48 protein-coding genes and 6 pseudogenes (1 of these 54 running past the window's edge) are annotated in these 57,671 nt (G+C 44.4%); 20 read left to right on the top strand and 34 right to left on the bottom strand.

Translation table 11 applies throughout. From position 1 onward, the window contains the following. A pseudogene (locus VSQ32_18825) lies at positions 1-1,161 on the bottom strand (relaxase/mobilization nuclease domain-containing protein); it reaches 294 nt to the left of the window's first position. Between the two features lie 76 nt (positions 1,162-1,237). Here VSQ32_18825 and VSQ32_18820 point away from each other — a divergent pair. Together VSQ32_18820 and VSQ32_18815 are read left to right on the top strand one after the other, a co-directional pair. Then, entirely contained in the window at positions 1,238-1,576 is a 339-nt protein-coding gene (locus VSQ32_18820) for a transposase (protein ID MEH2944840.1), read from the top strand. Beyond that, positions 1,573-2,481: an IS3 family transposase gene (locus tag VSQ32_18815; GenBank protein MEH2944839.1), complete on the top strand. Its 909-nt coding sequence runs from the start codon at positions 1,573-1,575 to the stop codon at positions 2,479-2,481. Before VSQ32_18820 ends, VSQ32_18815 begins: the two co-directional genes overlap by 4 nt. Positions 2,482-2,530: 49 nt before the next feature. Here the strand turns inward: VSQ32_18815 and VSQ32_18810 are convergent. From VSQ32_18810 to VSQ32_18760, 11 genes and pseudogenes are all read right to left on the bottom strand, one after another. Then, positions 2,531-2,710, bottom strand: a pseudogene (locus tag VSQ32_18810) (protein rlx). Next, positions 2,682-3,077, bottom strand: coding sequence for a plasmid mobilization relaxosome protein MobC (locus tag VSQ32_18805; GenBank protein ID MEH2944838.1), 396 nt, complete (start codon positions 3,075-3,077; stop codon positions 2,682-2,684). Before VSQ32_18805 ends, VSQ32_18810 begins: the two are co-directional and overlap by 29 nt. Positions 3,078-3,419: 342 nt before the next feature. Next, positions 3,420-3,824: a winged helix-turn-helix domain-containing protein gene (locus VSQ32_18800; protein ID MEH2944837.1), complete on the bottom strand. Its 405-nt coding sequence runs from the start codon at positions 3,822-3,824 to the stop codon at positions 3,420-3,422. Positions 3,825-3,868: 44 nt separating this feature from the next. Then, positions 3,869-4,069, bottom strand: coding sequence for a helix-turn-helix domain-containing protein (locus tag VSQ32_18795; protein MEH2944836.1), 201 nt, complete (start codon positions 4,067-4,069; stop codon positions 3,869-3,871). Then, positions 4,056-4,499, bottom strand: a complete 444-nt coding sequence (locus tag VSQ32_18790; protein ID MEH2944835.1) for a sigma-70 family RNA polymerase sigma factor — start codon at positions 4,497-4,499, stop codon at positions 4,056-4,058. Before VSQ32_18790 ends, VSQ32_18795 begins: the two co-directional genes overlap by 14 nt. A gap of 145 nt (positions 4,500-4,644) precedes the next feature. Further along, positions 4,645-5,577 carry a VanZ family protein gene (locus VSQ32_18785; GenBank protein MEH2944834.1) on the bottom strand — a complete coding sequence of 311 codons (933 nt, stop codon included), beginning with the start codon at positions 5,575-5,577 and terminating at the stop codon, positions 4,645-4,647. Positions 5,578-5,679: 102 nt separating this feature from the next. Then, positions 5,680-6,786 carry a HAMP domain-containing sensor histidine kinase gene (locus VSQ32_18780; protein MEH2944833.1) on the bottom strand — a complete coding sequence of 369 codons (1,107 nt, stop codon included), beginning with the start codon at positions 6,784-6,786 and terminating at the stop codon, positions 5,680-5,682. Beyond that, positions 6,776-7,468, bottom strand: coding sequence for a response regulator transcription factor (locus VSQ32_18775; GenBank protein MEH2944832.1), 693 nt, complete (start codon positions 7,466-7,468; stop codon positions 6,776-6,778). The genes VSQ32_18780 and VSQ32_18775 overlap by 11 nt, the downstream gene beginning before the upstream one ends. Positions 7,469-7,749: 281 nt before the next feature. Further along, positions 7,750-10,101 (bottom strand): DUF4368 domain-containing protein, encoded by a 2,352-nt coding sequence (locus VSQ32_18770; protein MEH2944831.1) that lies wholly within the window; start codon positions 10,099-10,101, stop codon positions 7,750-7,752. A gap of 63 nt (positions 10,102-10,164) precedes the next feature. Beyond that, positions 10,165-10,752: pseudogene (locus VSQ32_18765) on the bottom strand (type IV secretory system conjugative DNA transfer family protein). Then, positions 10,749-11,225 carry a PcfB family protein gene (locus VSQ32_18760; protein ID MEH2944830.1) on the bottom strand — a complete coding sequence of 159 codons (477 nt, stop codon included), beginning with the start codon at positions 11,223-11,225 and terminating at the stop codon, positions 10,749-10,751. Before VSQ32_18760 ends, VSQ32_18765 begins: the two are co-directional and overlap by 4 nt. Before the next feature lie 244 nt (positions 11,226-11,469). Here VSQ32_18760 and VSQ32_18755 point away from each other — a divergent pair. Continuing rightward, a pseudogene (locus VSQ32_18755) lies at positions 11,470-12,865 on the top strand (transposase). A 373-nt stretch (positions 12,866-13,238) separates the two neighbouring features. After that, positions 13,239-14,634: pseudogene (locus VSQ32_18750) on the top strand (transposase). Between the two features lie 225 nt (positions 14,635-14,859). On the opposite strand, the gene VSQ32_18745 reads toward VSQ32_18750, so the two are convergent. From VSQ32_18745 to VSQ32_18690, 12 genes are all read right to left on the bottom strand, one after another. Beyond that, positions 14,860-15,507 (bottom strand): hypothetical protein, encoded by a 648-nt coding sequence (locus VSQ32_18745; protein ID MEH2944829.1) that lies wholly within the window; start codon positions 15,505-15,507, stop codon positions 14,860-14,862. A gap of 122 nt (positions 15,508-15,629) precedes the next feature. After that, entirely contained in the window at positions 15,630-16,151 is a 522-nt protein-coding gene (locus tag VSQ32_18740) for a hypothetical protein (protein ID MEH2944828.1), read from the bottom strand. A gap of 75 nt (positions 16,152-16,226) precedes the next feature. After that, on the bottom strand, positions 16,227-16,595 hold the full coding sequence (locus tag VSQ32_18735) for a hypothetical protein (protein MEH2944827.1): 369 nt from the start codon (positions 16,593-16,595) through the stop codon (positions 16,227-16,229). 41 nt (positions 16,596-16,636) lie between these two features. Continuing rightward, positions 16,637-17,299, bottom strand: coding sequence for a hypothetical protein (locus tag VSQ32_18730; protein ID MEH2944826.1), 663 nt, complete (start codon positions 17,297-17,299; stop codon positions 16,637-16,639). Next, entirely contained in the window at positions 17,300-18,415 is a 1,116-nt protein-coding gene (locus VSQ32_18725; GenBank protein MEH2944825.1) for a DUF6017 domain-containing protein, read from the bottom strand. A gap of 17 nt (positions 18,416-18,432) precedes the next feature. After that, positions 18,433-19,338 carry a ParB/RepB/Spo0J family partition protein gene (locus tag VSQ32_18720; protein ID MEH2944824.1) on the bottom strand — a complete coding sequence of 302 codons (906 nt, stop codon included), beginning with the start codon at positions 19,336-19,338 and terminating at the stop codon, positions 18,433-18,435. Beyond that, on the bottom strand, positions 19,328-20,113 hold the full coding sequence (locus VSQ32_18715; GenBank protein ID MEH2944823.1) for an AAA family ATPase: 786 nt from the start codon (positions 20,111-20,113) through the stop codon (positions 19,328-19,330). The genes VSQ32_18720 and VSQ32_18715 overlap by 11 nt, the downstream gene beginning before the upstream one ends. A 19-nt stretch (positions 20,114-20,132) precedes the next feature. Beyond that, positions 20,133-20,312: a hypothetical protein gene (locus tag VSQ32_18710; GenBank protein MEH2944822.1), complete on the bottom strand. Its 180-nt coding sequence runs from the start codon at positions 20,310-20,312 to the stop codon at positions 20,133-20,135. Continuing rightward, on the bottom strand, positions 20,312-20,779 hold the full coding sequence (locus VSQ32_18705) for a DUF6075 family protein (protein ID MEH2944821.1): 468 nt from the start codon (positions 20,777-20,779) through the stop codon (positions 20,312-20,314). The genes VSQ32_18710 and VSQ32_18705 overlap by 1 nt, the downstream gene beginning before the upstream one ends. 278 nt (positions 20,780-21,057) lie before the next feature. Beyond that, positions 21,058-22,518, bottom strand: coding sequence for a 23S rRNA (uracil(1939)-C(5))-methyltransferase RlmD (rlmD, locus tag VSQ32_18700; protein ID MEH2944820.1), 1,461 nt, complete (start codon positions 22,516-22,518; stop codon positions 21,058-21,060). Between the two features lie 167 nt (positions 22,519-22,685). Continuing rightward, a complete protein-coding gene (locus tag VSQ32_18695; GenBank protein ID MEH2944819.1) occupies positions 22,686-23,633 on the bottom strand; it encodes an HD domain-containing protein in 948 nt (315 codons plus the stop codon). Positions 23,634-23,656: 23 nt separating this feature from the next. Beyond that, positions 23,657-24,952 (bottom strand): S1C family serine protease, encoded by a 1,296-nt coding sequence (locus VSQ32_18690; GenBank protein MEH2944818.1) that lies wholly within the window; start codon positions 24,950-24,952, stop codon positions 23,657-23,659. Between the two features lie 314 nt (positions 24,953-25,266). Between VSQ32_18690 and VSQ32_18685 the strand changes: the two genes are divergently transcribed. The 15 genes from VSQ32_18685 (at position 25,267) to VSQ32_18615 (ending at position 45,911) form a co-directional block, all read left to right on the top strand. Next, on the top strand, positions 25,267-27,636 hold the full coding sequence (locus VSQ32_18685; GenBank protein MEH2944817.1) for an endonuclease MutS2: 2,370 nt from the start codon (positions 25,267-25,269) through the stop codon (positions 27,634-27,636). Positions 27,637-27,653: 17 nt separating this feature from the next. After that, on the top strand, positions 27,654-28,355 hold the full coding sequence (locus tag VSQ32_18680) for a response regulator transcription factor (GenBank protein ID MEH2944816.1): 702 nt from the start codon (positions 27,654-27,656) through the stop codon (positions 28,353-28,355). After that, positions 28,352-29,764, top strand: coding sequence for a HAMP domain-containing sensor histidine kinase (locus tag VSQ32_18675; protein ID MEH2944815.1), 1,413 nt, complete (start codon positions 28,352-28,354; stop codon positions 29,762-29,764). Before VSQ32_18680 ends, VSQ32_18675 begins: the two co-directional genes overlap by 4 nt. A gap of 188 nt (positions 29,765-29,952) precedes the next feature. Next, positions 29,953-30,795 (top strand): transketolase, encoded by an 843-nt coding sequence (locus VSQ32_18670; protein ID MEH2944814.1) that lies wholly within the window; start codon positions 29,953-29,955, stop codon positions 30,793-30,795. A 4-nt stretch (positions 30,796-30,799) separates the two neighbouring features. Then, complete coding sequence (locus tag VSQ32_18665) at positions 30,800-31,735, top strand: transketolase C-terminal domain-containing protein (protein ID MEH2944813.1); 936 nt, start codon at positions 30,800-30,802, stop codon at positions 31,733-31,735. Between the two features lie 76 nt (positions 31,736-31,811). Beyond that, positions 31,812-32,537: a deoxyribose-phosphate aldolase gene (deoC, locus tag VSQ32_18660; GenBank protein ID MEH2944812.1), complete on the top strand. Its 726-nt coding sequence runs from the start codon at positions 31,812-31,814 to the stop codon at positions 32,535-32,537. A 32-nt stretch (positions 32,538-32,569) separates the two neighbouring features. Then, positions 32,570-33,298, top strand: coding sequence for a deoxyribose-phosphate aldolase (gene deoC / locus VSQ32_18655; protein MEH2944811.1), 729 nt, complete (start codon positions 32,570-32,572; stop codon positions 33,296-33,298). A 244-nt stretch (positions 33,299-33,542) separates the two neighbouring features. After that, positions 33,543-35,060 carry an FGGY family carbohydrate kinase gene (locus tag VSQ32_18650; GenBank protein MEH2944810.1) on the top strand — a complete coding sequence of 506 codons (1,518 nt, stop codon included), beginning with the start codon at positions 33,543-33,545 and terminating at the stop codon, positions 35,058-35,060. Positions 35,061-35,372: 312 nt separating this feature from the next. Further along, complete coding sequence (locus VSQ32_18645; GenBank protein MEH2944809.1) at positions 35,373-36,671, top strand: transaldolase family protein; 1,299 nt, start codon at positions 35,373-35,375, stop codon at positions 36,669-36,671. A gap of 94 nt (positions 36,672-36,765) precedes the next feature. Then, positions 36,766-37,200, top strand: coding sequence for an RpiB/LacA/LacB family sugar-phosphate isomerase (locus VSQ32_18640; GenBank protein MEH2944808.1), 435 nt, complete (start codon positions 36,766-36,768; stop codon positions 37,198-37,200). A gap of 284 nt (positions 37,201-37,484) precedes the next feature. After that, the gene (locus VSQ32_18635; protein ID MEH2944807.1) at positions 37,485-38,204 is read left to right on the top strand and encodes a GntR family transcriptional regulator; all 720 of its coding nucleotides are present in this window, start codon (positions 37,485-37,487) and stop codon (positions 38,202-38,204) included. Positions 38,205-38,343: 139 nt separating this feature from the next. Continuing rightward, the gene (locus tag VSQ32_18630; GenBank protein ID MEH2944806.1) at positions 38,344-39,189 is read left to right on the top strand and encodes a class II fructose-bisphosphate aldolase; all 846 of its coding nucleotides are present in this window, start codon (positions 38,344-38,346) and stop codon (positions 39,187-39,189) included. A 14-nt stretch (positions 39,190-39,203) separates the two neighbouring features. After that, the gene (locus VSQ32_18625) at positions 39,204-40,142 is read left to right on the top strand and encodes a PHP domain-containing protein (protein ID MEH2944805.1); all 939 of its coding nucleotides are present in this window, start codon (positions 39,204-39,206) and stop codon (positions 40,140-40,142) included. 356 nt (positions 40,143-40,498) lie between these two features. Then, positions 40,499-41,422, top strand: coding sequence for a tyrosine-type recombinase/integrase (locus VSQ32_18620; GenBank protein ID MEH2944804.1), 924 nt, complete (start codon positions 40,499-40,501; stop codon positions 41,420-41,422). Between the two features lie 274 nt (positions 41,423-41,696). Then, a complete protein-coding gene (locus VSQ32_18615) occupies positions 41,697-45,911 on the top strand; it encodes an SIR2 family protein (protein ID MEH2944803.1) in 4,215 nt (1,404 codons plus the stop codon). 58 nt (positions 45,912-45,969) lie between these two features. On the opposite strand, the gene VSQ32_18610 is transcribed toward VSQ32_18615, so the two are convergent. Then, positions 45,970-48,645 carry a pyridoxal-dependent decarboxylase gene (locus tag VSQ32_18610; GenBank protein MEH2944802.1) on the bottom strand — a complete coding sequence of 892 codons (2,676 nt, stop codon included), beginning with the start codon at positions 48,643-48,645 and terminating at the stop codon, positions 45,970-45,972. Positions 48,646-49,168: 523 nt separating this feature from the next. Between VSQ32_18610 and VSQ32_18605 the strand changes: the two genes are divergently transcribed. Continuing rightward, a complete protein-coding gene (locus tag VSQ32_18605; protein ID MEH2944801.1) occupies positions 49,169-49,315 on the top strand; it encodes a hypothetical protein in 147 nt (48 codons plus the stop codon). Positions 49,316-49,317: 2 nt separating this feature from the next. Here VSQ32_18605 and VSQ32_18600 read toward each other — a convergent pair whose 3' ends face one another. The 9 genes and pseudogenes from VSQ32_18600 to VSQ32_18560 all read right to left on the bottom strand — a co-directional run bounded on the left by VSQ32_18600 (position 49,318) and on the right by VSQ32_18560 (position 57,469). Beyond that, on the bottom strand, positions 49,318-50,085 hold the full coding sequence (locus VSQ32_18600; protein MEH2944800.1) for a tetratricopeptide repeat protein: 768 nt from the start codon (positions 50,083-50,085) through the stop codon (positions 49,318-49,320). Positions 50,086-50,222: 137 nt separating this feature from the next. Then, positions 50,223-51,167 (bottom strand): helix-turn-helix transcriptional regulator, encoded by a 945-nt coding sequence (locus VSQ32_18595; protein MEH2944799.1) that lies wholly within the window; start codon positions 51,165-51,167, stop codon positions 50,223-50,225. 655 nt (positions 51,168-51,822) lie between these two features. After that, positions 51,823-52,125 (bottom strand): hypothetical protein, encoded by a 303-nt coding sequence (locus VSQ32_18590; protein MEH2944798.1) that lies wholly within the window; start codon positions 52,123-52,125, stop codon positions 51,823-51,825. 173 nt (positions 52,126-52,298) lie between these two features. Continuing rightward, positions 52,299-52,394, bottom strand: coding sequence for a putative holin-like toxin (locus VSQ32_18585; protein MEH2944797.1), 96 nt, complete (start codon positions 52,392-52,394; stop codon positions 52,299-52,301). Positions 52,395-53,502: 1,108 nt separating this feature from the next. After that, entirely contained in the window at positions 53,503-53,712 is a 210-nt protein-coding gene (locus VSQ32_18580) for a PIN domain-containing protein (protein ID MEH2944796.1), read from the bottom strand. A 183-nt stretch (positions 53,713-53,895) separates the two neighbouring features. Then, on the bottom strand, positions 53,896-54,948 hold the full coding sequence (locus VSQ32_18575) for a hypothetical protein (protein ID MEH2944795.1): 1,053 nt from the start codon (positions 54,946-54,948) through the stop codon (positions 53,896-53,898). Positions 54,949-55,069: 121 nt separating this feature from the next. Beyond that, complete coding sequence (locus tag VSQ32_18570) at positions 55,070-56,014, bottom strand: hypothetical protein (protein MEH2944794.1); 945 nt, start codon at positions 56,012-56,014, stop codon at positions 55,070-55,072. Between the two features lie 143 nt (positions 56,015-56,157). Next, positions 56,158-56,474 (bottom strand): annotated as a pseudogene (locus VSQ32_18565) (ATP-binding cassette domain-containing protein). Between the two features lie 158 nt (positions 56,475-56,632). Continuing rightward, on the bottom strand, positions 56,633-57,469 hold the full coding sequence (locus tag VSQ32_18560) for a hypothetical protein (GenBank protein ID MEH2944793.1): 837 nt from the start codon (positions 57,467-57,469) through the stop codon (positions 56,633-56,635). Positions 57,470-57,671: the final 202 nt, after the last annotated feature.

The following is a 57,671-nucleotide window of genomic DNA, read 5'->3' as shown; positions in this document are numbered from 1 at the left end:
CAGCCCGTCACGGGCGGGCTTGGTCTTGATGTAGGCTAATAGATGTTTCTGCAAGTCCTTTTTCTCCCGTAAAGTGCTTTCCACGGCTTTCAGTTCGGCGTGGACGCTTGACAATTCCGCACTGGCGGCGGCAAGGGCGGCTTCCAGTTCCTCCGGGGAAGAAAAGCCGGATTCCTCGTAAATGCTCATGGTCGCCGCCATTTGCTTTAGGTTGTGGACAGCCGCCCAGCGGTCATATCCTATGCCTTTGCCCTCGGCTCGTTTCGCTTCCCGGTCTACCATGCGCTGTACTCCGTCATTCTTCGGGGCGTTTATGGCGGCTTTGTTACGCTGTAAGCGGTCTTTTATGCTCCGGGGGTATTCCTCTTTGGGTAGGGGCTTTTCGGCGATTCTGGCGGCGTTCTGTGCGTTCTGCTCCAACAATGCAAGTACGGCAGCACGGTCAAAATCATCACCCAGCTTCCGGGCGGTGATTGGCTTCGTCCTGTCCGGCGTGAGATACGACAACCTCCCCCGGCTCTCCTTGACGGTCACGCCCTGTTGTAGCAGCTTCCCGGAGAAGTCCTCAAAAGAGATAGCAGAGGACAGGGCGGCGCGGATCGTGCGCCGTAGCTTCTCTTTATCGGTTTCAAATTTCGTGAGTTTGGGCGGTTCTCCTGTGGCGGCTTGGGAAGCGTTCTCTTTATCCAGTGCGGCTTGTCCTTTCCGCTTCGCCCAATACTCACGCTCGGTAACCCGGTTCTTGCTGCCATTGAGTAAATCAATCTGATAAAGGTTTTCCCGGTGGCACATCTCCATGACTTCCGCTTTGAAATACTCCATAGCTGCGTCCGTGCAGCGGTGCTTGCAGCCCTCCCTTGTGTCCGCTGGTCTTTCCATGTAGGGCAATAGCGGCACTTCCGCAATCCGCAAAGAATTGATTACGATATGCACATGAATGTTGCCGCTGTGGTTATGCCCGTCCGGGTGGGTGCATACAAGGGCTTGGTGTCCGGGGAAATGCTCTTTACAAAACTGCTCGCCTAACTGTTGCGCCCGGTCTACGGTCAAGCCGTTGTCCTGTGTGTCACGGGGGTCAAAGCTGATGATATAGTGATGGCTCTTTACGTCCTCCCGCTTCTGGTTCTTGCCGTATTTCAGATTGGAGCGCATACACGCTATGATATGGTATAAAAAAAGTTGACAGCCCATTCTCAAGGATTTGAGATATAATCAAGAGAATAAGGAGTGAACAAAAATGGCAGAAAACAGGCAATACGACCATGAATACAAAGTACAGGCAGTGAAACTCGCAAAGGAAATCGGACAAGCAAAAGCCGCCAAAGAACTGGGGGTACCAAAGAATACTATGTATGGCTGGGTACGGGCCAACCGCCCTGGCAGCCTCGACCTTGGGGCAGGTTCACAGACCCCGCAAAGCGCCATGACGCTTAATGAGGAACTCTTAAAGCTCCGACAGCAGGTTAAGGAACAGGAAAAAGAAATCCGCCGTTTGAAAAAGGAAAATGACTTTCTTGAGGAAGCCAGCGCTTTTTTCGCCGCGAGCCGTCTGAGGTCAGCAAAAACGAAAGAATGAAGTTTATTGCGTTTAAAACCAAAGACGGCGAATTAAAAGGAAATCTTTCTTTTTACTGCAGAGCCCTTCGTGTCAGCAGGCAGGGATTTTACCGGTACCTTGCAAATAAAGACCGCCCATGGAAGTACCAGGCTCTGGCAGATGCCATGATGGAGATCCTTGAGGAAGACGATTGTAATGACACCTACGGCCGGATCCGCATGTATCAGGCATTAATGTTAAAACAGCCTGAAAATGTGGATATTCCCAGCGAACGTACTGTTTACCGTGTCATGGAGGATATTGGAATCAGCCATCATCCCAGGCGTAAACCAAACGGAATCACGAAAGCAGACCGGGAAGCCCGGAAATCAGAAGATCTGTTAAAACGTGATTTCAAGTCAGAGGAACCGCTGTCCAAGTGCGTAACAGACATAACAGAGATCAAAGCCAGCGATGGAAAGCTGTATGTTTCCGCTGTTTTCGACTGCTTCGATTCCAGCGTGGTTGGCCTGGCAATGGATACAAACATGAAAGCTCCGTTATGTGTGCGGACATTGAAAAACGCGGCGGAAGCGTATCCAGGCATCCGCGGAGCAATTATCCACAGTGACAGGGGAAGCCAGTACACCAGCCGGCTTTATCGGGACGCAATCAATCAATATGGCATCCGACAAAGCATGAACAGCGCGGGTGGAAGATGCCATGATAATGCCCGCTGTGAAAGCATGTGGGCCAGAATGAAATCAGAACTGTTATATGACCGCTATGATACTGAGAAGATGAGCACAGATGAACTGAAAACCCTGATCTGGAGATATTTCATCAGCTATTGGAATAACCGGAGGATCTGTTCTGCTAATGGAGGGCTTCCTCCCATCATCAAACGACAGCGATACTATGATTCTCTGGAAGAAGCAGCATAGAATACAAAACCCTTGAGAAAAATGTGTCAACTAATCTTGACAAAATCACTATGGCGAAATCTTCCTCACCGCAATTCAGAGAGGAAATGAGATAACCTGTCCTCGGAATAATCTGCCCGTTTTCATCAAGCGTTGGCTTCATGGTAAACTCGTCATGCTCAAAGGTTAGGTACTGTTCAGCCGCCCCATAATCGGCATTTTTAGAGCTGATATGTTTGAACGTTGCCAATAGCTTCACCTACTTTCTGCAAGACTTCAAACTTCAAGGCGGCAAGTTCCGCTATGGCGGCTCGTACCTCTTGGGAGAGGGCGTTATAAGGTGCGCCGTACTCATTCAGACAGCGGGCAATCTGATTCAAGTTGCCGCCGATTTTCCCGTACTCGGCGGTTAGCTTCCCAACGGCAGACAGCAGTTCATCATTGACCGGGGAAACGGTGATAACCGGGCGTATGCTTGACTTGGTAAGGGCTTGCCGGATATATTCAGACTGGCTCATTTTGCAGAGGGTGACACGCTCGGAAAACTCGGCGTATTCTTCCTCGGTCAAGCGTGTCTTGATTACCCGGCGGCGGTGGGGCGTGTTATATTTTTTCATGGCTGTGAACCTCCTTTCGTGGGTGGATTTTTTCAAGCGGCGCAAGCCGCAAAAAGGCGGGCTTGGGGTGGCAACCCCAACAAGATTCCCGCAGGACAAAATGAGCCGGTAGGCGAAATTTGGTACTGTGGTAGAATCTTGCTCTTAGAAAGTGACGGATTCCGCTGTGCTGGCTTTCGCCATTTTCCCCCGGCTTGCGTGGCGTGGATTGCGCCAACTTTGCGGGGGTATTTTCTCCCGCTGTAAAGCCGGGTATAGACAAAACGGGCGTAAAAAAACAGGAAACCTTATTCCCCGATTTCCTGTTTCGTATCTTCGCCAATAGCGGCGGTTATCCTGTTGTTATTCCCCGGAAACAAACTTGTAGCCTATGCCTAAAACGGTCTTTATGTAGGTGGGGCGGCGGCTGTCCGGCTCTATCTTTTTCCGTAGATTGCATATCACATTTGTAACGCTTGACTGGCAGCTTTCGCTCCCCATGCTCCACACGGCTTCAAAGATTTGCGCCTTTGTGAATACCCTCCCCGGACTGGCGGCAAGGTAGCAGAGTGCGCCGTATTCTAAACGGGTGAGGTAAATGTCCGTACCGTCTTTTAATACCCGGCGTTGGTGTAGTCTGATTTCTAATCCCGGAAAAGTAAGTGCCGGGGAATGGGGCGGCTGTATAGCTTCCAGCGGTATCATATCCGCAAGGGCGGCTATGGCTTTCTCAACCGCTTTTTCTTCGGTGTCGCTGAATGTAAGCATGACTATCTTCCCGACAAATACCACCTCCCATTATACTTTCCTTTTCAGTCAAAGCGGAACTGGAACAGGGCAGTAATAAGCCGCTGTTTTATGCTGTCCTCGGTGTCTGTGTTGACGTGTCCGTTTTCAAGGGCTGCAAGCCGGATTCGCCTGCTGTAATGCCGTAAAACCTCGTCCACGGCTTCCGGGTCGCCGCTGGTCGCCCGGACAATCGTTTCATACGGTATGAGTTTAGGATTCCCCACGCAAAAGCACCTCCATTTCCTCCTGCAACATCTGCAAGGCACTGTGTATGTAATGCCATGCCGTACTTTTACAATGCCCGTATAAATCCCCTATTTCCTGCTGTGTGTAATTCCCGAAAAAGTAAAGGTAAATGATTTCCCTCTTTTTCTCCGGCAAAGATAACAGGGCTGCAGCAAGCTCGCCGTTGGTGAGTATGATTGTCTGACCGCAGATTGTAACGGGGTATTGTTCGTAAGGTGATTTGAGATATTCGTCTGATGTGCTTAGAGGGTAGAACTTTTCTTCTGTGAGGTATTCAAAGGATATTTCTCTTTGCCGCCGCCTGTTCCTGTCACGCCATGCGTTGATAGCGGCATAGCGTATGACGACTTTGCAGAAACCGTTGAAAGAATACATGATGTGTTCCTTGTATGCTTCTGTGCAATCCATAGAAATTTCCCCCTTTCTCCCACATGGGGGTGTTGCTTGGTTTATAGTTGCATTTATAGTTTAGAAGGGCGGCAGTATTTTAACTATCGCCCTTTAACTATCCGTACATGATATAACTGCAAAGCTTATTTGCTATATATCTAAATTATTCAATCCATTCAGTAATCACTATAAACTTAATATTTTTTTCATCATCACTCCAAATTCTCACATTATTATTTCTATCAAATTTGTACTTTGTTTGTGAAATAAAATCATTATAATCAATCTTTTCATATTTTTGATATTCACCTATAATTGCACTGAAAAAATATTCCATTCTATCGTAGCAAATAAATATTTCGCAATCTTCTGTAATCTTGAACGCCTCTATTTCCCTTATATCATTTGCGCTTTTAACACTTTTTTCCACTTCTAATATGCAATTATCTAACTCGACATATCTACCTGTGGTGGTAGCTGGCGTGTCAATAAATATTTCTACAAGTTCTGAGTTCTCAATATTGATATCATATTTGTAAAGTATAAATAAATCTGTTTGGTAAACAAGCAAATATCCAAATACACTTGCTCCTAAAATAGCCGTTATAAGCGTCATAGCAATAAGAAAATGCGTATATGACTTGAATAGTTTTCTTATTTTATCTGATACAAAATATCCAATATATGCACCTAATACATTAAATATCAAGTCATCAACATCTGTACTCCCAAGCGCAAAAAGGAGTTGCGTAATTTCAATTAACAGGCTGAATATAATAGCGGCACATAAAACCCCTTTACGTTTTTTGTTAGAGATAATTGGAAAAAGTATTCCAAATGGAATAAATAAAACGATATTTCCTACTACATTTTCAATGATTCGTCCTATAGAGGTGTTTGAAACAGCCATATCATAAATTGATTTAAAGGGAATGATACTGATTGTCCTTTCACTTGCACCTATAGCAGAAAATAAGTTGTTTAATGTTACCTGTTTGAAAAAGGTTATGCGAAGCAGAAAGATAACATATATAATAAAAAATACCCACTGACAGCCACGCAAAATTTTTTCATGGTTCTTATTTTGATTGTCCATAGCAATTCCTCCAAAAATAAAACTCACTCTACTGGGGGATTATTATACCCTGTTGAAATGAGTTTTTGATTCTTTATTTCTTTTTGATTTCTTATTTTTTTCTTATCGCTGCTTTTCCGCAACAGGCAGCTTGACTTCAAACACTGTTATTTCATCATCACTCATAGCATATATGCTTCCATTGTGTATTCTTACAATTTCCTTTGCGATTGCCAAGCCAAGCCCTGTTCCGCTTTCTTCTGATTCCCCATATTCTTTGGAACGGTAAAATTTATCAAAAATATGCCCCAATTCATCAGCAGGTATTGTTTTGCCGTAATTCTTAATGGAAACCGTTATATAAGATAAAGTTTGGCTGGCATAAATCTCAATCGAACTTTTCGGATAACTGTAATTTATAGCATTTTTCAGAAGATTATTGAATACTCTTGCAATCTTTTCTGAATCCCCTGTTATAAACAGTCCTTCCCCTAACTTTAAATCAATATGCAGCTCTTTGGGTTTAAGCAACGGGTAAAATTCATCTGCTAACTGTTCTATTAAAAAACATATGTCTATTTCCCGTTTCACCAAAGTTTTGTCTGATAAACTATATCTTGTTATATCAAAAAAATCATCTATCAGTTTTTCAAACTGTATAGCCTTGCGGAAAGCAACTTTTGTATATTTTTCCCGTTGTATGGCTGGCATATCCGGTGCTTCACACAATAGGCTTAAATAACCTACCACGGAAGCAAGCGGGGTTCTAATGTCATGCGCAAGGTAAGTAAGCGTATCTGATTTTTTCTGTGCTTCAATTTCCAGTACATGTTGTTGCTCACGGTTCTGCATTTTTATAAGATTAAGCCAATTTTGCAAATCAGAAAATTCTAAAGGGAGTACTATGTTATTTGCTGAATTGTCAACAACATATTCCAAGGAATCCAATACTTTTAATATTTTCTTTGATGAACTACTTTCTATGGCAATCCACATAAATAACTCTAATATGAGAAAACCAAATACAATAATTGAAGGTTCATAATCATGTAAAAAACACGCAAAATCGTATCCTGCTACTTTTTCTACGAAAACATAAAAATTGTTGTTGCCTACACTTTCAATTACTAAACAAACAGCCAAAAGGACAAAGAACACAATAAATGCACCTATAAAATGCCTAAGCAATAATAGCTTTCTATATTTCTTTGAAAATTTGTTACTCAACAATATATCCTACCCCCCATATTGTTTTAATGAATTTCGGCTTTTCACCAATATCATTCAATTTTTCTCGGATATGTCTGATTTGAACCATTACCGTATTTCTGCTGTTCTTAAAATACTTTTCTCCCCATACAATCTGAAATAGTTCATCAGCACTATATACCTTTCCCCTGTTTTTACATAAAAGCCATAATATTGAAAATTCTGTGGGGGTTAGTTTAATCTGTTCCCCGTTCAATCTACATTCATGCGAAGTTTTATTTAACAGAAGCCCGGCTATTGTAACCATTTCATTTGAGCCAATTTTTTTACCGTCATAATCATGTACCCTCCGTAGATGCGCCTTAACTCTTGCCACAAGTTCAATCGGAAGAAATGGTTTTGTAACATAGTCGTCTGCCCCCAAGGATAAACCTGTAACTTTATCTGTTCCCTCTGTTTTAGATGTAAGCAATATAATGGGATAGGTATATTTCTTCCGTATTTCTCTGCATAAAGTAAAGCCATTTCCGTCTGGCAGCATTATATCTATAATTGCCAAGTCAAAACATTCACTGTCTATCACTGAAAATGCGTCTTGAAATGTGTAATATTTAAAACACTGAAATTGTTCATTTTGCAAGAATACCTCAATCAAATCAGCAATTTCTTGTTCATCGTCCACTAACAATATTTTACCGCTCATTGTTTTTCCTCATTTCCTTTTACTTAGTGGTATTCTATGGGTATTATTATACTGTGTTTATATAGATTTTTCAATTATACAGAAATAATGAGTGGGATTCCGTAGTAGTCGGCATTCGTGGGAATGTGTATAACTGGCTGTCTTTTGGAATTGTGGGTAACTCTGTTTGCAGGATGTGGGAAAGCTGCACTTTAGCTTTTCCATATGCTGTGAACAGAGTTATCCATGATTCCATAGCCTGTTATGCACATTTCCACAATGCGCCTTTTGTTTTTCAGTCCTTATGCGCTTCGTTCCGTTTCCTGTTTTTTCCTGTGGTATGCTTCCCTCCTTGTGGCAAGGTAATTCTCATAGCGTTCCACCGCTTCCGGATTTCCAGTGGCGGCTTCCTCATACATTTTCTGCCGGGATTTCTTGGTGGCTTCGGATTGATACGCCCGTTTCTTTGCCAGTTCTGCCGCCGCTGCCGGGTCGGTTTCGGCTTGCTGTACCAGCTTTTCCCTTGCGATTTTCTTCCGGCTCTTGTGGGCTTCCAGACGTTCCGATTCCTCCGGCGTTAGGGCTTCCCCCTCTTTCTGGGCGGCAGCAAGCTCTTTGAGCGTCTTTGTCTTTGGCTGTCCGGCTTTCTGCCTTTCGCGCCACGCCTTATGCTGTGCGGCTTTTTTCCGGCGGTGTTCTGCAAGCCGTTCCGATTCCTCCGGCGTAAGCTCCGCCCCGGTCTTTTCCAGTTCCATAAGCTTCTTTATGGATTTTTTCTTAGGCGGCTTGGGCGGCTCTGCGGCTTTGCGTTTCTCCCGCCATTCCTTTTGTCGCTCCCGGTTGTGTGCAAGCCGCTTTTCCTCGGCTTCCAGTTCCTCCGGCGTGAGAAGCCCCGCTTTTTTCCTTGCGGTAAATTCCCGTTTCTCTGCCTTGCGCTTCTCATACCGCGCCTTTGCAAGCTCCTTTGACCGGGCTTCCTTTGCCGCCTGTTCCTCCTGCTGGCGGCGTTGTTCCTCCACCTCTGCCGGGGTGACGATATGGGCGGGTACTTCAAAAGCCCCGATAAAGTTTAGGTATATGTCTATCCGCTGGCGGCGGTCATTCCCCCGCCCCTCGCCCTCATGCACAATCACTTTCTCGATAAACTCGTTGAGCATGGGTGTTGTCAATTCAGAGAAATCAGTGTAGCGTTTCACAAGCTGGATAAACTGGTCTGTTTTCAGCTTGTCGGCGTTCCAGTTCTCAATCTGCCTCTGCCATTCCGCTATGGACGTTTCCAGCCCGGTCTGTTCCTCGTCATACTCATTCAACAGACGGGTAAAATGTTTGTCGGGTATCTTGCCCGTGGCGTTGCCCTCGTACAGCTTTTTCACAAGCCCGTCAAGCTCCTTGTGCCGCTTCTGTGCCTTGTTGATTTTCTGCTGACATTCCTTGACGGTCTTTTCTTGGTTCTGGTCGGATGCTTCCCGGACACGCTCTGTAAACTCCTTTTCGTTGTGCCGCACATACCAGCTCACGCGCTGGATAACGGCAAGGATAGTGGCTTCAATCTTCGCCGTGGGGATATGGTGCATGGTGCAGTCATGGACTAAGTGGCGGTAGCCGGAGCAGATAAAAGCGTCCTCTATCCATTTCCCTTGCACAAGGTTGTAGCGGTGTGTGAGTTTTGAGCCGCAGTCGGCGCAGTATAAAAGCCCGGTCAAACGGTTCGGGGCGTTCTGCCGCTTGGGGGCGCGGCGCACGGTTTCCCGTATCTTCTGTACGGTCTGCCACGTTTCCACGTCCACAATGGCGGGGATTGCGCCCTCAAAAAAGTGCTGTTCTTCCGGCGCGGTCTTGCGGCTGCTCTTGGTCTTGTAGTTCTCGCATACGGTTTTCCCCAATACCTTGCGCCCCGTATATTCCGGGCGTTTCAGTATGTAGCCGATAGTGGTAGCTGACCATGCGTAGGGGTCGGCGTATTTCGCCGCTCGGACTGGCTCGCCTGTCCGTTTCCAATGCTCGGACGGGATAGGGATTTTCTCGGCGCGGAGTTCCTTTGCTATGCTGGCTATGGTTTCCCCGGCAAGGACGCTCTGGAAGATACGGCGCACAACGGCGGCGGCTTCCTCGTCAATCAACCACTCGCCTTTTTCTTCTTTGGAAGCGCGGTAGCCATAGCAGACACTTCCCGAACATCGCAAGCCCTTTTCCATTCTGGACTTGAAAACAGCTTTGATTTTGCGGCTGGTGTCGGCAACGTACCACTCGTTTATCACATCACGGAAAATCGACATAATATCAAAGCCGTTGGCGGTGTCAAGATTGTCATTGGCGGCGATAAAACGCACATGGTATTCATCAAAGGTGCGCTTCAAAAGCCCCACTTCAACCACGTCACGCCCGATTCGGCTCTGGTCTTTGATGATAACAGTCGCCACGTTCCCCGCCCGGATTTCGTCTAACATAGCGTCAAGCCCCGGACGCTTGAACGTAGTCCCCCGGATTCCGTCATCAGTAAAATGCCGGATGTTGGTAAAACCGTTCTTTCTTGCGTAGTCCTCCAAAATCCGCTTCTGGTTCTCAATGCTTACGGATTCCCCGGCTCGCTCGTCGTCATGGGAGAGCCTTTCGTATAGGGCGGTGAGTTTGTCTTTCTCTGTCTGCTTCTTCATGGTGTGTAACCTCCTTTCTTTGAGGGTGCGCGCTTCCCTATAACCCTATTATACTTATCTGTTCGGATCAGTGACAACATAGGAACTGTGCATCTGCATAAGGTTTGGTTTTACAAAAAACCTCGTCTTGCCAGAACCAGAACCGCCGATAACAAGGATATTTTTATTCCTCGCATACTTCGGCTGTTTCGGTCTGCCGGACATCATCAGTCTTTCCGTTTCTGTGAGTAACACGTTGTTCTCAAATACCGGATCGACATATGGCTCAATATCTTTTGCTGTCCCCCACCTTGCAGAGCCGTACTCCATGCCATGCCGGAATTTCTTGGCGTTCTTGGCTTTGAAATACACCACAAGGCGGAGCGCAATGCCGCACCCTATCCCTATTAACAAATCTTTTGGGTGGAAACTTGGTAACGGGTTGGAAAATAAGTCCTCCATCCCCGCCATGACCGCCATCGCTTTTGCGGAAGCGTCCTGCCCCGGCGATACCCGCCACAGCCACGCAATTTTGTCGCAGAAATACCCGGCAAGCGCATAGGGAAGATTCATAAGGAAAAGTTTCTTTTTGTCAATATTCCCCGTCTTTGCCTTCAGCTTTTCAGGGACTGACTTTAGGTCTTTGGCGATGCCCTCTACGATTTTACTCATAATGACTGCCCCCTGTCCTTCTGGTGTTCCCTTGCCCTCTCCCGGTTCTTGTCCTTGCCTGACTGCTCCCGGAACTTTGCCAGTTTCTCCTTTACGGAGATGCGGTTATGCTTTTTCTCATTAACTTTTACAAACTCCTTAAATGCCTGCGTTATCACGTCAGCATCCTTGCCCTTGAATAATACGATGTGCTTCGGCGGCTTTTCCGTCTTATCCTTCTTCACAGCAAACTGCACGTTGTACTTCTTTGCCACTCTCTCAAAGGACTTGATGTTATTATCCGTCACCTCAATGCTCGAAGCGCCCATACCCTGACCGACCAGCTCTTTCACTGATATTTTCCCATGCGGCATCTGCTTTCCCTGTTTCCGGTGTTCCAGATACATCTTCATAGCCTTTTTCAGCACGTCGGCAGTCAGCCGGGAAGATTTAAACACAAGGGCAATGGTTTTCTGTGTCACTTCCTCCTGCATGGTTTTCCTCCTTCTTTTTTTATTGCTGTACGCCCGTCAGGGTGGGACGTACAGCCTGTGGATTAAATATTTCATAAGCTCTCCTTTCTGACTGGGTTATGGTAGGCGTTTGCGAAACGCCAGAACCCACATAAATACGGGATTCTCTTTGTTACAAAATAAAACAACTCCTCACTGGTCTGTGGTATAATTGAAATGTCCAGTAACAATTATCCATATCCACCAGTAAAGGAGTCGTATCTATATGATAACACATAAACAGCTCTCTTTGGCAGATATTTTTACCGATTGCCAAAATAAATTTGATAACGATAAATATGCGTTTCTTTCCATACTCGATGAAACCATCAACCTTGATGAAATTGTTCCGGTGTCTTTTGTTTCTCATTTTCATGCTGCCACCGGCAGACCCCGCAGGCATCTGCTTTACCCAATGCTGAAGGCTCTGTTACTACAGCTTATCTTCTCAATCCCAACAACATCCCTGCTGATCGTATTCCTGAAATACTCTCAGGAACTGCGGGACTTCTGCGGGTTTGACGTTGTCCCGGACGCCTCTAAATTCACCCGGTTCAAACAGGATTTTTTATCGGACTTACAATCCATGTTCGATCATCTTGTTGACTTGACCGAACCAATCTGCCATTGTATTGATACACAGAAAGCTTCCATGCTTCTCTTTGACACCTCCGGCATTGAGGCATGGGTTACAGAAAACAATCCCAAATATGCCAACCGTATCATCAAACAGCTGAAAGCCTTCAAAAAAGCAAAAGGGATGGACGATTCCTTTGACCCTTATAAAGCCGCCTACGGCTCCATGCCTTCCCATGCTGCCGCCAGTCCAGCCATTCAGCAGATGTACATTAACGGGCATTTCTGTTATGCTTATAAATTCGGCATTATTACCAACGGACTCGGCATTGTCCGGGATATTTCCTTTTATAACAAGGACTTTCTTGCGGCTCATCCTGACATCATTGTTGGAAAAAAATCTGATTCCCCGGATGAAGATAAGAGTCTTGCCGATTCCAGGGCATTGATTCCCACTTTAAAGGATTTCTTTCGCAAGCATCCGCTTATCAATCCGAAAACTTTTCTGGGAGACGCCGCATTTGATTCCATTGAAATCTACAAATACCTGTTACAGGAAGCTTCCTTTGAGCAGGCTTACATTCCCCTCAACGGCAGAATCTCCCTTCCAAAATCCGACTGCCCGCTGAATAAGGACGGCATCCCCTGCTGCCCCAAAGACCCATCCCTTCCAATGAAACGGGAAGGAAGCAAATCCCATCTCCGCTGCGGACTGCCAACCATGAAGTTTGTATGCCCGAAAATGAAATGGGAGTGGAACAAACTTACAAAGAAATCAAAACGCGTCTGCCACTGTGAAAATCCCTGTACGGAATCCCCCTGCGGCAGGATGTTTTATATTTATCCCGAGAAAAACCTGCGCGCCTATCCCGGTACACTCCGCGGTACGGCCGGATGGGATTCCACCTATAAGATCAGGGTAACTGTTGAGAAATCAATCAACCATTTCAAGGACAGCTTCTGTGTTGCCGGGCGTAAAACGCAGAATGAAAAAACGCTTCATGCTGACCTGCTTCTCGCCGGGATTACCCAGCTTATTACTGTAATGGTGGCTGATAAACTGCACAGGCATGAATATATCCGCAGTTTAAAACCTCTGATTGCATAACCTTACATACCGCATACCATTTCACGGGCAGATATCCTTATCTGCTTTGTTTTCATGTCTTAAAATCCTTGTTATCCACATCCACCTCCTGTAAGTCCGGCTCAACCGGGCCTTTGCCCTATTGGAATCAAGATTTTGAACTTGTTTCGCAATTACCTATGGGTTATGGTAGGCGTTTGCGAAACGCCAGAACCCACATAAATACGGGATTCTCTTTGTTACAAAATAAAACAACTCCTCACTGGTCTGTGGTATAATTGAAATGTCCAGTAACAATTATCCATATCCACCAGTAAAGGAGTCGTATCTATATGATAACACATAAACAGCTCTCTTTGGCAGATATTTTTACCGATTGCCAAAATAAATTTGATAACGATAAATATGCGTTTCTTTCCATACTCGATGAAACCATCAACCTTGATGAAATTGTTCCGGTGTCTTTTGTTTCTCATTTTCATGCTGCCACCGGCAGACCCCGCAGGCATCTGCTTTACCCAATGCTGAAGGCTCTGTTACTACAGCTTATCTTCTCAATCCCAACAACATCCCTGCTGATCGTATTCCTGAAATACTCTCAGGAACTGCGGGACTTCTGCGGGTTTGACGTTGTCCCGGACGCCTCTAAATTCACCCGGTTCAAACAGGATTTTTTATCGGACTTACAATCCATGTTCGATCATCTTGTTGACTTGACCGAACCAATCTGCCATTGTATTGATACACAGAAAGCTTCCATGCTTCTCTTTGACACCTCCGGCATTGAGGCATGGGTTACAGAAAACAATCCCAAATATGCCAACCGTATCATCAAACAGCTGAAAGCCTTCAAAAAAGCAAAAGGGATGGACGATTCCTTTGACCCTTATAAAGCCGCCTACGGCTCCATGCCTTCCCATGCTGCCGCCAGTCCAGCCATTCAGCAGATGTACATTAACGGGCATTTCTGTTATGCTTATAAATTCGGCATTATTACCAACGGACTCGGCATTGTCCGGGATATTTCCTTTTATAACAAGGACTTTCTTGCGGCTCATCCTGACATCATTGTTGGAAAAAAATCTGATTCCCCGGATGAAGATAAGAGTCTTGCCGATTCCAGGGCATTGATTCCCACTTTAAAGGATTTCTTTCGCAAGCATCCGCTTATCAATCCGAAAACTTTTCTGGGAGACGCCGCATTTGATTCCATTGAAATCTACAAATACCTGTTACAGGAAGCTTCCTTTGAGCAGGCTTACATTCCCCTCAACGGCAGAATCTCCCTTCCAAAATCCGACTGCCCGCTGAATAAGGACGGCATCCCCTGCTGCCCCAAAGACCCATCCCTTCCAATGAAACGGGAAGGAAGCAAATCCCATCTCCGCTGCGGACTGCCAACCATGAAGTTTGTATGCCCGAAAATGAAATGGGAGTGGAACAAACTTACAAAGAAATCAAAACGCGTCTGCCACTGTGAAAATCCCTGTACGGAATCCCCCTGCGGCAGGATGTTTTATATTTATCCCGAGAAAAACCTGCGCGCCTATCCCGGTACACTCCGCGGTACGGCCGGATGGGATTCCACCTATAAGATCAGGGTAACTGTTGAGAAATCAATCAACCATTTCAAGGACAGCTTCTGTGTTGCCGGGCGTAAAACGCAGAATGAAAAAACGCTTCATGCTGACCTGCTTCTCGCCGGGATTACCCAGCTTATTACTGTAATGGTGGCTGATAAACTGCACAGGCATGAATATATCCGCAGTTTAAAACCTCTGATTGCATAACCTTACATACCGCATACCATTTCACGGGCAGATATCCTTATCTGCTTTGTTTTCATGTCTTAAAATCCTTGTTATCCACATCCACCTCCTGTAAGTCCGGCTCAACCGGGCCTTTGCCCTATTGGAATCAAGATTTTGAACTTGTTTCGCAATTACCTATGGGTTATGGCAGATAGGGTTCTCTCCCTTCTTTCTCCGCTTCGATTATCTCTGAAAAACCGCTTTCCAAATCCTCAAAACAGATAGGAATATCCCCCGGATTTTTGATGTAGGTATCCACAAAGCGGTAACTGAGCCGCCCTCCGTCCTTTCCGATACTGACACAGTAGACAGACGCAAACTCACCGTTTTCCAGCATCCACATCTCGCTTTCAAGGCACAGGACAAAGTTGTCTGAAAACAGTTCCTCTATCTCACAACCTATCTTGCAGGCAGGATAACAGAAAAGCACGTCCGTCATGGCGAAAGGTTCTTTCCCCGTACCGTCATCCCCCTCCAGCATCATCACGTCTTTCATGTTCCTTTTGATATAAGGGAATAACTGACTGGAATAGTTCTCCGCTTCATATTCCCTCGGATCGCTCCCATAGCTCAAAAACTTCGCAGAATCATCAAACTCACTGTCCTCATACAGCCGGAACAGGCGGAGAAGGCATCCCCGCAGCTTATCCTCTGTCAGTCCTTCCTCCTGCACGTCATTTTCCCTCTCTGCTTTGGGTTTCTTTTTCCCTGCCGCATAACGGATTCCGCCCAATACCGCTGCTCCCACCACCGCCGCAAGAGAAACTGCTGTCGCTTTTTTGTGTTTCATCTCCCTGATTTCTCCTTTCCGCTTCTGGACTTTTTGTCCAAAAGTTTTCCAAACGCAAAAAGGGCAGCTACAAACCGCTGTTTACGGTCTATAACTGCCCTCACGCTGTTTCTGATATTTAATTACCTGTACCGGATCACCGGACACTGCTTTGTCTTTTTCCCTACCTTCCTCCGTTCCAGAGCGAAAACCATATCCCCAGTACGCTCAAAATATCCTATATCCTTCTTCCAGCTCATGCCGCATTTACAGTGCTGCAAGCCGATAAACTGCTGTTTCATCTTCCTTCCGCAGTTCGGGCATACTTTTTTGCTTCTGCCCTTCTGCTTTACTTTTGGCTTGTCGGCATCCTGCTTCTTTTCCTTCTTTTCGGGAAGCCCATTCTCCGCTATCCTTGTTTCATAACGTGACAGCCGGTAAAGATACAGGCTGTATATTTCATCAAAGGTAGCCTTTTCCGCTATCCCCTTTACCCTCTGGTAAATCTGCCCCGCAATTTTTTCACAGTCCTCTCCTTCCGGCATCCTGCCATGCTCCCTGTAATAATCACAGGTCTTTTGGAACATACCGTCTGCTATTCCTGCTTTCTGTTTCTGCTTTAAGTCCTTATATGTCCTGTCAGCCCTCCGCTTCCTGTTTCCCAAACGCACCACCCCTTTATCCTGATACGGTCTATTTTAACAGAAAACACCCCAGAATTGTGAAAAATATCTGCCGCCTTAACCGAAAGCGTCTTTGCACAGGGCAATGAAATATCTCTTTTTCTCCAGTATTTCCTCCTGCCTGTCTTTGGAAAGCGTCTGGAATATCTCGTCATAGTCAAGCTCCGCAAGCGGCGTACCAAGCACTGGCGTTAAGACTTCATGTTCATACCATATCCGCCAGAGTTCCTCAAACAGTTCCAGACTGTCCGAAAATGCCATTGCCGAATCAAAGCCCTCTCCCTCACTGAACCATTGCAGACGGACAAAGCCGAACCTCCCGGCATCCGCCACCATTACATCGGTCAGCTCATACAGCTCCGCAAACGCATCCGCCACTTTCCGGCATTTTGCCCGCTGTTCTTCCGTAATATATTTTTCCGCCATAGCGCACCTCCTAACTTACTTCTGGACAAAAAGTCCAAAAGCTATCTATCCTCTTTTAAACAGTAGATTGTGCAGAGGTCAGCGCATAACACGCCTTCCCCGCATTTTATTGTGTCAAACAAAAGGCATTGGAACAATACGTCACGCACATCTTCCAGACTGGCGATGCCCTGTTCCTTCTCCGAAAAGCCTGCTCCGGGAATATCCATATCCCCCGATACCGCCCGCCTTGCTAAGATGCAGTGCGTATAAAGTCCGAGGATATGTTTATCCGACATGGGAAAAGCGAAGGTTTCCTGCCCGTCATAGGTCACCCGGTACTTTTCCAGTTCCCCTTCCGGCAGTCCAAAGCAGCACCGCACCGTTTCCAGATAAGTATGCCCGTCAAAATCCGGCTTTATTTTCTTCCCATACCTGCGGATTGCGGAAAATATGCTGTTCCGGTCAAGAAAAGAACGGGTACGCTGAAAAGCTGGCTTCCTGCCCTTAATGTCCATGTAAACATTATTCCCTGTCCCCTTCCCGGCAAACCTGCCATAATCGCCTGTCCGCAGCAGATAGGACAATACCTCCAGCAGCTTTTCCTTTGACGCAATCTCCTGATAGGGGGAATCACCAAACTCTATTTTTACAAACCTCAATGGGCAGCTCCCCTTTGCAATTTCCCGTTCCATTGCCCGATCAATATCCCGCATGGACTCCATTTATCCATCTCCTTCCGCTTTGCGCTCAAACATCCCTTTTTCTTCCCAGCCGCCGCCATACATATCATGCTGCACCAACTGCTGGTAATAATGGTTCATGGTGTTCGGGGCATTGTAGAGGGCAGTCACCATGTATGCCCTGATGTTGGTTATCCTTGTTGTGGTTTCCTTCATGCACCCGATGACATACTCCAAATGGGAGCTGTTCAGCTTTAAAAACTTTGATTTCACAAGCTCATACGGGTAGTCTTCCCCGTTGACCTTTACCGTCTTGCGCTTCACGCACACAATCTCGCAGATCACCTCATACAGTTCCTCATACAGACCTTTTTCGCTCCAATCGCCATATTTCATGTGATGCTCATACTCGATATTCTCCTTAATGATTTCCATGTAGGCGTTGGCATCATCCATCACATCAATCATACCATTATCCGGCTTGCCCGGTTCCTGTTTTTCTGTTTCCATATCAGATTGATTGATAGGATTGGTATAACTCAGATCGGTATAATTAGTATTGTTATAATTAGGGTTCGATTCCCGAACTTCCACAAGTTCGGTTTCCGAATTTCTTGAAGTTTGGTTTCCGAACTCCTGCAAGTTCGGTTTCCGAATCTCTTGAAGTTCGATTTCCGAACTTCTTGAAGTTTGATTATCGAACCTCTTGAAGTTCGGTTTCCGAACTTCTGCGGAACTGTCAGCATTATCCGGCTTTTCCGGCTCTCCGTCCGGTTCTTTCCCGGTATCCAGTGTCGCAAAATTCTTCACATAGATAATGTCCGGCTTGCCCAGTCCCTGTCTTTTCTTCTCAATCAGACCGATGCCCTTTTTGCTGTCAAGCTCCGCTATCACTTTTGCGCATTTCTCCCTTGCGCATCCCAAATCCTCCATTATGTTATCAAGGGTGTAATGGATATACACCCTGTTTTCTTCGTCAAGCCAGCCATTCTTGATTGACAATGCCAGCCTGTCAAGCATCAGACCATAAAGGAGCTTCGCATCGCTGGACAACTCTTTAAACCTTGCGTCTTTTATCAGCAGCCTCGGCACTCTGTAAAAAGAGAACTGTTCCGCTTCGATGCCATAATAATAGTCGAATTTTATTGCGCCATCCACGCCGATGCACCTCCCCTCTATTGTCTTTTCGTGCCATTTCTGGCACTCCATTCATCCAGAAGCTGAATGATGATGCCCTCTATTTCCTCACTGCTGCAATCCTCCGCAAAATATTCGCTGATCTTGTCCGCTTTCAGCGTCACTTTCCGTTCCTTCGGCTTTTCCTCCGTCAGTATCAGGCGCACCATTGCAAGGGTAAGCTCCCCTGTCTTGCCATATTCCTTGATTTTTGCTGACTGCGCCATGCTGACGTTACAGCCTTTTTCCTCTATGGCTGCCTGTACCCAGCCTTGCGCTTCTTCCGCAAGAAAGGAAATGTCAACGCCCTGTGAAAAGCCGAGCTTCTTACCGTCCACCATAGCAAGGAGTTCATCAGACAGGCGGGAGAGCCAGATATACCGCTGAACCTTTTTAGCGTTCTCCCCGGCGGCTTCCCCGACCTCATCCAGTGTGTTTCTGCCTGACTTCTTCCCCTGATGCTTCATGGCTTCATATTTCATCTTGTAGGCTCTCGCCTTCTCACTTGGTAAAATATCTTCCCTCTGGATATTGGAATCCACCATAATAATTGTTGCTTCATCATCGGTATAGTTGCGTACAATCACAGGCATTTCCGTCTTTCCGGCAAGCTCCGAGCCACGTTTGCGGCGGTGTCCGGCTATGATTTCATAGCCGCCGCCCGCCCTCGGTCTGGCAATCCCCGGCACAAGCACCCCGTACTGTCGGATACTCTCGGTTGTTTCCTCCATCTTCTCATCGTCCTCCACCCGGAACGGGTGGTCTTTGAATGTATAAAGCTCCGCCAGCGGCGCATTGATAATCTGCTCCGCCCCACTTCCCTGTGCGGCACTCCCGCCGAATAAATCATCAAATTTTTCCAGCGTAATCTTTGCTGCGCTCCCCGATTTTGCGTTACTGCCCATCTGCAAGCACCTCCTTTGTCAGAGAATCATAGGCTGACGCCACTTTTCCCTTTGGATCATGCTTGTAGATGCTGACACCCTCCGCTGAAATCTCCGCCGCCCTGACAGAAATGGGAATAATATTGGCAAATATCCTTACTCGGCTTCCATAGGCTTCCTTCAGCATGGAGCTGATGTCCTTTGCGTAGTTCGTCCGGCTGTCCACCATTGTAAGCAGAATCCCCTCAATCTCCAGTTTCGGGTTAATCTGCCGCTTTACCTTGCCCACCGTCTTAATAAGCTGTTGCAAGCCTTTAACGGGCAGGTATGCCGCCTGTACAGGTATCAGGATACTGTCGGTGCAGGCAAAGGCATTTATGGTAATCATGCCGAGAGAAGGCATACAGTCAATCAAGATATAATCGTAACTTTCCCTGACAATCTCTATGTACGACCGGAGTACCGTTTCCCGGCTCATCACATTCACAAGGGAAACCTCCAGACCGGAAAGCTCAATGTTCCCCGGCATTAAGTCTATCCCTTCCTCATGGTGCAGGATACCTTCTCCCGGCTCTACTTCCTCGTCATTGATTAAACCTCCCATAATGGTTGCAAGCGTGACTTCCAGACTGTCCGGCTCCGTAAAGCCTAAGCTCGCTGTCAGACTGCCCTGTGCGTCCGCATCAATCAAAAGCACTTTTTTTCCCTGTTTTGCAAGTCCTATGCCTAAATTGCTTGTGGTGGTGGTCTTGCCCACACCGCCCTTCTGGTTTGCGATTGCGATTATTTTACACATGATTGGTTCTCCTTTTCTTCTACTGGTTATCTTTTACGTTGCTTTTCCTGACTTCCACATAAGTCCGGTAATATTTCTTTGTCCCTTTGTTTGGGAACATATCGGAAAACTCCGTCACTTCAATTTTCGGGTTCCTCTGTAAAATCTTCCCGAACCACTTAATATCGTTCTTCGTTCCCATAAGCCTAACCTTTAACATCAGTCCCGTCCTCCGAACATGGCGTACAGATCGTGGTTATATGTTGCGTATTCCGGATACCGAATCTGTATTGCCTGCCAAAAATAGGGCGCATAGGCACAGCAGAACAATTCTTCCACTGTGTACCGTCTGCACTCGTCCACCTGTTCCTCCGCATCATCATAGTCAAGGACGCTCGGCGTACCGTTGCAGTAAAGGTTAAACGCCATCCTGACCACTCTCACGCTCCCGCTGGTCTGCCAGCCTTCATGCAGGCACTCCGTTTTCACGCAGCCTGTCCTAAAATCATAAATACTTTTGATATTCCTTCTTGTGTCATCGCTGATACCAAGACAATATACAAGCGCTTTGTGGTATACGTCCTGATACCTGACCTCTTTCAATTTCTCGTAGTAGAATTTTTCATGTGCATCGCTGATAAAAATAATCGCTTTCTCTTTCCCTGCTCTTAACGCTGTGTTTGACATTTTTCTGTTCCTCCTTTTAAAATTGAATTGAAAAGAGCATCCCACTATGGAATGCCCTATATAAAAAATAGGGACACTCTCATTCAAGTATCCCTATAATCTACCGCTATATCTGATAGTTCTCTATTCACTTTCATTGTCAGGATTTTTTGTGTTCCCCGTACCGAGGTCTAATGCCACAACTACGGTTACTTTCTTCACAAGTATCTTTTCCTTATGATTTTCACCGATTTTGTTGAAACTGAAAAATGTCACAAAGTGCGTAAATTCAAGGATTTCTAGGTATCTTTCCTTTGTATCAACACCACAGTCTCCACATGCACCGTCTGGGGAAACATGTCCACCGGCTGCACCTCCCTCACCTCGTACCCGCCCCCGCACAGATACTTCAAATCCCTGGCCAGTGTGGCCGAATCACAGCTCACATACACCACCCGTTCCGGCTGAATCTTCACAATGGTTTCCAGGCACTTTTCATCGCAGCCTTTTCGCGGCGGATCCACTACGATTACATCCGGATACCCTTCCCGGCCCTGCCGCAAAAGGGTATTGCAGAACTCCGGCAGCACTTCTTCTGCCCGGCCCACAAAAAATTCCGCATTATCAATATGGTTAATCCGGGCATTTCGCCTGGCATCCGAGATAGCCTGCTCCACAATCTCCACGCCATAGACCTGTTTCACCTTCCGGGCCAGAAACAGGGAAATCGTTCCGATTCCGCAGTAAAGATCCCAGACGATCTCCCGGCCGGTCAGTCCTGCATACTTCAGCGCAGTTTCATACAGTTTCCGGGTCTGCACCGGATTCACCTGATAAAAAGATAAGGGAGAAATCTGATACTTTATTTCTCCCAAACAGTCCGTAATATAATTCCGCCCCCAAAGCGTGATAATTTCTTCGCCCAGAATTACATTTGTATTCTTTTCGTTTATATTCAGAGTAATACTGGTCATTCCCTCCACAGTCCGAAGTTTTTCCACCAACCGTTCTGCAAAAGGAAGCTGTTTCCCATTTATCACAAGGCATACCATAAGCTCCCCGGTGGCAAACCCGGAACGTACCAGCACATGGCGAACCAGACCTGTACCTGTCTCTTCCTGATAAGCCGGAATCTTATATTCCTCCATAAATGAAATGACACATTCCAGTATTTTTTCATTGACGTCCGTTCCCAGAAAACATTTTCGATTTGGAATAATGTTATGGGTACGGGCAGCGTAAAATCCAGTAACAATTTTTCCGTTTTTGTCTGTTCCTATCGGAAACTGGGCTTTATTCCGGTAAAGCCAGGGTTTTTCCATTCCTATAATGGGATGTATCAGCGGAATATAATTTTTCTGTATGGCAACAGGCTCTTCCGGAAAATGCTCCTGAGGCAAAAGCCCATCTGCACCGGCATTTTCATCATTAAATTCCTCCGGCAGCAAAAATCCGCCAATACGTTTCAGATTGTTACGTACCTTATTCTCTTTAAATTCCAGCTGCTTTGGATAGTCCAGCGCCTGTATCTGACAGCCGCCGCACTGACGGTAATACTGACACCGGGGCTCTGTCCGATAAGGAGATGGCTTCAGCACCTTCAGCAGACGTGCATAACCGAAATGCTTTTTCATTTTCATGATTTTTGCCAGTACCTGATCCCCCGGAACTGCGTCTTTCACAAAAAAAACAATACCATTGGCCTTTCCGACGCCTTCCCCTTCAGCACCCATGTCCTCAATCAGCAGCTCCAGCTCCATATCTTTCTGAAATACAGGCCATTCTCCCGCTGCATTCCGGCTTTCATTCTTCTGGTCTGAATTATTCTGATTTCTGACTCTGTTATTTTTCTGCTTTCTGTATCTCATGTCCGATTCCCTGCCAATACCCTTTCCTCGCACTCATATCCGACTCCCTGTCACAGCCTTTACTCCTCGCTGGTTCTTCGTATATTGGATTCAAACAGACGGTTATAGCCCAGCCATCCGCTGGTTCCGTCCCCGGCAGCAAGGGCTTCTTTCATGGTCTGCATTTTTGCGTCCGTGTTATCTGCAAAACTTAAAGCCACTGCCTCTGCAATTGCAGGTTTTTTAGGAGAACCATACTCCAGTTCTCCGTGATGGGACAGAATACAGTGCTTTAATTCATTGGCCAGCTTCACCGGAAATCCCGGCATGGCGCTGATACGTTTTCCCAGAAGTTCCACGCCAATGATAATATGGCCCAGAAGCTGCCCTTCGTCCGTATAGTCATTTTCCGGAAAAACAGACAGTTCCTCCAGCTTGCCGATATCATGAAACATGGCTGAAGTCAGAAGCAGATCCTTATGGAGCATGGGATACGCCTGGGTGTAATAGTGGCACAGTTTCGTCACGCTTAATGTGTGTTCCAGCAGTCCGCCCACATAACCGTGATGGACATTTTTGGCCGCACTGTGGAACTTGAACCGCTTTTCAAATTCCTTATCTTCCAGAAAGAAACCGGAACACAGCTTTTTCAGCCATGGATTTTTCATTTCCTGTATAAATCCGGTAAGCTCCCGGTACATTTCGTCAATATTCTTTTCACTGACCGGCAGGTATTCTATGGGGTCGTATTCTCCCTCCTGAACCCTGCGGACACGCTTGACATTTAACTGGAGGGCTCCCTGAAAACTGGTCACGTCGCCTACCACGTCAATGTAATCCAATGCTTCAAATTCATCAATGCCCTGAGAATTGGGGTCCCAGATTTTTGCATCCAGGATTCCTGTCTTATCCTGCAGAATCAGAGATTCATAAGGCTTTCCCGCTTTGGTCAGCGCTGTCTGTTTCGTTTTGCACAGGTAAATTTCTCCCACCCGTTCTCCCTCTCTCAGGGTTTCTATATATTTCATAACTTTACTCCTCACCTGAAAATTTATTTTAATATACCGGCCGTTACCACACAGTCCAGATCCACATATTCCTCACCGCTCTGGCGTTTCACGGTAATGGTTATGATGTCCTCCGGATTCAGTGCATAAATGCGCTGATTATACTGCTCCACATTTACAATATCTTCACCGTTTATTTTTACAATTACGTCCGCTTCCTGAATACCTGCAGTCATGGCAGGAGAATCCAGAACCACGGATTTCACATATACGCCTTTGGGAATTTTATATTCTTCCGCAATATCATCTGTAACAGTGCTCAGGCGCAGGCCCACATAGGGAATATCCCGGTTATTGGACAAATCTTCAATCAACTGCTTCAGCTCCGAAACAGACAGTGCGGTAATGGTATTGCGGTCGCTCTGACTGCTGTAATCCTGCAGCACAAGGCCTACGATCTCGCCTTTCAGATTGATGATCACACCGCTTCCGTTTTCACTTCCCACAATATCTGTGGTAAAAATCGTATAATTTCTGTCTATGGTGGAAACCTCATTTCTGGAAGATGTGATCGTCCCGCACAGAATCGAATAATTTGCCCCCAGCGGACTTCCGATGGCCAGCACTGTGGTTCCCTGCTCAATCATATAGGAATTGCCCAGAGATGCAATCATCACCTGTTCCATGGTTGCTTCCGGAATTTCCGTCAGCAGAACTCCGATTACTGCAATTCCCGTATTTCCATCATATTTTTTCAGAGAAGCGGAAACCATTGTATCATCCATAAATGTAATACTGATAGCCTGCGCGGCAGCAATAACTTTTTTTTCTGTCAGTATCAGAAGCTCCTGTCCGTTGTTGCCGATGATAATTCCGGCGGCCCGGTTTTCATTTTCATAAGGGGTATTAAACCAGTCCATACCGCTTGTTACTCCGGTAACGGTTACCACGGATTTATTGGCCTGCTTTCCGATAGCGTAAAGTTTATTCTGCAATGCCTGATAATCTTCGATTTCCAGTTCTTCCCGCACCACCACGGTCTGACTTTCCGGTTCCGGCTCAGGCTCCTTTTCTTCCTCCTCCGGCGTCTCCGTATTATCTTCCTCCAGGGGAACATCATCCCTTGGAATACTGATGGTGGATTCTTCCGGCGGACAGAACCATTCTTCCAGATACGGTCTCAGAACTACGAATACAAAACAGGCAACTGCCCCAAAAATCACAGCGCAGAGAAGGTTATATCCCATACGGATTAACAGTCGCTTTTTGTTGACTGGTTTGTCTTTTATTTTTTCCTTAATAAAAGCAAATTCCTGCTCATTCTGCTCCGGTTGCTTCATGGCACGTCCTCCTGATAAGCATATTACGGTTTCCCCTGTATGCCATACATATCCTGCCTCCCGTTTTATATAAATGAACTGTCACATAGATATTATACGTTTTTCCCCCGCTTGTTGCAAGATTTTTATTTTTAATGTATAATTTGCCTGTAGCAGTCCGGCTTTGGACCCTGTTATGGAAACCTTTTGGTATCAGGAGATTACAAAAATGATACCTTTCAATATAAAAAAATTAAGGTAACCAAATTAATTTGAACGTTCTGAATTGCTATTTCCAGAGGGTTCCGAATAGTTACAGATTAAGGAATAAAATTATGAATGAAAAAGCACTGAACACATTGGAATATTACAAAATCATAGATATGCTGTGCAGCCACGCCACTTCTGCCTCCGGCAGGGAACTCTGCCGGAACCTGAAACCTTCCGCAGATCTGTCAGAAATTCAGCTTGCTCAGCAGCAGACTTCTGATGCGCTGACCAGAATATTTCAGAAAGGTTCCCTTTCCTTTGCAGGCACCCACAACCTGGGGGCCTCTTTCAAACGTCTGGAAATCGGCGGCACTCTGAGCATAGAAGAACTGCTCCGAATCGCTTCCCTGCTGGAAGTGGCGAAACGTGCCAGAATCTATGCCCGCAGCGAAAGAGAGGATGTTCGGCTGGATTCCCTGGATGAATTCTTTTCCGCCATCGAACCGCTTCCCTCCCTTCTGGGCGAAATCCGGCGGTGTATCCTGTCGGAAGATGAAATCGCAGACGATGCTTCCGCCGCTCTGAAAAATATCCGGCGTTCCATCAAAAACACCAATGAGAAAATCCGAAGCCAGATGAACGACATGTTAAACAGCAGCCGGAACCATCTGCAGGACGCAGTGATTACCATGCGTAACGGACGCTACTGCCTCCCGGTGAAAGCAGAAGCAAAAAGCCAGGTTCCCGGCATGATTCATGACCAGTCCTCCACCGGCTCCACCATTTTCATCGAGCCCATGGCTGTGGTAAAGCTCAACAATGACCTGCGTGAACTTCATATGAAGGAACAGGAAGAAATTGAAGTGATTCTGGCCTCTCTGAGCAATCTTGCGGCAGAATCTGTTCCTTATTTAAAGAGCAACTACGAAATACTCACACAGCTTGATTTTATATTTGCAAAAGGCGCTCTGGCCAGACAATATAACGGTTCCGCTCCCGTCTTTAACCAGGAGCACCGTATCCGTATCCGCAAAGGACGCCATCCCCTGCTGGACAGCCATAAGGTGGTACCCATTGACATTCATCTGGGAGATGAATTCCATCTGCTGATTGTCACCGGCCCAAACACAGGAGGAAAAACCGTTTCCCTGAAAACAGTGGGCCTGTTCACCCTGATGGGCCAGGCAGGACTCCATATTCCTGCCAACGACCGTTCGGAACTGTCGGTATTTGAGGATGTATTTGCAGACATTGGAGACGAACAGAGTATTGAGCAGAACCTGAGCACCTTTTCTTCTCACATGACCAACATTATTAACATCCTGATGCATGTAAATGAAAACTCGCTGGTGCTTTTTGACGAACTCTGCGCCGGAACAGACCCCACCGAAGGAGCCGCTCTGGCTATTTCCATCCTTTCCAGGCTTCACAGTTACGGCGTACGCACCATGGCCACCACCCACTACAGCGAACTGAAAGTATTCGCCCTCTCCACCCCCGGCGTGGAAAACGCCTGCTGTGAATTTTCCGTGGAAACTTTAAGCCCCACCTACCGGCTGCTGATTGGTATTCCCGGCAAAAGCAACGCTTTCGCCATCTCCGGCAAGCTGGGCCTCCCACCGGAAATCATTGAAGACGCCAGAAGCCGCATGACCGAACAGGATGAAAATCTGGAAGATCTGATTTCCGATCTGGAAACCAGCCGGATTACCATGGAAAAAGAACGTCTGGAAGCAGAACAGTACCGTCAGGAAACGGAGGCCCTGAAACGCCGCATGGAAGAAAAACAGGAGCGGCTGGACAGCCAGCGGGAAAAGATTATCCGGCAGGCCAATGAGGAAGCTCATGCCATCCTCCGGGAAGCAAAGGAAGTGGCTGACCAGACCATTAAAAATTTCCATAAATACGGACAGGGAAACGCTACTGCAAAAGATATGGAGCAGGAGCGCAGCAAACTTCGGAATAAAATGAACACGCTGGAAAAAGACATGGCCATGAAGCAGAAGGAAACCGCCAACCACAAGGTTCCCAAAAAGCTGCGTATCGGAGACTCCGTAAAAGTCCTGAGCATGAACCTGAAAGGCACCGTCCACACTCTGCCCAACGACAAAGGAGATTTGTACGTCCAGATGGGTATTCTCCGCTCCCTGGTCAATATCAGAGACCTTGTGCTGCTGGAAGAACCGGCCCCCTTCGGCAATAAGAAGAAATCCACAGGAGCCGGAAAAATAAAGATGTCAAAATCCGCCTCCATTTCCACGGAAATCAATCTGATTGGAAAAACTACCGACGAAGCCATTGCTCTGCTGGACAAATATCTGGACGATGCTTACCTGGCCCATATGCCTTCTGTGCGGATTGTACATGGCAAAGGTACCGGGGCGCTGCGCAAGGCAGTTCACGGACATCTGAAACGTCTGAAATATGTAAAATCTTTCCGCCTGGGTGAATTCGGAGAAGGAGATTCCGGCGTCACCATAGCAGAATTTTCATAAAGGAACAGGAGGTATTTATGGCAGCAAAACAGAAAATTTTAATCGTGGACGATGATGTAAATATTGCCGAACTGATTTCTCTCTATCTCACCAAAGAATGCTATGACACCCGCATGGTGCACGACGGAGAAGAAGCGCTGGCTGTCTATGAACAGTACCGGCCCAACCTGATGTTACTGGATTTAATGCTCCCCGGTATCGACGGATATCAGGTATGCCGGGAAATCCGGGCAAAATCCAACCTTCCCATTATCATGCTTTCCGCCAAAGGAGAAATTTTTGATAAAGTCCTGGGACTGGAACTGGGCGCGGACGATTACATTATGAAACCCTTTGATTCCAAAGAGCTGGTGGCCAGAGTCAAGGCTGTACTCCGGCGCTACCAGCCTTCCCGGCCGGACGCTTCCATTTCCGATATCAAATGTGTGGAATATCCTGACCTTACCATCAATCAGACCAACTATTCCGTTCTCTACTACGGAAAACCTGTGGATATGCCCCCCAAGGAGCTGGAACTCCTCTATTTTCTCGCCTCCTCCCCCAACCAGGTATTTACCAGAGAACAGCTTCTGGACCATATCTGGGGATATGAATATATCGGCGACACCCGTACCGTAGATGTTCATGTAAAGCGCCTTCGGGAAAAAATAAAAGATCACCCCTCCTGGAGCCTTGCCACAGTCTGGGGTATCGGATATAAATTCGAGGTAAAACAGTGAAACGAACCCTTTATCCAAAACTTTTACTGGGGTATGTGGCCTTTGGTATTCTCGGCTTTCTTACCATTGCCATCTTTACCTCCCGGATGACCCTGAATTACATAGAGCGGGACACAGCTTCCGATTTGTACCGGGAATCCAATCTTCTGGCAGCCAATTATGCCGCCAACTATTACCGGGGCACAATGACGCTGGAAGACGTAACTTCCCATTTTGTGGCAGTGGCCACTTACCTGGATACGGAAATTCAGGTGGTCAGTCCGGACGGAAAGGTGCTGATCAGTTCCAGTTCCGATACTTCTTCCGACGCCATCCAGAATTTTGACATTACCGCCTTCGGCACCAGCTACTACCAGACAGGTACTTTTTTCAATACTTTTCAGGAAGAAACCCTCTCCGTATTTTCTCCCATTACCATCAATTACAAGGTGCGGGGTTATGTGCTGATTCACAAGCCCGTCCGTGACCTGATTGCTCTGAAAGACGGATTTATTAATATTGCCTATATGACGCTGGCAGTTATTTTCCTCTGCGCTTTTGTACTGCTGGGACTGTTTACCTGCACCGTTTACATCCCCATCCGGAAAATTACACGGGCAGCCAGAGACTATTCCGAGGGGAATTTTGACACTCAGATTAATATCCAGACCAATGACGAAATCGGGTATCTGGCCGCCTCCCTGAATTATATGGCCACGGAACTTTCCACCCTGGAAGATGACCAGCGGAAATTCATCGCCAATGTCTCTCATGATTTCCGCTCTCCCCTCACATCCATCAAGGGATATGTGGAAGCCATTATGGACGGCACCATCCCCCACGAAATGCAGGACAAATACCTGAACATTATCCTGCTGGAAACGGAACGCCTGAACAAGCTGACTCAGAGTATGCTGGAGCTGAACAAATACGGAGCCAGAGGCACCATGCTGGATATCAGCAGCTTCGACATCAACAACACCATCAAACTGGTGGTCCAGTCCTTTGAAGGCATCTGCCAGGAAAAGAAAATTTCCTTTGAGCTGATACTGACAGGGCATACCTCCTTCGTCTATGCAGATATGAGCAAAATCCAGCAGGTGCTCTACAACCTGATTGACAATGCCATCAAGTTCAGCCATCCGGATTCCACCATTACCATTGAAACTACGGAAAAAAATGAAAAAGTGTTTATTTCGGTAAAAGACACGGGCATCGGCATTCCCAAAGACAGCATCAAAAAAATCTGGGAACGCTTTTACAAGACAGATTTATCCCGCGGAAAAGATAAACGGGGCACAGGCCTGGGTCTGGCCATTGTCCGGGAAATCATTTCCGTCCACAACGAAAATATCAACGTAATCAGTACGGAAGGAGTTGGCACGGAGTTTATTTTTACCCTGCCTCTGAATCAGGATAACCGTGATTAAACGACCGTACCGGAACCGGCTACAGGGGGCTGTGGGAAAACAGAGTTTTCCCACAGCCCCCTCTTTCTTCATCTGAACTGTTACGCCACATGTAACTTTATGAAAATTTACATTGACAAAGAGATTGTTATATTATATACTTGTATATACAAGGTAAGATAAGAATAAACAGGTAAGGTGGTGATACCGTGAATCAGGACTTTCTTCACTCCCTGGAGCAGAAAGCAACCCTTTGCCGGTTAAATGTCAGCCGGATGATGCGGGCCAGCGGCCACGGCCATATCGGCGGCGCATTTTCATCCATGGACATTGTAACCGCACTGTACTTTTACAAAATGAAAGTACGCCCTGAAGAACCGGACTGGCCGGACAGAGACCGTTTCCTGCTGTCCGCAGGACACAAGAGTATGGTTCAGTACGCTGTACTGGCAGAAATGGGATTCTTCCCGAAAGAACTCCTTGACACTTACGGTTCTCTCCATTCCAGACTTCCGGGCCATCCCAACATGCACAAACTGCCGGGGGTAGAAGCCAACACCGGCGCGCTGGGACACGGTCTGGCCATTGCCGCAGGCATGGCCATGGGATTACGTCTGGACGGTAAATCTTCTCAGGTCTACACGATTCTGGGAGACGGGGAGCTGGCAGAAGGCTCCAACTGGGAAGCAGCCGCAGCGGCCGCCCATCATAAGGTGGACAATCTCACCGCTTTTGTGGATTTCAACGGTCTGCAAATCAGCGGCAACGTAACCGAGGTGATGAACTTCACTCCCATTGATGAGAAATTCCGGGCTTTTGGCTGGGCTGTCCGTGAAATCGACGGAAACGACATGAAACAGATTGTGGAAACACTGGACGCCCTTCCCTTTGAACCGGGCAAACCTTCCATGATTGTGGCCCATACCGTCAAATCCAAAGGGCTGAAGCAGGGAGAAGGAAAGGCAGCCTTCCACTACTGGAACGCCAGCCTCGAAGACTGCGACGCACTGGACCGGGATCTGATTTCCATGCTGGATGAAAAGGAGGAGTGAAATTATGGGTGAATGGATGGACCCCAGAAAAACCTTCGGGAAAGCAGTGACAGAGCTTGCTCAGGAAAATAAGGACATCGTTGTGCTCTCTGCAGACAGCGGAAAAAGCTCCGGCTTTACAGAATTTATGGAACAATATCCGGAACGGTATTTTGAATGCGGCATTATGGAACAGACTGCCGTCGGCATTGCCTCAGGGCTTGCAGCCACCGGGAAAATTCCTGTATTCTGCGCCATTGCACCCTTTGTCACCGTCCGGCCTTTTGAAATGTTCCGGAACGATTTGGGCTATATGGAGCAGAATGCCAAGATTGTGGGCAGAAACTGCGGCATCACCTATTCTGACCTTGGTGCAACCCACCATTCTCTGGAGGATTTTGCATTGATGCGGATGATTCCGGGAGTAACCATACTGGCGCCTCAGGACCCTGATGAAATTATCGGCGCTGTTCAGGCAATGATTGACCACAAAGGCCCCGTTTACATGAGAATCGGCAATCCCAAAATTGAAGTATTATTCGAGCGGGAGCCCTTTGTCATCGGTAAAGGCCGGAAAATCAGAGAAGGCAGCGACGTGACTCTTATTTCTACAGGTTCCACTACCGCATTTGCCATAAAGGCGGCAGAACTGCTGGAACAGGAAGGGATACATGCAGATTTGATTGGAATGCCCTCCGTATGGCCTCTGGATGAGGAAATGATTCTGGCATCTGCTGAAAAAACAGGACGTGTGGTGACCGTGGAAGAGCATTATGTCAAAGGCGGTCTGGGAACTATAGTTCTGGAAACACTGAATGCAGCCGGTATCAAAGTTCCGCTGCACATGCACGGAATCCCCCATCTGTATGCCGGAAACGGGCCTTATGAAGAACTGCTGGCATATTACGGGCTGGAACCCCGGGGAATTATGGAGACAGTAAAAAAAGTCTGTGAAAGCTGACAGAGATGTCCGGGAGAAATATCCCATGCATTCACAGCAGGGTGGTAACTTTACATATACAAAGGAGGATTTAACTATGGTGGATTTATCAAAAATGACAAAATGGGAAATGGGGAAATTATTTGACTACGCACTGCTGCCCAAGCAGACAACGGAAGCTGAAATCCGCAGAGGATGCCAGGAAGCCATCAAATACAACTGCAAGGCTTTCTGCTATTCTTCCTCAGAATGGACTCCGGTAGTGGTAGAAGAACTGAAGGGCAGCGACCTTCTGGTAGGCGCAGCCATCGGATTCCCCTTCGGCCAGCAGTCCAGCAAAGTCAAAGCATTTGAGACAGAAGAAGCAGTTCGTCTGGGCGCAACCGTTCTGGACAACTGCATGAACGTAGGCGATTTGAAGGACAAAAAATACGACAAAATCCGCGCGGAATTCAAAGAATATGTAGACGCTGCACAGGGCGTCATGACCAAAATGATTATCGAGACCTGTTTCCTGACAAAAGAGGAAATCGTAACCGCTACGGAACTGGTATGCGAAGCAGGCATTGACTGGGTAAAAACTTCCACAGGACAGTACGCAGGACCTTCCGTTCAGGACGTTATGCTGATGGTGGACGCAGTCAAAGGCTCCAAAACCAAAATCAAAGTATCCGGTGTGAAAGACCCAAGACCGCAGAACGCTTTCTGCTTCCTGAGAGCCGGTGCAGAACTGATTGGAACAAGAGCGGCAGTGGAAATTCTGGATTCCGTAGATGATTTGAGGAAAATGGGACTGATTCCCGCTTATACCGGGGATAAATAAGCACAGACAGAATATGACTGGAGGGTTTTTCAATGATTGATTTATCAAAAATGACAAAATGGGATATGGGAAAATTATTTGACTTTTCCGTACTGCCCAAGCAGACCACAGAAGCTGAAATCCGCAAAGGCTGCCAGCTTGCAAAAGAGTACAATTGTAAGGCTTTCTGCTTCTCCTCTTCGGAATGGACGCCCATCGTAGCAGAAGAACTGAAAGGAACGGACATCATGGTAGGGGCAGCCATCGGATTCCCCTTTGGCCAGCAGTCCAGCGCAGTCAAAGCATTTGAAACAGAAGAAGCCGTACGTTTGGGTGCTACCGTTCTGGACAACTGCATGAACGTAGGCGATTTGAAGGACAAAAAATACGACAAGATTCTGGCAGAATTTAAGGAATATGTAAAAGCTGCACAGGGCGTTATGACCAAAATGATTATCGAGACCTGCTTCCTGACAAAAGAGGAAATCGTAACCGCCACCAAACTGGTATGCGAAGCAGGCATTGACTGGGTAAAAACTTCCACGGGACAGTATGCAGGCCCCTCCGTTCAGGACGTTATGCTGATGGTGGATGCTGTAGAAGGCACCAAAACAAAGGTAAAAGTTGCCGGTGTGAAGGACCCAAGACCTCAGAACACCTTCTGCTTTATCCAGGCAGGGGCAGAAATCATCGGAACAAGAGCTGCTATGGAAATTCTGGACGCAGTAGACGATCTCAGAAAAATCGGCCTGATTCCGGCTTACGTTGGAGATAAAGAATAGTCCGGAAAAGACATTTTACACCGGATGCGGTACAGACAGATTCCGGCACATGCCGGAACAGACACACAGACAGAACAGATATGGAATTTACGGGACGGGCGGGCTTCATCCCCAAATACAAATTGCCATTGTATTCCTTACTGACCTGATAAACCGAAACCTGCACGGACAGTATGTTTTGTATCTGCTGACAAATATTTCGGGGTTTTAAAAATTTTGAAAGAAAACGAGGAGGATTTTTATTATGGCACAATATTTAGTTGGACTTGACGGCGGCACCACTGGCTGCAAAACCTGTATTTTTGATCTGGACGGAAAACTGATTGGAAGCGATTACCGGGAATATCCCTGCTATTATCCGAAGCCCGGATATGTAGAGCAGCTTACGGAAGACCTGCTTCCCGCATTTTTCGACAGCATTAAGACCACCATTGAGAAAACAGGCATCAACCCCAACGACATTATCGGCTTTGGCTTCTCCAGCCAGGGTTCCGTAATCGGACTTCTGGATGAAGAAGGCGAACTGATTCGTCCATGGGTCGGATGGCAGGATTTACGAAGTGAAGGCGAAGGCATTCAGTACCTGTTAGACAGAATCCCCAGAAGCGAAATTTATAAGCAGACCGGAGACCCGGTGGGAACCACCTTCTCCAACGGAAAACTGGCATGGCTGAAACTCCATGAACCGGAAAACTTTGAGAAAACAGCCATGTTCGCCACCATGCAGGATTATTTCCTGAAAAAATTCGGCGCGGACGGATATTACACCGACTACTCCTCCGCCAGCCGGGAAGGTATGATGGACATTGACAATGAATGCTGGTCCAAAGAACTCCACGACATTCTGGGCATTGATTTGTCCAAACGTGCCACCATCGTAAAAGAACCCGGTAAAGTGGTAGGACATATCGGAGAAGAAGTATCTGCAAAGACAGGCCTTCCGGTGGGAACTCCCATCTGCATCGGCGCTCATGACCAGAACTGCTGTACCTTCGGCGCAGGCGCTGTAAACGACGGAGACGCTGCCCTGGTACTTGGCACCTTCGGTTCCTGCTTCGTGGTTTCTGACAAATCCATCCGCGACCCCAAGGAACGTCTGGTGGTAAAAGGCAACCATGGATGCGGCAATTTCACCATTGAGGCTTTTGCCAACACCGCAGCATCTGCATACAGATGGTACCGCGACACTTTCTGCGATTATGAAAAAGAAGCTGCAAAAGCAGCCGGAAAAGACCCTTATGACCTGATTAATGACCAGATTGCAACCTCTCCCATCGGAGCAAACGGGGTAACCTTCCTCTCCTTCCTGCAGGGCGCCGGCGGAGCCAGAATCAACGGAAAAGCAAGAGGCTCCTGGATTGGCATGACCCTCGGAACAACCAAGGCAGACATGGCCCGTGCAGTCATGGAAGGTATCTGCTATGAAATGTATGACATTATCCGTGCAGAAGAAGAATCCGGCATTAAAATCGGCAAAATCCGTCTGGCCGGAGGAGCAGCAAAATCTCCGTTGTGGTGCCAGATGATGGCCGACATTTTCAAACATCCCATCCAGATTCTGGAAAACGGAGAAGCCGGATGTCTGGGCGCAGCTCTCTACGCAGGCGTTGGCGTAGGCGCATACAAAGACTGCCACGAAGCAGCAAAGGTAGTCCGCACTACCAAAGAATACACACCGAATCCGGACAACTTTGCAGCTTATGACGCAGCTTACCAGAGATTCTGCGACATTTACGACGCACTGGACAAAAAGATTTTCTAATCATATCAGATTTGCAGGCCGGTAAGCCCTCCCTCTGGCTTACCAGCCTGCAGACCGGAATGAAAGGAATTCCGTTTCCGGACAGGAGCGTTTTTACCTGCCTGCCTCTCTCCTGCCCGGATGTACGGAAGTTTCCGTAACAGGAGAGCCCTCACTGTTACATTTCTTTACTCTTTCTTTTTAAATTATATCTTATATTGTATATACATGTATATCACCTTCTTCCGGCAGACACGTTTTTCGGACAAACCATCTTCCGGACAGAAAGCATTTACTGACAGAAAGCATTTACTGACAGGAGGTTACGAGAAAATGAACATCAATTTAAAATCACTGGGACTGGAAACCATCCAGGGAGAAGAATCCCTGGTGGAACGGGTTCTGGACATGCCCATTGACCTGGAAGAATATCAGGATTTGAAACATATTGGCCGCTGCATCGGCGTTACCGACCAGTTCAGAGACGTTATCGAAACATTCCACGTACCGGAAGGAGAAACTCCTGCCGGATTTAAACGGGAACTGGTGCTGGACAGTGACGGTGTAATCCGGGCGGATCTGGTCAGAGATATTTCTTATGATAAAAACGGAATCTTACGTCCCACCAGAGTACTTTTTTCCGCAGACAGCGCCAATCCCTACGAGGTAGCCCCCATCAGCCCCCTGATTTCCAATCTTACCTGCAACCCCGGTATTATCTACGATCTGTTTATCAACAATCCCAAAGCCAACGTGGGAAATATCTACAAAAACCGTGATGAGGTTATGGAAGAAATCGGAAAAATCCTGGGGCCGGGGTGCGACATCAGCGTGGAGCTGAACAACCCCTTTGAGGAAGACTTCAACAAGATTCTGGAAGAAGCGGAAAAATTTAAAGAAATGTTCTCCAAATACCGGGTGGTAATCAAAGTGCCCCACACCGGCGCAGTCACACCCCAGAACGTGGGACAGCTTCTGAACGGTAATAAAAAACTGGATAAACGCTTCGACCAGATTGAGACAGAACACGCACTGAGAGGCCACAACCTGGCACTGAAACTGCATGAGCACGGATACCGGGTGAATTTTACCCTGATGTTTGAGCCCTTCCAGACCCTTATGGCACTGCAGGCAAGACCCTATTTCATCAACACCTTTTTGCGCCACCGTCTGGTACAGTCCCAGACCATTCAGAATTATCTTCATATGTATGATGCTTCCGGCGATTCCGCTGTTCTGGAACAGCTTCGGGATTACTTTATTTCCTGTGACTATTACACAGAAGCCGACAAAGGCATTTCCCTGGAAGAAGTGCTCCGCTTCGGCCGGGACCTGATTACATACCGCCATTTTGAGGACGCTCAGGGCAGCGACGGACTGGACGGTATGCGGCATAATCTGCGGGTACTGAAAAACTGCAATATGAAAGACACACGGCTTATCGTATGCTCCATGGAAGGCCCTTACAACTATCCGGATATTGACAAACTTCTGGCTGAACCGGAATTCCAGGATATGAATCATAAAGTAGTCATCACCGCCGAGCCCCAGTATCTTGCAAGGTTCACGTCCACCAATCAGGTTATCAGCTACCAGAGACGGTTTATGAATGCGGCAAAGGGACAGAGTTAAATACTTCACGCTTTAACGTAACAGGACATTTCCTGTAAGAGAACATACACCCGTTTTTACCCTGTGTAAAAACATCAGTCATGGAGGAAGCAACATGAAAATTGTATTTGGATGTGATCCAAACGCACAGGAGTTCAAAGAACAGCTTATGGCATATACGGAAAGCCTGGGATACGAAACAGCAGATTTCGGCAGCGACGATCCCATTTACGCAAACACCGCATTCCGCGTAGCCCAGGCAGTTGCTGCTAAAGAGTTTGACCGGGGCATTCTCCTGTGCGGAACCGGAATCGGCGTATCCATCGCCGCAAATAAAGTAAAAGGCGCTTACGCAGCATGTATCCACGACGTATACCAGGCCCAGAGAGCCGAGCTGTCCAATCATGCGAACATCATTACCATGGGTGCCCAGGTTGTGGGCATCGAACTGGCCAAAGTCATGGTAAAAGAATATCTCGCCCAGACCTTTGACCCAAACGGAAGATCCGGGCCCAAGGTTCAGAGAATTACAGACTTTGAAAATGAGTAAACAGGAATATATGAAGCGAAGACAGCAAAGGCTCCGGGTACCTGAATGGAAAAGGCTCCGGAGCCTTTTCGCAGATTTCGCAACCTTGACAGTAAATCTCTAATATCCTATAATATTAATGTGGAAATTTTTAACATCCATATGGTGGATGACCATCCAATCCGGCCCGAAAAAAGCTGAGAAAATGGTCATTTATACATGTATTGAAAGAGGATGAAGTGTGATTCTTCCGTACAGCGGACAGCCAAATCATCTGTTTTCAATAGATGAGGAGGAGGACATAAATGTTAGACAGAAACAACCCCAAACCGTTATATCAACAACTTATGGATATCCTGATCGATGCCATTGATTCCGGCAAATGGGAAGCGAATAAGAAAATTCCGTCAGAAAATGAACTCAGCGCCACCTATGGCCTGAGCCGCATGACTGTCCGTTCTGTTCTGACAGACCTGGTAAAAGAAGGCCGTCTTTACCGGGTACAGGGTATCGGCACTTTTGTAGCTGAAAAAATAGAAACATTCAGCCCATCCTACATCGGCATCCGGGAACAGCTGGAGAAAATGGGCTATGAAGTGGCCACAAAAATCATTGAATGCGGCATAGAGCCATGCAGCGCCACAGTCGCAAAACATTTAAGACTTCCCAAAGACACCCCCGTATTTAAAATCAAGCGGGTACGCTGTATTAAGGGAGGCCCTATCAGTATACATATTTCCTATGTAAACTCTTCCTACAGTGAAACACTGACGCCGGAAGCTCTGGAAAAGGAGCAGTTATGCATTCTCCTCAATCAGAACTACGGTATCAAACGGAAAAAAGCTCTGGAGACACTGGAATCCGTACAGGCTTCCGAAGGGGAAGCAGCCCTTCTTGACGTGGAAAAAGGCTATCCTCTTCTGCTGCTGAAGGATATTCTTTATTCCGAGACAGACGAGCCTTACGAATATACAAAAGTAGTTTTCCGGGGAGATAAAATCAAAATCCGTCTTCAGTATGAATAACTGCATATGCGCAGATTTTCATACACTGTTCAGCCGAACTGCTCCTGGCAGTTCCCTTTCAATCAGATTTTCCAGGAAGAGTTTTATTGTACCTTTTCCTGTATATACATGCATGATATTGTAAAAGGAGGAATAACATATGTCAGACAACAGATTTATCCGCGTATTAGAGGATGCCAGAAAGAAAAATATCGCTGTGGGAGCAGTGAATATCTTCAATTACCTGACCGCAGACGCCGCCGCAGAAGCTGCCAGCCAGCTTAACGTCAACCTGATTATCCAGACTTCTGCCGGAACCGTGGAACATTTCGGCGCGAAACGGTTATACGATATGGTGGATTCCCTGCGGCAGGGTCTCGGCATAGAGGTTGCGCTTCATCTGGACCACTGCCGGAACAAAGAACTGGGAAAGCTCTGCGCAGACACCGGATGGGACGCCATTATGATGGATTTTTCCCATCTGCCTTTTGAAGAAAATATCAGTAACACCAGAGAACTGGCCGAATACGCCCATAAACGCAACGTGGCCATCGAAGGAGAAATCGGTATCATTTCCGGTGTGGAAGAAGATATCGTCAGTGATACGGCTGTGGGCGCAGATTATGAAGAAACCATGGAATTTATTCAGCGTTCCCACATTGACGCCATCGCTCCCGCCATCGGAACCGCCCACGGCATTTACCATGGAGTGCCCAAAATCAATTTTGACCTGGTGGAACGTCTGGGCCGGGAAACCACTCCGGTGGTCATCCACGGAGGCTCCGGACTGTCCGCAGATACCTTTATCCGGCTGATTGCCGCAGGCGGCCGGAAAGTCAACATTTCCACCGTAGTCAAAAATGCGTATCTGGACAAAATCCGGGAACTGGTTCTCTCAGAAGAAAAATACGCTCCCATTCCTTTCGACACGGAAGTAAAACAGGCGGTAGTTCTGGAAGTGCAGAAACACCTGAAGGTGTTCTCAGGTCTCAGCAAAGAATTTTAGATGAGGGAATAATTATGAAAGCAAACTTTGAGTGTGATTTACATGGACATACCAACCGTTCCGACGGAAATGACAGCCCGGCAGAATTCATCCGCCATGCTGCCGAACGAGGCGTTAAGATTGTTGCCATCACAGACCATGATGTGATTCCCCCGGCTGTGGTGGATACGGAACAGGGCGAAAAGGATATCCTTTCCTACGCCAGGGAACAGGGCATTCAGCTTATCAAAGGTATCGAAATCTCCTGTGAAACTTACATCGACGACGTTCATCTGGTCTGCTTTAACTGCGACTGGGAGAATCCTTATTTTTCCGATTTGGACACTTTCACTGTAAAAAGCAAGGTGGACAGCTACCGGAAACTGATTCGGGCCCTCAGTGAAAAGGGAATGCCCATGAGCTGGCAGGAAGTCCTGAACAACAACGGACATTCCATTCCGGATCATCTGGTGCAGAAAAAAATGATTTTCGAGCTGATGGTGCGAAAAGGGTATTTTGAAAACTGGCAGGACGCAAAACTTTTTGTAAAAAACTCCAGGGAAATCGTTATCAAACGTGAGAAGCCGGATTCCGTTTCTGTTATCCAGGCAGTCCACAGCATGGGTGGTATCGTTATTCTGGCCCACCCCTATCTGATTTCCGAGCCAGTCACTTATCAGGGAAAGGAGCTTACCCGAAAAGAATTTATCCGGATTCTCACAGACGCAGGACTGGACGGAATCGAAGCCTCCTACACCTACGATAAGACCAGCTACAGCGGCACCATGACCGCAGCAGAAATCAAAGCCGAAGTAGAACAGCTCTATACCGGTCAGGGCCTTATCATTTCCGGCGGATCCGATTACCATGCCGACGGGAAAAAGGGCGTAAAGAATCCGCGGGAAATCGGCGACTGCGGCATTACCATGGAGGATTTCATGAAATATGACGCCCTGAGACGTCTGGTAGAGTAGCTGCCTGATTCCTGCACATCCCCTGACGGGGCTGTTGCAATATGCAGCCTATATACAATATATGATAAGACTATCTGGTCTGAATCCCATATCCTGTATATAGCGTCTGTTTTGCGACAGCCCTGTCTTTTTCTGTCCCGCCTTTCTCGCCCATTTTTCCTGCTTTCTGTCCTGCCTTTCTCACTCATTTTTCCGACTTCCTGTCCCTGCCCTGCTTCCCCTTCTTGCCAGATTCCGTTCTTTCAGGTAACATATTCAGATAATTGGAAAATTTAATCATTATCAGAATTTTATAATTCTCTGAGTTCCAATATTCAAAACACTTTTCATATCACACATACAAAGGAGAAATTGTCATGAGCCATTTACAGACAACAATCAAAACTTATCTGGAATTCTGCCAGTCCCAGAAGCGTCTGGATTCCAAAACCCTCAAAGCATACCGCATTGATTTGAATCAGTTTTCCTCTGCTATCTCCCCTGCCCGGCTTACGGATATCAGCCCGGAACTGCTGGAATCCTATATCGCTCCGCTCCATACCATCTATAAGTCCAAAACCGTCAAACGGAAAATTGCTTCTTTAAAGGCTTTCTTCCACTATCTGGAATATAAAGACCTTATCTCCCTCAACCCTTTCAATAAAATTCAGGTAAAATTCCGTGAGCCTGTTATCCTGCCCAAAACTATCCCCCTCCATACCATGGAACTCCTTCTGTCCACCATGTACCGGCAGCGCGCTGCTGCCAGAACGCCTTACCAGCAACACAATGTTCTGCGGGATATTGCAGTCATAGAACTCCTTTTTGCCACCGGTATGCGGATTTCCGAGCTTTGCGCCCTGAAAGTATCGGACGTGGATTTGGATGATAAAACCATCCTTATCTACGGAAAAGGCTCAAAGGAACGCAGAATCCAGATTGGCAATGAAGATGTGCTCCGCATTCTGCAGGAATATCAGCAGGAATACCAGCAGGAAATTACCGCCTGCGGCTGCTTTTTCATCAACCACTGCCATCAGCCCCTGTCAGACCAGTCTGTCCGGCGAATTATCAACAAATATGCCGCCCTGGCCTCCATTGAGCAACATATTACGCCCCATATGTTCCGCCATACCTTTGCCACCTGCCTGCTGGAATCCGATGTGGATATCCGCTACATTCAGGAAATGCTGGGGCACAGCTCCATCAACATTACGGAAATCTATACCCACGTGGCAATGTCCAAGCAACGGGATATTCTGACCAGGAAACATCCACGAAAGGATTTTTGTGTGTCTTAATCAGAAAATATAACAGGTGTTTTTGTACTTGCGCCGCTTCATCTAAGGATGGGGCGGCGTGGTTTGGGCAGGGGAGAAAGAGAAATGAATGATGGATAATTGATAGTTATCCGTTGGTTTAGATGGATTTGTATTGAAGGGATAATGAATAGTTATTGGCTGCTGACAAATAGACAAAAATTACTCACTGTCGCAGATACAGGATATAGCTAGATTAACCTATATTACTGACATCAAAATAATCTGCAATGATTTTGGTCAGGAGGGGCTTAAGATGCAGAATAATTTAGAAAGTGTTTTTTTGCGCTTGGGATATGCTTTGAGAGAAGCAAAACACGTTGGAAACAGTACAATTATTTTAGGTGCGGGATGTTCACTTAGCGCAACAAAACGGGATATTTCAACATGTGGAATCATGAAACAATGCCTTTTAGAACATGGAGTTAATAATATCGACAATATCGGCTGGGAAGATTTATATCAAAAATTTATTAATATAGTTTGGCAGGGAAAGGCTCCAAAAGAGCAGAAATGTCTTTTAAAAAAGAAATTAGGAGAGCTAACGCCAACGGAAGGACATTTATGTTTACGTTCCTTAATTGAACATGGTTATATTCATAATGTCATAACAACTAATTTTGATATGCTTTTAGAAGAAACATTTAAAGGACTTTCCTATCAAAAACGTGTGGGCGATGGAGAGTATCATATAATTGGTGATGCTCCTCTTTTTAATCTGCTCAAAGTGCATGGGGATTTAGAGGAAGGGAAATTTCGATTTGCACCACATGAATTAGTTCAGCTGCCAATGCCGCTCCAAAAAGATATTGCAGAAAAAACAGCAGGTCCTCTGATTTTTATTGGATATCGCGGTCAAGATATTGGTTTGATGAACGCTTTGAGCACAAAGAATGAATATGCCGTTTACTGGATTGACATTACACAACTTGATTACCTTGATATGTTTACGACTCAAAGTATCCAGAATTTTATGGAAAGGAGGTCTTCAACAGGAAACTATTTACATGGAAAGGAATTTGGAGATTTTAATGAACTCACTAAAAAACTCAATGATTTTCTGATGTATCCGTCATATAGTGCAATCATTAAATCAAAAGAATTTCATTTGAATGATATCTGGAAAGATACCTCGATTGTTGAAATGCTGCGTATTTACTCAAGAGTTTATGAAACCTTTCTGGACATACTGGAGATATCTGCTGACATCCAAAAGCGGCTGTCGTGGAATCTGGAAAATCCGGCTTACACAAAGAATTATGATGAGCACCTTTATTCATACCTTTATTTCTTTAACAGCAAAAACCTTCCCTCGAATCTGCTTCATATACCAAATAATGAATTAGATGCTCTTATCCTAGGCATTTCCACAGAAATCCTAGTTAGAACAACAGGAAATGGTATATTACCTCAAGATTTTATTGTGGATATAAAAACAGAGTTTAACAAGAAAAACAATCAGAATATCATTAATGATGCTTTCTGGCTGGCTGTTGAAAAAATAGTGTGTTCCGAATTTGATATTGAAAATGTTGTTGATTTTAACATGCCAAACAAATTAGTTCTAAAAACATATGACATACCACTTAAAGAATTCAATGAATTATTGCGGGTTGTTTCATTCCTTGCTTTACTATTGCCTGTAAATACAGTTGATGACAGACGGATTGACAGTCAATACAAAGCCAGACAATTTTTAAGTGGAAAATATGACCGGATGAGCCTTATTCAAAATGCCATTAATATTGATCTTGGGGTAATAAAAAGTGAAGAGGTTGATGCATTATATCAATTCTATCTAAAAGCATTGCCAGATGTTCATATATTAAAAGATATTAATGCAACAAACGGGAAAAAATACGTATCCTTTAAATCAAAATGGATTCATATCAATCTGGAAATTGATGAAGAAGGAGAGGATGAACAGAATAATGATATTTATTTCTTCAAAATATTGGAAAAACAAAGTGAAATTAGTCAAACAAATTTTCTTAGACTGAAAACCATATACGGACAGGATAATCACGTTAATTTGCAGCTTGATAAAGATATTCCGACCTTTTTAAATTCTGACAAAGTCGGTATGTTTGTAGCAGGCTCCAGCGGATGTGGAAAGACAAACTCTCTCCAAAGTTATATCCGCAATAAAGCGGTTAACATTATTCCTATCATTATTTCGCCTAAAAATAATACTGTCAACAGGCAGGGGCTTTCCTTATTTCTTAATCTGGATATTACAAACGAAAATGAAGATATGGTTTTAAAGCACATCAATCATTTCATGGTGATGCGAGAAAGACTGCTTTTGCTTATATTTGACGGTTTGAATGAAGTTAGCGATACTGTTAAAATCCAACAGAGTCACTATTGTAAGATGTTGGAATTGGCAGACAAAATTTATCATAATCATTACACAGGCATTAAACTGATAATCACCTGTAGGGAACAAGCATATTATAAATATAAATCCGCCACAACATTAGCGATAAATCCATTATGTTTTTACACGAATGATGCCATTCTTAAACATGAGGATGCCAGCTATATCGTATCAAAGCTTTCCAGCGAAGATAGGCAAAGTCTGTTAGATGAATACATATCTGCTGATGTTCTAAAACAATTGCATATGTCCAGCAGATCTGCCTTCTGGAATAGGAACAATCTTATCAATGAGAATGTTACCCCGTTTTTTATTGCCATTGCGGCTGAGGCTTTAAACACATATAAAGGTATGGAAATCATCAAAAACAGTGGCACAATATACGATTTATTTTCAAGTGCGATGATGGAACGTCTTGATCTGGCAGATGCCTTTTTAGCCCAGAAAATAATTTATGCTTATTTTGATTTACTGATTCATTATAGAAATTCCAGTATTCAAATTACCCGATTTAAGATTTTGAATGTACTGGATATGGAATATCACAACCGTTTTTATCAGATTATCGACAATCTGATTGACGTTAATATTCTGATAAAAGATGATTCAAATCCGGATAGAATAAAGTTTCAGCATGATAAAATTGAAGAATTCTTTTTTAAACGGTATATTGAAGAAAATGAGCATACAGGATTGCCTTTCTTTGATGAAATTTTTGATTTAAGCAGCAGAAATGTTATTTACCAGAGTGGTATTTTGCAATATCTTTTGGGAATGGAAAAGAGAGGCAGATTAAAAGAATTAAAGGATTTAGTAAACGGCTTATTTATGGAGCATATTAATCTGATTCCTAAAATTCTGACAGAGGTGTTATCCTATTCAGAAAATTTAAAACATTCTTTATCTTACCTTCTCAGTCCTGACGATATTGAAGGAAGTAAAAAAACAGTATCTGCTATCATTTGGGGAATCGAGCAGAGCCTGCAGGATTACTCTGCTGTTACATATGATATCAAGAGAATAGTTGAAGAATTGCAAAAAGCACCAAATAATATCATCATGTCAAAGGAAGCGCAGGCATATATTTATTTCTTTCAATCAAAATTAGAATATTTCTCTAATCATTATAAAAGCGCACTGGATTATGCCGAAGAAGCCCGTAGGTTGTTGGGAAAAAGCAATCGCACACTATTAATGAAAATTGATATCCATCATGCTGTGATATTAATGGAACAGGGATATAGTAAACAATGTATTCATTGTCTTGAAAAGGATTTTGAAATATATCAAAACAGCAACGATTTAAAGACAAAATTAGATTTAGGGATTGAACTGGGAAGGGCTTTCAATCATAGCGGACAGACAGCTCGTACGCTTGAGCTGTATGATATTCTTCTGTCACATGAAAGTGAAATAAGTGACCCGTATGTTTTAGCCAGGATTTATGAGCAAAAAGCGAATGTTTTGAATAAGCTGATGTACCATAAGCTTCAATATGGTTTTGTTGAAAAAGAAGCGTTATCTGATGATACATTAGACGATATTAAGGAATTATTTGAGGAAGCTCTATCACTATACAATAAATCTATCGAATTGCTGCTGAAAGCAAATGCCATTTTTACATATAGCGGTGTTTTACCGGAAAAAATAAACACTTATATCAGTTATTCTTTTTCTATAGAGCCGAAAGGAATCGATGAATGCGAACAAATGATGAACGAACTTGATTCGATATTCAGTAATATCAGCACACCCTTTGAAACAGATTCCAATCTCTCCAAAGCCTATTATTATGAGTATATGAACCGAATGGATGTAGCGGAAAATTACATAAAAGAGGCTTTGGACAATGCTATGAAACTGCAGATAAAAAATAAGGAAGCAAAGTGCAGATGTTTTTACAGTCAGTTTGCCTATAGAAGAATAAAGAATCATGTAAAGGATACAGAAAAGTGGTGTAAACTGGGCATTAAGCAGTTGGATATGGCAATTGATTATTATGAAAAAAATGCTCTGACCGACAACAATATTTTTCTGGAAGACTGTTATTTTCTGAAGCAAAAATTCCCAAATACGCATTTTCAAAAATAAATTCTTGACTGGTAAAGGCCGTTTATGTGCTGCCTTTACCAGCATTTTGGGATTGCAATTATTTCTCGACGCTTTCCGGCATTTCTTTGGTTGTAAACCGCATTCCGGATAAATATTTCTGGTCAAAGCTCTTTTTTAATGCTCCCAGTTTAGCAGCGATCTTTCTGGCTTTGTCTTCATCAATATTTAATGTCATTGGAAGAAGTGAAATGACCGCTGCTTTTCTATTGTCTGGTATCGTTGTATAATTGGGAAGAAAGCGTGTATAATAACTGCATTCTTTATTTGTAATCCAGTATTCGGACAATGCATATAAATATTCATTGTTAGCTGCAACGGTTTCCTCACTTGATTCTTTGAATTTTTGAAAAGTTAACTTTTCCTGGGGACGGGCGGCCCATATGATTGTTGCAAAACCATATGTATTATTTTTCTCCAAAATCGTAAAACCGTAAGTAGGCAAAGCATCCGCCAAAACATTTGCCACAATAAGCATATTAGCCACATAAGCTTGAAATCCCTCAATTCCGACACTCTGCAAAATATTCCATGCAGACAAAATATCAGAAGTGCCTCTTGAATTGCCAAGTGTATAGCGATTTGGCTCTATAGGAGTATGTTGGTTGTTTTTGACCGTCTTATCAGAGATTGCATATAATTCATCTGCCTTCCTGGATAAGAAAATACTGCATGTATAAGGAGAAAAACCTCCTTTATGAAAATCTATGCCTGCTCCATCTGCGAGGTGGGCAAATAAAATTCTTTCTAGTATAACTGCCGTCTTAGATAATACAGCAACCGGAATATCCAGCTTGTTTTTATCAAAATCATAATACTTAAAAAATAACCAAGGCCAGCATATTACCATATCAAAGTATATGTACGGAATGTAATTTACATTAAACTTTTCCAGTAATGCATATAATATATCGTGTCCCTCTTTTATTTTTTCTACATTGCAATGGGTAGTATTGCCACCTGAAAATATTATGCATGCAATGGGTATTCTTTTTGTAAAGCATTTGACTAATATTTGTCTAAAGACTTCAAAATCAATAATCCCTTCGTGTGTAACGGGTACTCTGATACATCTTCCTCCCAATCCAAAGTGTTCACATACCGATTCTATGGAATAATGATTGACTTCTGATGTTATGACGACAGGGCGTTCCTGTGTTGGAAAATCTACTCTATTAAGTCCGCACCTTACCGCATAAGTAAGGCAATATTTTCCTCCCGGCGTAAAAACACCGGCTGATTCTTTTGCATCCCATCCTAGCAATCCGGACAACTGTCTGACAATTTGTTTTTCCATCTCACCAAAACCAGAACAAGTTCTCGAAGTTATTGCATTCGGATTGTATAATTTAGCTACTGTAGTAGCAGCTACTGTATTAAACATGACCGGAGGATTCACATTATAAAGCATGGATGGGGCATGCCAACGCATTTGCCCATTCAGTATCTGCATGGAAATATCAAGCACTTTCTGAGCATTTTGCGGGCAGTCAGGGAGTGCTTCATAGTTTTGAAGAAATGAATATTCTCTATCCGCATTACCAAGATACACTTCGTTGGGATTATGGATATCAGGCAATTTTTTCATGCAACCATTGATATACTTTATAAATTCATTACGATTTCCTTCATCAGCAGATAAAAACCTGCCTTTTAATTCATTACAGATTTTTTTATAACTATAAGCTGAATCAATTTTCTGTTGAACCATAAATGGAATAATACTTTCTGTTATTTTTTCCGGCAAATGCGCAGAAAGTTTTTTTATAAATTCAACAACCGTATCTGTCGGTTCTAACCTCGATAAATATACAATCAATATAATGTTTAATATGTTAGTTATACTATTTACTGCATAAAGTTGTTGAAATGCTGTAAATACTGTATGATTCAGGCAATTTTCATAGTTAACCGCAACCAAATAATATGTTTCATTTTCCTTATCATAAGAATATATAAATTGTCCAAAGTCTCTAAAGTTATACTCACGAAACAGTTGATAAGAATTTGAAAGAAGTCTCGTATATTTATCCTGATTCTGGACTGCTTTTACCTCGGTAAAATCTGTATCAGCTTCACATACAAAAGATAAAGCTAAAGGCGGATTACCTAGTATGGTTATTACGATTTTTTCCGCAGAGCCGATACTTCCATATAAACAAATTTCTTCGATATCGGAATCATTATCAAAAAGTTGAGATATCATGGAATCTGCTTCGCTTATAGAAACTGCCGTATATTTCTCTTTTGAAAGACAGTTGTTTGCATAAACAGGTTCCAATACGATAGGAACTTTCATTTTTTTATTTTTTAATATGTCACATACAGATTTATTATGGAATCTCGAAATAAACTGCGGTTTCGGCATACCAAGCGACATCTGTGAGCAGATGGCTTTTTCATGTAATATTAACGAAGAAATATAGGTACACCCCCAAAATTCCAACTCAAGATTTTGCAATAGTTGGGAAATTATGTAATCATTAAGTTTATATTTGTGACCGCATTTTTTCTTTAAGGTGTATTGAGAGCAAGGAATAATGCATAGATAGTTATTTTGCTGTAACAGTAATTCTAACTCTTTTCGGGTAGGATCCACCATGTATGTAAATTTAAGGCAAGAAGACTTCTCAGAGTCTATAATATTAATTAAATCTGTGTTAAACTCCGATATCTGGGAAAAAACAAGCAGCACTTCATATTGTTCCTGAAACATTTAAATCACCTACCACCATTCTTATTTCAACGCTATATGATATTATTATATAGGTTAATCTAGCTATATCCTGTATCTGCGACAGTGAGTAATTTTTGTCTATTTGTCAGCAGCCAATAACTATTCATTATCCCTTCAATACAAATCCATCTAAACCAACGGATAACTATCAATTATCCATACCCTTCTTATTTCACCAAACTGACGGATGCTCCAAATTATCCATAACCCACCCAACCACCGTTCCTAATCCCTCTGACACTCCAAAACTCCCGGAGTATCTATATCTTAACTACTCCACTCATTATACTTTTCAAAAATTTTAAGTCTAAAGACTTTTCCCTGATTTTTGCAGAATAGTGATTGGATGGGTATATGTTACTATAATATAGCAGAATTTTCCAAAAAAACCATGTCGTATTCTGAAAAATTTTGTCACATAAAACTTTTCAAAATACGACATGGTATTCTTTTCCCCGTTATGCTATTCTGACTAAAAAATATGAAGGAGGATTTTCCCACAATGAAACATTTTAAGAAAACAATCGCTTTACTTATGGCTACTACCTGCCTGATGGCAACTGTAATTTCACCGTTTTTCGAATTTTTCCCATCTGATTCCGGTTCTGTTTCCACTTATTCTTATTTAGATACAATGAAAGAAAAATAATTTTATAAAATCATCCCAAAATATTCCTTATAATGACTTTTTATAAGTTCAAAATTATGATTTTGTTTTAAGGCAGATGCCAGATAACAGGCCTGCCTTAAAATTTTTTCACAGTCCTCTCTGGCAAATTTTACACTTTCATCCAAATCCAACAACTGTTCCATATTCCACTCCATTTCTGCCAAAAGTTGCGGTAAAGCACTGGAGACTTTTTCCTCTTTACAAATTGCAATTCCCCGCTCTGCCAATTCAATTGCTTTTTTATATTTTCCTAATTCTCCATACATATTTGAAAGATTTGTCAGTATAAGAACTTCTGTTAATTTTCGTTTCTCAGGTATCCGATAACCGCTATTAATGCCTTCATAAACACTCTCTAATAAAAAAATTGCTTTCTCAATCTTCGACTCATAAAAATATGTATCAGCAATACTGTATAAAATAGATATTTCATTTTCCATTAAAGGATATGTACTGAAATTTTGTTCTTCTGCATTCTCAACAGTTATTGCAAGTGCTTCCTTTAATTTCTTTCTTCCTTCTCCTGGTGTAATGCGTTTCAAATTCCAGTCGATTACTGCCCTTCCTCGCAAGAGATACTGCCTGCTAACCGGACTATCATCAACCATACCTTCCAACAGGTGTAACACCTCATCCGCCTTCTCATATTCAAATTTATGCAACGCATTTTCATACTCTCTGGCATATTCCAGCACCCGGACGTCATCTCCGGAGACCATGGCAAAAGCCCGGTTTTTCTCTTTCCCCATGCGTTCCATTAAGCGTTTGTAGACTTCTTTTCCCGGATTCTGTTTTCCATTTTCAATTCGTGAAAGAGTCTGAGCATTGCAGATACCCTCGCACAGTTCTTCCTGTGTCATATGCAAAGCCTGTCTGTTTCGCCGAATTACATCTCCTGCTCGATACACTCCCATTGTAATACCTCCCGCAAATATTTTACTACTTCCCCTGCTCGTTTATCTTCATCAAAATCATACAGATAATATGCCTGCAAACATTGACTCACGCATTCTTCCTGTATCTGTTCTTCCATTTCCGCATTCAGTTTGGGTAATACCTGTGCATACAGGAAATGCAAATCTGCACAATAGCAGTAACTTCTGCCGTTACCTGTCACTTCCAGGCCATCTTCTATTTCCCGCAGAGCTTCCTGATACTTTTTCTCTTCTATCAGAATTTTGGCAAGTTCCAGTTGCACCATGGGATAAATTTCTTCCATCAGCTCCATGGAATAATGCTTTTTCATATAATTGTGTACACGAAGCAGATTTTCCTTCTGATATTTTCGGACTTTTGTAAGCAAAATTTCGATTTCAATTTTACTGAGCAGGAGTTCTTCTCCCTCACTGCTGCTCTTTGGAATCGTATATTCTGCCGCTTCCGCCAAAAGCTGTTCCGCCCGATTGTAAAGGTTTTCTTTCTCCACCGGTTCCGGAGAAGGCTCTGCATTTTCTGCTTTTAACAGCAGGATTTTAGCCTTTTGCAACTTTATGTACTGTTGATGTAATTTGTCTTCCTCCACCATTGCTTCGTAAGCGGCCAGTTCTTTTTCAGCCAGTGGAATATCCCTTTTCCAGAGCGCTTCGTCCACTTCATCACGACGCCGGAAATACCTGGAATCATCTCTGTCCAGCAACAATTCAAATTTGTTCACATTCAGTCCCAATCGTTCCAGCAACGTCTGCGCCATCATCACAGGTGTATCTGTCTCCCCGTTTTCAATTCTGGACATGGTTGCCACAGAACATAAATTTCTGCACAAATCCGCCTGCGATACTTTCTGCTTCTTTCGATAGTACCGGATAAACTCCCCTAATTTGTACTTATTCATTTCATACTCCTTACTCTTTTGTAAATTTCATGTGACAGGAAGTTCCCCTCCCAGTGCATATTATACCATATCCATTTCACTTTGTTGAAAAAATGCATGAATTGCCTATAGAATTTTTCAGATAACAGAATTTTTCATACATATCACATTTTATCTGTTATTTCTTTACAGTACAGGCAACCTCCCATCTTTCTGAAATACCCATATGGCGTACCCTGGCAGCATGGATTCTTTCACAGAAAGAGAAAAACAGTGAACAGGAACACATTTTCTAATATGCCTGTCACATTGGGCTGCGTTGAAGTAAATTTCACACCATGCTTCAGCATACCCATAACCTTTTTTACTTTTTTCTCAATCTTTCAGACATACACCCTGCCTGCTATCACCCGGAAATTCAATAAAACTTCCCTTAAAATTTGATACAGATAGCTGTTAATTATTCCCGTTACGTAATAGAGAGCATTTTTAATCACATAAGCAGAAAACGCTTCTAAAACCTTATAAACCAGACATTACCCACCCTGATTTCTTTACGTTGTGTTTTTATCTTTGTAAACGCCTGTTTTTTCACAAAAATAAGAAGCTCACATTTAACTGCAAACTTCCATATTATCATCTACCTTATCCCATTTATCTTACATACAGAAATTCGCTATTTTAATTTTTCCTGACATTCTCTATCGTGAATGAAAATAATACCACCGTATCCCGGTTTTTCCAAAAATAGTGCTTCTTCCGTATCTGTTCTCGTTTCTATCCGCCTTGTTGTAAAGAACTTTTTCAGCATACGTTCCGCGCTGCTATCAGACACCGACACATCTGTACACCGCTCCTGTACCTCATACCGGTTCAGTTCCAGAACCAGCACATCCTGTACAAGATCCGCTGTCTCCGGCTCCACCTGGCCTTCCAGTGTCTCCATGACTTTCTGTATAATCTGTTCTCTAATGTCCATAACTGTAACCACCTCCGGCACAATCATAACATACCGGAACAAAATCCTTGCAATAACCCGCCCTGTGTGCTATAGTAGAGACATCAAAAGGAGCAACCGCCCACAAAGTGGTTAGCCTCCGGGTAAAGCAATAAGCCTACCTGATTCGGCCAAGAAACAAGGTAGGCTTATTTTTATTTGCGCTTGTTATTCCTATCTATGTAGGCAAGCAGTGATACGAGAAAAGTACCGCCTAAAATAAGCAGGCTTAATACTTCATATGTACTCATATCCACCACCTCCCTCTTTCCGTATTTCCCATGAAGGGATTCGTGCCGAATGACACAATGGCGAATGCCATTTCAGAAAGGCGGGAGGCTGTCCACCCTGTAACACGATTACTCCTGTACCGAATATACCATATCCTGGCATTGATTGCAAACACAACTTCCCGGTTCCCAGCTTTCATTTTCCACAGTTCACTAAACACGGATTTTACTAAGGATGCTGACATCGAAATTTTTAGCGAAGACGATAACGAAAAAAGGACTGGATTTCTGGTTGCAGCGCCAGATGTACTTACGATGCCTGCTGTTGCTGTGCCAGACTTTCCGACCGTAAGCCGCTGCAGTCCCCATAGATAACCTTTGCTGCAAATAGGCTGCTGCGGTGCAGCTTATGGCGTTCCGGCCGCCGTTCAGTTTCTTTTTGCACCAGGTCAAAAGTTGCCAGGTCAATGATTGCCGGGTTGAAGTCCTTAATATCGTATTGCGGTATCTCGCCACAGTTTTTCTTGACGCATTTGGTTAAGAAATTATTTTCCTTCTCAAAATATACCTCCAGACTCCGTTCCTTTAGCTTGCGGATGATTGTCAGAGTGTCTACCGTATTGCGAGCGGCTGATGGATTTTTAAATAAAAAAGGCTGTCATGGTGGCATACCCACTGTAAAACTCAGGGAGCCCATAAGAGACTCCCCCATTAATGTGCTATAATTTTCTCACCCGATCGACGCTACAGTGGTCAATCTTTTTTGTAACATTTATAGCTATGCGGACGTACACGGTTGTTGGTAATCCGTACTGGTCCGTTATGCCAGCTACCACGCTCCGGTCATAAAGGTCTACAACGGCGCAGTTGTACCGGACATCCTCATTCTTCAGGAACAGGTATGTGAAATCCGTGCACCATTTCTGGTTCGGCATGTCCGCATGGAAATTATTTGCGATATTGTCCATAAAGATAGTAAAGATAGCGAGCATCGGATTATATCAGCCATAATCCCAGCCTGCAACCGGGCGACAAAAAATCTTTCATGAAATATGTTTTACATGATTTGCAAAAGGATTTCAGTTGGGGTAACTGCAGGAATACCAAAACCTTCAAAATCTCTTTTGTTTCAGGTGGCAATATAATCACAATGTATGGATTTGGCACAGGCAGCAACAAGGCAATCCCCGAAATCCTTTGCCTTTTTCTGAAATGCAATAAGAACATCATCGTTCGTAACACGGCATACTTTGGCAATCTCTAAAAGTTTTCCGACTGCCTTATATGCCATATCAGTGCTATGAGTATATTTTCTTACAAGATAGTAGATATATCTCATTAGCCGCCTCCGTTACAACTTTATGATAGCCATTCCCTGAACAAGTTCTTCGTTGACGCTGCTTTGGTTTATTACAGTTATGATTCTTTGTTCGCAAGATAAATATAATATCCTTTTCTCACGTCCATTCAATTTCAAAACTGGCAAATAAGAAATATCCTTTTTCACATCTCCCGATTTTTCTTAGCCTTTCGATTCTTTCTCCCATTTTTCATACAGTCGTTGGCAATATCCCGGCTTGGCCTGCAGTTTATATTCGTTTATTTGAGGAAACTCATTCTTATTTTTTGCTCCATTTGCATAGACCAATATCTGAACCATTTCTGTGACTATATCAAAATCAAACTTACGGTAATGCCAGTCTTGATCCTCACAAAGCAACGTTTTTTGCAGTTTCCAGACAATCGAATATTGCACTGCGCTATTTCCGCCCTTTCCTGAAAAATACAAATCAAAATGATAGCTTTCTTCTTTTATCTGTTTTATTTCCTCCAAAATCCTGCAGTAAAGTTTTTCATGTATATGGTTTCGTATAGATTTATTGGCAAAAAGAAAGTCCAGTCTTTTATACGCGTCAGTCATGTTATTTGTACGGACTTCTTGAAACCGCAAAAATGATTTCATGGAATTTTCCAACTGCTCACGGTATGTTTTGATTTTCTCCGCGCATACCTTATCCAGATATTCTTTTATCTGTAATGGTTCCCTGCACGCTTCTTTTGTCCGTTCATCTGTATGTTCCCATATATAATCCCTGAATGCATCCTGCACATCGTATTCCAGCCTCTGACAGTTTCGTTCATAAATTTCATCTGCCTCCTGCCGGTTTTCAAATTGCGCGACTGCTTCTGACAGCATTTTATTAAATTTTTTATTTTGCTCATTATTATCCAACTCCCCTAAAAGGCTGCTGACAAGCTCTTTCGGCTCATCTGGAAGGAAATATTTTATTTTTATAAATTCGCGTTCCAGGTCTTCCGCCGCAAAATATACATTTTCCAACGCTTCTCTCCGCTCATTTTTATATTCGCCCATTGAAATTAAAAACGTAACAAATGCGCTTGTAAACAAGCCGCCCATGATAGCTATTCCAAGCTGCCTGAGATCAGACAAAAACCTTGTCCCTCCGTATATGCCCATCAGTTTGTAGCATCGGAGCTGCAGGATAACAAGGCCAATGATTCCTATAATTGCAATACCACCTGTAATATACAGATTGCATTTTTTATTTTTCAATTCAATTCCCCTTTTCAAAATCCTACTAAATGTTTGAAACCTTTTTGACTGGCCGCCATGACAGAAAAACAGCGGACTGTTTTCTGATAGGAAAACAATGTCCGCTTCTCTGCATCCATAATTATGCCAGTACCGGCTCCCCGCCTTTTATGATGGCGTCTACTTCCTCCATGCTTTTCTCTGCCACATCTGCTATCTGTTCTAATGAGTAACCCTTATGATACATATTTAAGATAAATCTGACTTCCCCCTCTTCTCTTCCCTTTTCTCTGATTCCCTGCGATAAATTGCACATCATGACCACTTCCTCTCTTATTTTATCATCTAACAGAATGCCGTACTCTGTTTCCAAAATCCCTAATTTCTCATCAACAGAAAGCTCCATTGACAATGTTGCGCTTAACAGGCGGTGTAACTCATATTTATCATCATGTTCTGGCAACTCATCTGATATTCCTATCATAACAATATTTAACAAATCAAGCCCGCCTTCCCACTGATGGGAGCCCAATATGTCGTCTTTCGCCAGATGCACATGGGCCATGCTGCCCTCGTCCATGCCCATACATACCCAGATGGAATATACATGGCGTATGTCGTCATAATTCATCTTGACAAAATCCCGTTCCTTCTGCGACGAAATAAGACGGCTGACATAAAAAACCGCCCTGTTTAAAATACGGTAGCCTGATGGTTCCCCCTTTTGCGCCTCAATGTTCACAATCATCTGCGAGATTCCATCTTTCATCCGCACATAAAAAATAATATCAAAACGGAGCATTCCCTCGTTTATTTCCGTATTTTCCGTATTTAACCCGACAATCCGCTGCCCGTCTTTCTCTTTTGCCACGTTTGTCAATCCCGGCTCTAACGGAACTGCGCTAATGAACGGATCTCCCTCAATATAAGATACGGCCTCTTCCGGATCCATGCCCAAAAATTCATCCACCGTCTTTACCAAAATATGCGCCAGAATCATTTTATTTCCTAACAGCCGCTTCGCCTTCTCATCATACTGTGCATCCGTATCCGCCGCATTTACCGCATTTTTTATTTCTGTATTCACAGGCATGACCTCCTTACCATACATCCGGCAAACTGAAAAGCCATTCCTGAAAGGTATATGACCTCAAAATTATTATATCCCGAAACTGGCGCTGAATCAACGTTTAATTTAAAAGCTTTCTGTAATGAAAATGTCTGTCCGGGTATACCAGATAAGTCCCCCATATATTCCAGACATTCCTGTACCGACAGATTGGGATACAGGTCTGTTTCCTGGGGAAGATATCCTATTTTCTTACTTATTTTTCAAAATTCCCCTCGCTGTAAAGTATTCCATCTAAGGTTACCGTACCGCTGGTTGGTGATAACACAGTGGTAAGCACCCGCATGAGCGTTGTTTTTCCTGCCCCGTTTTCCCCCAGCAACCCAAAGATTCCCTTTGGAATTTCCAAATCTGCATGATTGATTGCGGTTACATGATTCCTGAATGTTACTGTTAAATCCTCTATCTTAATTCCCATAGTCTTAACCTCTCTTCCTGATGATTTCAGGCAATGCTGCCACTGCCATGATTCCAATACAAATACAGACAACTTTCCCGCATATCCAGCTCAAATCACTGCTGTACTCTAACTTCCTGAAGGCATAGGAGAACAGGTTCCATGCTTTAAAGGTTCTGTCACCGATGCTCGAATTTGTAATCAGCCACAGCGCCATGCAGCCTCCGATTCCCACCCACATATTCCGAAACAGGACCGCTTTGCCCCAGTCCATTTATGTCTGGATTTTGGAACAGAAAAAACAATCCATATCCAATGGCTGCGACAGCCATTAAAAACATTTCCTGTATCACAATCCATCTGTAAATAGAATTTATTTTCTTTTTCATGGGGCATAGCCGCCAGATTTCTGACCGCCTGCCGGCAATTTCCTGCGTATAGGTATCTGCACAGAATGTGAAAGCAAGGATTGCCATCGGAGCTTCTAATGCAATCCCTATTTCAATTGTAATCTGTCGTTTCCCATGACGCAGAGCATTTGACAGAAAATTTTCCGTCACTTCCAAAATAACTTCCTTATCCCCGTAAAATTCTTCCTTTGATTCTGACGCCTGTAATACACATTGTTTCCCACACTCTTTTTTCAAAATGGCAAGTTCACCCTGAATATCTTTCTCTAATTGTCTGGCAAAAATATTCCCCGGAGTCAGTTGCCGGTTTTCCAAACTTTTCAATTTCCGCATTGCTTCTACAAAGGCATCCATATGTTCAATCTGACGTCCGCTTTCTGACAGCATTTCCATTGCCTGCCCCATATCTATATCTTCACCTGGCAGATATTCCGTCAGCATTTCCTGATATCCTTTCAAAACGGACAATGGAGCTCGTAGTATCTGTGTCCGTTCGGCAATTCTATTCTCTGCTGTTATGATTTCATACTTTTTAATTTCCAAAAATTTTTTCAGCATTTTAAGAAGTTCGGTATCATCATCAATAATCAATATCTTATAAGCCATTTCTGCTCCTTTTCCCCGATATGGTTGCCCTTCTGGTTTGGTGTTCCCTGTCATGTGTATAAATTGCCGACAACAGGCTGTCCCTTTGCCCGTCAGCATTTATAATTGATTATACTGCACAAATCCTAACAAATACATAACGAACACTTTGTTTTGACCAGAAAGAGCCTCCAAATTCCATGATATGTACCGCTTTGCTGTC

This window comes from Lachnospiraceae bacterium JLR.KK002, assembly GCA_036941025.1.
GTDB lineage: Bacteria > Bacillota > Clostridia > Lachnospirales > Lachnospiraceae > Petralouisia.
The sequence above is the reverse complement of the archived record's forward strand: the minus strand, read 5'-3'. Positions and strand labels throughout refer to the sequence as shown.

Coding starts and splice junctions, on each gene's coding strand:
- VSQ32_18775 (MEH2944832.1), bottom strand. CDS start 7,468: ATGAGCGGTAAAATATTGTTAGTGGACGATGAACAAGAAATTGCTGAT.
- VSQ32_18820 (MEH2944840.1), top strand. CDS start 1,238: ATGGCAGAAAACAGGCAATACGACCATGAATACAAAGTACAGGCAGTG.
- VSQ32_18715 (MEH2944823.1), bottom strand. CDS start 20,113: ATGTGTAAAATAATCGCAATCGCAAACCAGAAGGGCGGTGTGGGCAAG.
- VSQ32_18590 (MEH2944798.1), bottom strand. CDS start 52,125: ATGGACATTAGAGAACAGATTATACAGAAAGTCATGGAGACACTGGAA.
- VSQ32_18710 (MEH2944822.1), bottom strand. CDS start 20,312: ATGTTAAAGGTTAGGCTTATGGGAACGAAGAACGATATTAAGTGGTTC.
- VSQ32_18645 (MEH2944809.1), top strand. CDS start 35,373: ATGAACATCAATTTAAAATCACTGGGACTGGAAACCATCCAGGGAGAA.
- VSQ32_18685 (MEH2944817.1), top strand. CDS start 25,267: ATGAATGAAAAAGCACTGAACACATTGGAATATTACAAAATCATAGAT.
- VSQ32_18790 (MEH2944835.1), bottom strand. CDS start 4,499: ATGGATTGCACAGAAGCATACAAGGAACACATCATGTATTCTTTCAAC.
- VSQ32_18680 (MEH2944816.1), top strand. CDS start 27,654: ATGGCAGCAAAACAGAAAATTTTAATCGTGGACGATGATGTAAATATT.
- VSQ32_18735 (MEH2944827.1), bottom strand. CDS start 16,595: ATGGCGGAAAAATATATTACGGAAGAACAGCGGGCAAAATGCCGGAAA.
- VSQ32_18785 (MEH2944834.1), bottom strand. CDS start 5,577: ATGGACAATCAAAATAAGAACCATGAAAAAATTTTGCGTGGCTGTCAG.
- VSQ32_18650 (MEH2944810.1), top strand. CDS start 33,543: ATGGCACAATATTTAGTTGGACTTGACGGCGGCACCACTGGCTGCAAA.
- VSQ32_18695 (MEH2944819.1), bottom strand. CDS start 23,633: ATGAAATATATAGAAACCCTGAGAGAGGGAGAACGGGTGGGAGAAATT.
- VSQ32_18760 (MEH2944830.1), bottom strand. CDS start 11,225: ATGCAGGAGGAAGTGACACAGAAAACCATTGCCCTTGTGTTTAAATCT.
- VSQ32_18615 (MEH2944803.1), top strand. CDS start 41,697: ATGCAGAATAATTTAGAAAGTGTTTTTTTGCGCTTGGGATATGCTTTG.
- VSQ32_18665 (MEH2944813.1), top strand. CDS start 30,800: ATGGGTGAATGGATGGACCCCAGAAAAACCTTCGGGAAAGCAGTGACA.
- VSQ32_18770 (MEH2944831.1), bottom strand. CDS start 10,101: ATGAAGAAGCAGACAGAGAAAGACAAACTCACCGCCCTATACGAAAGG.
- VSQ32_18730 (MEH2944826.1), bottom strand. CDS start 17,299: ATGGAGTCCATGCGGGATATTGATCGGGCAATGGAACGGGAAATTGCA.
- VSQ32_18620 (MEH2944804.1), top strand. CDS start 40,499: ATGAGCCATTTACAGACAACAATCAAAACTTATCTGGAATTCTGCCAG.
- VSQ32_18800 (MEH2944837.1), bottom strand. CDS start 3,824: ATGCTTACATTCAGCGACACCGAAGAAAAAGCGGTTGAGAAAGCCATA.
- VSQ32_18580 (MEH2944796.1), bottom strand. CDS start 53,712: ATGAGATATATCTACTATCTTGTAAGAAAATATACTCATAGCACTGAT.
- deoC (MEH2944811.1), top strand. CDS start 32,570: ATGATTGATTTATCAAAAATGACAAAATGGGATATGGGAAAATTATTT.
- VSQ32_18605 (MEH2944801.1), top strand. CDS start 49,169: ATGAAACATTTTAAGAAAACAATCGCTTTACTTATGGCTACTACCTGC.
- rlmD (MEH2944820.1), bottom strand. CDS start 22,518: ATGGAGCTGGAGCTGCTGATTGAGGACATGGGTGCTGAAGGGGAAGGC.
- VSQ32_18625 (MEH2944805.1), top strand. CDS start 39,204: ATGAAAGCAAACTTTGAGTGTGATTTACATGGACATACCAACCGTTCC.
- VSQ32_18745 (MEH2944829.1), bottom strand. CDS start 15,507: ATGAAACACAAAAAAGCGACAGCAGTTTCTCTTGCGGCGGTGGTGGGA.
- VSQ32_18600 (MEH2944800.1), bottom strand. CDS start 50,085: ATGGGGAAAGAGAAAAACCGGGCTTTTGCCATGGTCTCCGGAGATGAC.
- deoC (MEH2944812.1), top strand. CDS start 31,812: ATGGTGGATTTATCAAAAATGACAAAATGGGAAATGGGGAAATTATTT.
- VSQ32_18560 (MEH2944793.1), bottom strand. CDS start 57,469: ATGGCTTATAAGATATTGATTATTGATGATGATACCGAACTTCTTAAA.
- VSQ32_18815 (MEH2944839.1), top strand. CDS start 1,573: ATGAAGTTTATTGCGTTTAAAACCAAAGACGGCGAATTAAAAGGAAAT.
- VSQ32_18805 (MEH2944838.1), bottom strand. CDS start 3,077: ATGAAAAAATATAACACGCCCCACCGCCGCCGGGTAATCAAGACACGC.
- VSQ32_18630 (MEH2944806.1), top strand. CDS start 38,344: ATGTCAGACAACAGATTTATCCGCGTATTAGAGGATGCCAGAAAGAAA.
- VSQ32_18720 (MEH2944824.1), bottom strand. CDS start 19,338: ATGGGCAGTAACGCAAAATCGGGGAGCGCAGCAAAGATTACGCTGGAA.
- VSQ32_18690 (MEH2944818.1), bottom strand. CDS start 24,952: ATGAAGCAACCGGAGCAGAATGAGCAGGAATTTGCTTTTATTAAGGAA.
- VSQ32_18595 (MEH2944799.1), bottom strand. CDS start 51,167: ATGAATAAGTACAAATTAGGGGAGTTTATCCGGTACTATCGAAAGAAG.
- VSQ32_18610 (MEH2944802.1), bottom strand. CDS start 48,645: ATGTTTCAGGAACAATATGAAGTGCTGCTTGTTTTTTCCCAGATATCG.
- VSQ32_18585 (MEH2944797.1), bottom strand. CDS start 52,394: ATGAGTACATATGAAGTATTAAGCCTGCTTATTTTAGGCGGTACTTTT.
- VSQ32_18635 (MEH2944807.1), top strand. CDS start 37,485: ATGTTAGACAGAAACAACCCCAAACCGTTATATCAACAACTTATGGAT.
- VSQ32_18640 (MEH2944808.1), top strand. CDS start 36,766: ATGAAAATTGTATTTGGATGTGATCCAAACGCACAGGAGTTCAAAGAA.
- VSQ32_18705 (MEH2944821.1), bottom strand. CDS start 20,779: ATGTCAAACACAGCGTTAAGAGCAGGGAAAGAGAAAGCGATTATTTTT.